At 64.8% G+C, this 54759-nt stretch carries 57 protein-coding genes, 1 tRNA gene and 1 pseudogene (2 of these 59 running past the window's edge); 33 read left to right on the top strand and 26 right to left on the bottom strand.

Annotated features, from left to right (window positions below):
* The 6 genes from ACSHT2_RS23735 to ACSHT2_RS23710 form a co-directional block, all read right to left on the bottom strand.
* Nucleotides 1-57: the 5' end (the start) of an ABC transporter ATP-binding protein gene (locus tag ACSHT2_RS23735; protein WP_124161344.1), read on the bottom strand. Its footprint begins 912 nt before the window's first position; the window shows 57 of its 969 coding nt (coding positions 1-57); the start codon lies at nucleotides 55-57; its stop codon lies off the left edge, out of view.
* Nucleotides 54-1049, bottom strand: coding sequence for an ABC transporter ATP-binding protein (locus tag ACSHT2_RS23730; protein WP_124161343.1), 996 nt, complete (start codon nucleotides 1047-1049; stop codon nucleotides 54-56). The genes ACSHT2_RS23735 and ACSHT2_RS23730 overlap by 4 nt, the downstream gene beginning before the upstream one ends.
* Entirely contained in the window at nucleotides 1049-1966 is a 918-nt protein-coding gene (locus ACSHT2_RS23725) for an ABC transporter permease (protein ID WP_440636894.1), read from the bottom strand. Before ACSHT2_RS23725 ends, ACSHT2_RS23730 begins: the two co-directional genes overlap by 1 nt.
* A complete protein-coding gene (locus ACSHT2_RS23720; RefSeq protein WP_440636892.1) occupies nucleotides 1932-2891 on the bottom strand; it encodes an ABC transporter permease in 960 nt (319 codons plus the stop codon). The genes ACSHT2_RS23725 and ACSHT2_RS23720 overlap by 35 nt, the downstream gene beginning before the upstream one ends.
* A 29-nt stretch (nucleotides 2892-2920) precedes the next feature.
* Entirely contained in the window at nucleotides 2921-4714 is a 1794-nt protein-coding gene (locus ACSHT2_RS23715) for a peptide ABC transporter substrate-binding protein (protein WP_440636890.1), read from the bottom strand.
* Between the two features lie 261 nt (nucleotides 4715-4975).
* A complete protein-coding gene (locus ACSHT2_RS23710; RefSeq protein WP_271531511.1) occupies nucleotides 4976-6394 on the bottom strand; it encodes a M20 family metallopeptidase in 1419 nt (472 codons plus the stop codon).
* Nucleotides 6395-6672: 278 nt separating this feature from the next.
* On the opposite strand from ACSHT2_RS23710, the gene ACSHT2_RS23705 reads away from it, so the two are divergent.
* The 3 genes from ACSHT2_RS23705 (at nucleotide 6673) to ACSHT2_RS23695 (ending at nucleotide 9030) form a co-directional block, all read left to right on the top strand.
* Nucleotides 6673-7644 carry a S1C family serine protease gene (locus tag ACSHT2_RS23705; RefSeq protein ID WP_440636888.1) on the top strand — a complete coding sequence of 324 codons (972 nt, stop codon included), beginning with the start codon at nucleotides 6673-6675 and terminating at the stop codon, nucleotides 7642-7644.
* A gap of 27 nt (nucleotides 7645-7671) precedes the next feature.
* Nucleotides 7672-8742 (top strand): phospholipase, encoded by a 1071-nt coding sequence (locus ACSHT2_RS23700; protein WP_440636887.1) that lies wholly within the window; start codon nucleotides 7672-7674, stop codon nucleotides 8740-8742.
* Between the two features lie 81 nt (nucleotides 8743-8823).
* Nucleotides 8824-9030, top strand: coding sequence for a hypothetical protein (locus ACSHT2_RS23695; RefSeq protein ID WP_440636885.1), 207 nt, complete (start codon nucleotides 8824-8826; stop codon nucleotides 9028-9030).
* A gap of 81 nt (nucleotides 9031-9111) precedes the next feature.
* Here ACSHT2_RS23695 and ACSHT2_RS23690 read toward each other — a convergent pair whose 3' ends face one another.
* From ACSHT2_RS23690 to ACSHT2_RS23670, 5 genes and pseudogenes are all read right to left on the bottom strand, one after another.
* Entirely contained in the window at nucleotides 9112-9768 is a 657-nt protein-coding gene (locus ACSHT2_RS23690; RefSeq protein ID WP_440636884.1) for a DsbA family protein, read from the bottom strand.
* An 87-nt stretch (nucleotides 9769-9855) separates the two neighbouring features.
* A complete protein-coding gene (locus ACSHT2_RS23685; RefSeq protein WP_239620590.1) occupies nucleotides 9856-10578 on the bottom strand; it encodes an LrgB family protein in 723 nt (240 codons plus the stop codon).
* Nucleotides 10575-10958, bottom strand: a complete 384-nt coding sequence (locus tag ACSHT2_RS23680) for a CidA/LrgA family protein (protein ID WP_440636882.1) — start codon at nucleotides 10956-10958, stop codon at nucleotides 10575-10577. The genes ACSHT2_RS23685 and ACSHT2_RS23680 overlap by 4 nt, the downstream gene beginning before the upstream one ends.
* 44 nt (nucleotides 10959-11002) lie before the next feature.
* Nucleotides 11003-11479 carry a PaaI family thioesterase gene (locus ACSHT2_RS23675; RefSeq protein WP_440636881.1) on the bottom strand — a complete coding sequence of 159 codons (477 nt, stop codon included), beginning with the start codon at nucleotides 11477-11479 and terminating at the stop codon, nucleotides 11003-11005.
* 3 nt (nucleotides 11480-11482) lie between these two features.
* Nucleotides 11483-11910: pseudogene (locus tag ACSHT2_RS23670) on the bottom strand (acyl-CoA thioesterase).
* 106 nt (nucleotides 11911-12016) lie between these two features.
* On the opposite strand from ACSHT2_RS23670, the gene ACSHT2_RS23665 reads away from it, so the two are divergent.
* Nucleotides 12017-12565: a TetR/AcrR family transcriptional regulator gene (locus tag ACSHT2_RS23665; protein WP_271531498.1), complete on the top strand. Its 549-nt coding sequence runs from the start codon at nucleotides 12017-12019 to the stop codon at nucleotides 12563-12565.
* Nucleotides 12566-12668: 103 nt separating this feature from the next.
* On the opposite strand, the gene ACSHT2_RS23660 is transcribed toward ACSHT2_RS23665, so the two are convergent.
* Nucleotides 12669-13157: a hypothetical protein gene (locus ACSHT2_RS23660; protein WP_440636879.1), complete on the bottom strand. Its 489-nt coding sequence runs from the start codon at nucleotides 13155-13157 to the stop codon at nucleotides 12669-12671.
* Between the two features lie 200 nt (nucleotides 13158-13357).
* Between ACSHT2_RS23660 and ACSHT2_RS23655 the strand changes: the two genes are divergently transcribed.
* Together ACSHT2_RS23655 and ACSHT2_RS23650 are read left to right on the top strand one after the other, a co-directional pair.
* The gene (locus tag ACSHT2_RS23655; protein WP_440636877.1) at nucleotides 13358-13669 is read left to right on the top strand and encodes a PsiF family protein; all 312 of its coding nucleotides are present in this window, start codon (nucleotides 13358-13360) and stop codon (nucleotides 13667-13669) included.
* A 99-nt stretch (nucleotides 13670-13768) separates the two neighbouring features.
* Nucleotides 13769-14854, top strand: a complete 1086-nt coding sequence (locus ACSHT2_RS23650) for an AbrB family transcriptional regulator (protein ID WP_440636875.1) — start codon at nucleotides 13769-13771, stop codon at nucleotides 14852-14854.
* A gap of 3 nt (nucleotides 14855-14857) precedes the next feature.
* On the opposite strand, the gene ACSHT2_RS23645 is transcribed toward ACSHT2_RS23650, so the two are convergent.
* Nucleotides 14858-15397: a disulfide bond formation protein B gene (locus ACSHT2_RS23645; protein ID WP_440636874.1), complete on the bottom strand. Its 540-nt coding sequence runs from the start codon at nucleotides 15395-15397 to the stop codon at nucleotides 14858-14860.
* Nucleotides 15398-15552: 155 nt separating this feature from the next.
* Between ACSHT2_RS23645 and ACSHT2_RS23640 the strand changes: the two genes are divergently transcribed.
* The 6 genes from ACSHT2_RS23640 to ACSHT2_RS23615 all read left to right on the top strand — a co-directional run bounded on the left by ACSHT2_RS23640 (nucleotide 15553) and on the right by ACSHT2_RS23615 (nucleotide 20688).
* A tRNA-Leu gene (locus ACSHT2_RS23640) sits at nucleotides 15553-15637 on the top strand.
* Nucleotides 15638-15817: 180 nt separating this feature from the next.
* A complete protein-coding gene (locus ACSHT2_RS23635; protein WP_440636873.1) occupies nucleotides 15818-16120 on the top strand; it encodes a hypothetical protein in 303 nt (100 codons plus the stop codon).
* A 959-nt stretch (nucleotides 16121-17079) separates the two neighbouring features.
* Nucleotides 17080-17310, top strand: a complete 231-nt coding sequence (locus ACSHT2_RS23630; protein ID WP_440636871.1) for a hypothetical protein — start codon at nucleotides 17080-17082, stop codon at nucleotides 17308-17310.
* Between the two features lie 122 nt (nucleotides 17311-17432).
* Nucleotides 17433-17804 carry a hypothetical protein gene (locus tag ACSHT2_RS23625; RefSeq protein ID WP_440636870.1) on the top strand — a complete coding sequence of 124 codons (372 nt, stop codon included), beginning with the start codon at nucleotides 17433-17435 and terminating at the stop codon, nucleotides 17802-17804.
* A gap of 266 nt (nucleotides 17805-18070) precedes the next feature.
* Nucleotides 18071-18754 (top strand): response regulator, encoded by a 684-nt coding sequence (locus tag ACSHT2_RS23620; RefSeq protein ID WP_440636868.1) that lies wholly within the window; start codon nucleotides 18071-18073, stop codon nucleotides 18752-18754.
* A complete protein-coding gene (locus ACSHT2_RS23615) occupies nucleotides 18751-20688 on the top strand; it encodes a sensor histidine kinase (RefSeq protein WP_440636866.1) in 1938 nt (645 codons plus the stop codon). The genes ACSHT2_RS23620 and ACSHT2_RS23615 overlap by 4 nt, the downstream gene beginning before the upstream one ends.
* Before the next feature lie 137 nt (nucleotides 20689-20825).
* Here ACSHT2_RS23615 and ACSHT2_RS23610 read toward each other — a convergent pair whose 3' ends face one another.
* Entirely contained in the window at nucleotides 20826-21116 is a 291-nt protein-coding gene (locus ACSHT2_RS23610) for a hypothetical protein (RefSeq protein ID WP_060737488.1), read from the bottom strand.
* 235 nt (nucleotides 21117-21351) lie between these two features.
* Between ACSHT2_RS23610 and ACSHT2_RS23605 the strand changes: the two genes are divergently transcribed.
* On the top strand, nucleotides 21352-21576 hold the full coding sequence (locus ACSHT2_RS23605; RefSeq protein WP_440636864.1) for a hypothetical protein: 225 nt from the start codon (nucleotides 21352-21354) through the stop codon (nucleotides 21574-21576).
* Nucleotides 21577-21839: 263 nt separating this feature from the next.
* On the opposite strand, the gene ACSHT2_RS23600 is transcribed toward ACSHT2_RS23605, so the two are convergent.
* Nucleotides 21840-22262 (bottom strand): GFA family protein, encoded by a 423-nt coding sequence (locus ACSHT2_RS23600; RefSeq protein WP_440636862.1) that lies wholly within the window; start codon nucleotides 22260-22262, stop codon nucleotides 21840-21842.
* Nucleotides 22263-22336: 74 nt separating this feature from the next.
* A complete protein-coding gene (mddA, locus tag ACSHT2_RS23595; protein ID WP_440636861.1) occupies nucleotides 22337-23125 on the bottom strand; it encodes a methanethiol S-methyltransferase in 789 nt (262 codons plus the stop codon).
* A gap of 133 nt (nucleotides 23126-23258) precedes the next feature.
* On the opposite strand from mddA, the gene ACSHT2_RS23590 reads away from it, so the two are divergent.
* Nucleotides 23259-24806: a winged helix-turn-helix domain-containing protein gene (locus tag ACSHT2_RS23590; RefSeq protein ID WP_440636860.1), complete on the top strand. Its 1548-nt coding sequence runs from the start codon at nucleotides 23259-23261 to the stop codon at nucleotides 24804-24806.
* A gap of 33 nt (nucleotides 24807-24839) precedes the next feature.
* Here the strand turns inward: ACSHT2_RS23590 and irr are convergent, their stop codons facing one another.
* Nucleotides 24840-25325 (bottom strand): Fur family transcriptional regulator Irr, encoded by a 486-nt coding sequence (irr, locus tag ACSHT2_RS23585; protein ID WP_440636859.1) that lies wholly within the window; start codon nucleotides 25323-25325, stop codon nucleotides 24840-24842.
* A gap of 15 nt (nucleotides 25326-25340) precedes the next feature.
* Complete coding sequence (locus tag ACSHT2_RS23580; protein ID WP_440636858.1) at nucleotides 25341-25466, bottom strand: hypothetical protein; 126 nt, start codon at nucleotides 25464-25466, stop codon at nucleotides 25341-25343.
* Nucleotides 25467-25865: 399 nt separating this feature from the next.
* Here ACSHT2_RS23580 and ACSHT2_RS23575 point away from each other — a divergent pair, with 399 nt between their 5' ends.
* The 10 genes from ACSHT2_RS23575 to ACSHT2_RS23530 all read left to right on the top strand — a co-directional run bounded on the left by ACSHT2_RS23575 (nucleotide 25866) and on the right by ACSHT2_RS23530 (nucleotide 36954).
* Nucleotides 25866-27416 (top strand): ABC transporter substrate-binding protein, encoded by a 1551-nt coding sequence (locus ACSHT2_RS23575; RefSeq protein WP_440636857.1) that lies wholly within the window; start codon nucleotides 25866-25868, stop codon nucleotides 27414-27416.
* A 283-nt stretch (nucleotides 27417-27699) separates the two neighbouring features.
* On the top strand, nucleotides 27700-28671 hold the full coding sequence (locus ACSHT2_RS23570) for an ABC transporter permease (protein ID WP_440636855.1): 972 nt from the start codon (nucleotides 27700-27702) through the stop codon (nucleotides 28669-28671).
* Nucleotides 28668-29507 carry an ABC transporter permease gene (locus ACSHT2_RS23565; protein ID WP_124161311.1) on the top strand — a complete coding sequence of 280 codons (840 nt, stop codon included), beginning with the start codon at nucleotides 28668-28670 and terminating at the stop codon, nucleotides 29505-29507. The genes ACSHT2_RS23570 and ACSHT2_RS23565 overlap by 4 nt, the downstream gene beginning before the upstream one ends.
* Before the next feature lie 2 nt (nucleotides 29508-29509).
* Nucleotides 29510-31129, top strand: a complete 1620-nt coding sequence (locus ACSHT2_RS23560; RefSeq protein ID WP_440642912.1) for an ABC transporter ATP-binding protein — start codon at nucleotides 29510-29512, stop codon at nucleotides 31127-31129.
* Between the two features lie 372 nt (nucleotides 31130-31501).
* The gene (locus ACSHT2_RS23555; protein WP_440636853.1) at nucleotides 31502-31669 is read left to right on the top strand and encodes a hypothetical protein; all 168 of its coding nucleotides are present in this window, start codon (nucleotides 31502-31504) and stop codon (nucleotides 31667-31669) included.
* A 6-nt stretch (nucleotides 31670-31675) separates the two neighbouring features.
* On the top strand, nucleotides 31676-31885 hold the full coding sequence (locus ACSHT2_RS23550; protein ID WP_319337882.1) for a hypothetical protein: 210 nt from the start codon (nucleotides 31676-31678) through the stop codon (nucleotides 31883-31885).
* A 196-nt stretch (nucleotides 31886-32081) separates the two neighbouring features.
* The gene (locus ACSHT2_RS23545; RefSeq protein WP_440636851.1) at nucleotides 32082-32402 is read left to right on the top strand and encodes a hypothetical protein; all 321 of its coding nucleotides are present in this window, start codon (nucleotides 32082-32084) and stop codon (nucleotides 32400-32402) included.
* 226 nt (nucleotides 32403-32628) lie between these two features.
* Nucleotides 32629-33354 (top strand): outer membrane protein, encoded by a 726-nt coding sequence (locus tag ACSHT2_RS23540; RefSeq protein ID WP_440636849.1) that lies wholly within the window; start codon nucleotides 32629-32631, stop codon nucleotides 33352-33354.
* A gap of 164 nt (nucleotides 33355-33518) precedes the next feature.
* Nucleotides 33519-35675: a methyl-accepting chemotaxis protein gene (locus tag ACSHT2_RS23535; protein ID WP_440636848.1), complete on the top strand. Its 2157-nt coding sequence runs from the start codon at nucleotides 33519-33521 to the stop codon at nucleotides 35673-35675.
* 217 nt (nucleotides 35676-35892) lie between these two features.
* Nucleotides 35893-36954 (top strand): MBL fold metallo-hydrolase, encoded by a 1062-nt coding sequence (locus ACSHT2_RS23530; RefSeq protein WP_440636846.1) that lies wholly within the window; start codon nucleotides 35893-35895, stop codon nucleotides 36952-36954.
* A 109-nt stretch (nucleotides 36955-37063) separates the two neighbouring features.
* Here the strand turns inward: ACSHT2_RS23530 and aroQ are convergent, their stop codons facing one another.
* Complete coding sequence (gene aroQ / locus ACSHT2_RS23525) at nucleotides 37064-37495, bottom strand: type II 3-dehydroquinate dehydratase (protein ID WP_440636844.1); 432 nt, start codon at nucleotides 37493-37495, stop codon at nucleotides 37064-37066.
* A 335-nt stretch (nucleotides 37496-37830) separates the two neighbouring features.
* Here aroQ and hemA point away from each other — a divergent pair, with 335 nt between their 5' ends.
* Together hemA and ACSHT2_RS23515 are read left to right on the top strand one after the other, a co-directional pair.
* Nucleotides 37831-39060: a 5-aminolevulinate synthase gene (gene hemA / locus ACSHT2_RS23520; RefSeq protein WP_440636842.1), complete on the top strand. Its 1230-nt coding sequence runs from the start codon at nucleotides 37831-37833 to the stop codon at nucleotides 39058-39060.
* Between the two features lie 357 nt (nucleotides 39061-39417).
* The gene (locus tag ACSHT2_RS23515) at nucleotides 39418-42927 is read left to right on the top strand and encodes a PAS domain-containing hybrid sensor histidine kinase/response regulator (protein ID WP_440636840.1); all 3510 of its coding nucleotides are present in this window, start codon (nucleotides 39418-39420) and stop codon (nucleotides 42925-42927) included.
* A 10-nt stretch (nucleotides 42928-42937) separates the two neighbouring features.
* On the opposite strand, the gene ACSHT2_RS23510 is transcribed toward ACSHT2_RS23515, so the two are convergent.
* From ACSHT2_RS23510 to ACSHT2_RS23495, 4 genes are all read right to left on the bottom strand, one after another.
* Complete coding sequence (locus tag ACSHT2_RS23510) at nucleotides 42938-43762, bottom strand: SDR family NAD(P)-dependent oxidoreductase (protein ID WP_440636838.1); 825 nt, start codon at nucleotides 43760-43762, stop codon at nucleotides 42938-42940.
* A gap of 18 nt (nucleotides 43763-43780) precedes the next feature.
* Entirely contained in the window at nucleotides 43781-44344 is a 564-nt protein-coding gene (locus tag ACSHT2_RS23505) for a cytochrome P460 family protein (protein ID WP_440636836.1), read from the bottom strand.
* Between the two features lie 73 nt (nucleotides 44345-44417).
* Nucleotides 44418-45446, bottom strand: a complete 1029-nt coding sequence (locus ACSHT2_RS23500; RefSeq protein ID WP_440636834.1) for an alpha/beta fold hydrolase — start codon at nucleotides 45444-45446, stop codon at nucleotides 44418-44420.
* Nucleotides 45447-45481: 35 nt separating this feature from the next.
* Nucleotides 45482-45901, bottom strand: a complete 420-nt coding sequence (locus ACSHT2_RS23495; RefSeq protein WP_440636833.1) for an organic hydroperoxide resistance protein — start codon at nucleotides 45899-45901, stop codon at nucleotides 45482-45484.
* Between the two features lie 208 nt (nucleotides 45902-46109).
* On the opposite strand from ACSHT2_RS23495, the gene ACSHT2_RS23490 reads away from it, so the two are divergent.
* Nucleotides 46110-46373, top strand: a complete 264-nt coding sequence (locus ACSHT2_RS23490; protein WP_440636831.1) for a hypothetical protein — start codon at nucleotides 46110-46112, stop codon at nucleotides 46371-46373.
* A 5-nt stretch (nucleotides 46374-46378) separates the two neighbouring features.
* On the opposite strand, the gene ACSHT2_RS23485 is transcribed toward ACSHT2_RS23490, so the two are convergent.
* From ACSHT2_RS23485 to ACSHT2_RS23475, 3 genes are all read right to left on the bottom strand, one after another.
* Nucleotides 46379-47059, bottom strand: coding sequence for a response regulator (locus ACSHT2_RS23485; protein ID WP_440636829.1), 681 nt, complete (start codon nucleotides 47057-47059; stop codon nucleotides 46379-46381).
* A 185-nt stretch (nucleotides 47060-47244) separates the two neighbouring features.
* Complete coding sequence (locus ACSHT2_RS23480) at nucleotides 47245-49380, bottom strand: DUF294 nucleotidyltransferase-like domain-containing protein (protein ID WP_440636827.1); 2136 nt, start codon at nucleotides 49378-49380, stop codon at nucleotides 47245-47247.
* Nucleotides 49381-49449: 69 nt separating this feature from the next.
* Complete coding sequence (locus tag ACSHT2_RS23475; RefSeq protein WP_440636825.1) at nucleotides 49450-50058, bottom strand: hypothetical protein; 609 nt, start codon at nucleotides 50056-50058, stop codon at nucleotides 49450-49452.
* A 270-nt stretch (nucleotides 50059-50328) separates the two neighbouring features.
* Between ACSHT2_RS23475 and ACSHT2_RS23470 the strand changes: the two genes are divergently transcribed.
* The 6 genes from ACSHT2_RS23470 to ACSHT2_RS23445 all read left to right on the top strand — a co-directional run.
* A complete protein-coding gene (locus tag ACSHT2_RS23470; RefSeq protein WP_319337852.1) occupies nucleotides 50329-50616 on the top strand; it encodes a DUF4212 domain-containing protein in 288 nt (95 codons plus the stop codon).
* A gap of 2 nt (nucleotides 50617-50618) precedes the next feature.
* Nucleotides 50619-52598, top strand: coding sequence for a sodium:solute symporter family protein (locus ACSHT2_RS23465; protein WP_440636823.1), 1980 nt, complete (start codon nucleotides 50619-50621; stop codon nucleotides 52596-52598).
* A gap of 201 nt (nucleotides 52599-52799) precedes the next feature.
* Nucleotides 52800-53120, top strand: coding sequence for a hypothetical protein (locus ACSHT2_RS23460; protein ID WP_319337847.1), 321 nt, complete (start codon nucleotides 52800-52802; stop codon nucleotides 53118-53120).
* Entirely contained in the window at nucleotides 53117-53440 is a 324-nt protein-coding gene (locus tag ACSHT2_RS23455; RefSeq protein ID WP_319337844.1) for a hypothetical protein, read from the top strand. The genes ACSHT2_RS23460 and ACSHT2_RS23455 overlap by 4 nt, the downstream gene beginning before the upstream one ends.
* Nucleotides 53441-53541: 101 nt before the next feature.
* A complete protein-coding gene (locus tag ACSHT2_RS23450; RefSeq protein WP_440636820.1) occupies nucleotides 53542-53910 on the top strand; it encodes a hypothetical protein in 369 nt (122 codons plus the stop codon).
* Between the two features lie 244 nt (nucleotides 53911-54154).
* Nucleotides 54155-54759: the 5' portion of an MFS transporter gene (locus tag ACSHT2_RS23445; RefSeq protein WP_440642911.1), read on the top strand. 1021 nt of this gene lie beyond the right edge of the window; 605 of the gene's 1626 nt are visible here — the first part of the coding sequence; the start codon lies at nucleotides 54155-54157; its stop codon lies off the right edge, out of view.

Raw genomic sequence — 54759 nt, 5'->3', positions numbered from 1 at the left:
GCCGAGGACGGGGAAGTGTTTCTTCAGGCCGCTGACGCGCAGCAACGGTTCGCTCATGCCGCGCCTCCCAGACTGGCATCTCCCAAGTGACAAGCCATGCGATGGCCGGGCGCGATCTCGCGAAGCAACGGCTCCTTCTCGCTGCAAACGTTCATGGCGAACTTGCAGCGCGGGGCAAAGCGGCAGCCGACCGGCGGATTGATCAGGATCGGTACCGAGCCGCCGATCGCCTCTAGCCGCGTCTTGTGCTCGCTGTCGAGGTCGATCCGCGGGATCGAGCGGATCAACCCTTGCGTATAGGGATGGCGGGGATCGCCGAAGAGCTCGTCGACGGCCGCCTCCTCCACCACCTTGCCGGCATACATCACGACGACGCGCTGCGCCGTCTCGGCGACGACGCCCATGGCATGGGTGATCAACATCACCGCCATGCCGAAGCGTTCCTTCATGTCCTGCAAGAGGTCGAGGATCTGCGCCTGGATGGTGACGTCGAGCGCGGTGGTCGGCTCGTCGGCGATGATCAGCTTCGGCTTGCAGGCGAGCGCCATCGCGATCATCACGCGCTGGCGCATGCCGCCGGAGAACTGGTGCGGATAATTGTGCACGCGACCTTCGGCGTTGGGAATCTGCACCAGCTTCAGCATCTCGATGGTGCGTTCCAGGGCCTGTTTTCTCGTCACCGCCTCGTGGCGGCGCAGGCTCTCGGCAATCTGCTCGCCGATGGTAAGCACCGGATTGAGCGAGGTCATCGGCTCCTGGAAAATGAAGCCGATCTCCTTGGCCCTGATCTCGTCGAGCTGATTGCTCGTCAGCGGCACGAGATCGCGGCCCTCGAAGATGATCTGCCCCGCAGCGATACGGCCCGGCGGCATCGCGATCAGCTTCAGGATCGACATCGCCGTCACGGTCTTGCCGCAGCCGGATTCGCCGACGACGCAGAGCGTCTCGCCCCTGTTGATGGAGATATCGACGCCGTCGACGGCCTGCAGGATGCCGTCGTCGGTGGAGAAATGGGTCTTCAGGCCCTTGATCTCGAGCAGCGGCGCCATCAGATCACCCGCCGCGCATCGAGCGCGTCACGCAGGCCGTCGCCGATGAAGTTGATGGCGACCACCGCGATGAAGATCGCGCCGCCCGGAAACAACGCCCAGTGCGGGCCGATGTCGAGGAAGTCCTTGGCATCGTACAACAGCCGTCCCCAGGTCGGGGTGTCCGGCGGGAAGCCGAGGCCGAGGAAGGAGAGCGTCGATTCCGCGATGATGGCGGCCGCAACGTCGATGGTGCCGGCGATGATCACCGGACCGAGCGCATTTGGCAGGATGTGCTTTACCACCTGTCGTAGCGGACTTGCACCAAGCGCACGTGCAGCCTCCACGAATTCCTTTTCGCGGATCGACAGGAACTGCGCGCGCACCAGGCGCGCGACCGGCATCCAGCGGAGCCCCCCGATCACGAGCACGATCAGGATGAAGATGCCGCCTTCGGGGCCGAACGCGACCTTCAGCCCGTCGCGGAAGAGATAGATGAGCAGCAGCAGCAGCGGCAGTTGCGGCAGCGACAAGAACAGATCGGTGAGCCACATCAACCCGTGCCCGAGCGCACCGCGCGACATGCCGGCGAGCGCGCCGATCAGCACACCGATGATGACCGAGACCAGCATCGCGGCAAGGCCGACCGCAAGCGAGATGCGCCCGCCATAGATCATGCGGGCGAGGATGTCCTGCCCGAGGTCGTCGGTGCCAAAGGGGTGGGCAAGCGACGGCCCCTGCATGCCAGCGACGATGTCGATCTCGTCGATCTTGACCCGCCAGACGAACGGACCGAACACCACCGCCAGGACAAGAACCAGGAGCAGGAACGCGCTGACAACGGCAAGCTTGTGGCGGCTGTAGCGTCGCCACGTCTCGCGCCAGGGCGAGTAGACGCGCCGCTCAGCGGAGGGAGATGCGAGGGTCAAGCCAGCCATACAGGACGTCCGCGATGAGATTGAACAGGACCACAAGGCACGCGAAGACGAAGGTGACGGCCATCACCACCGGCGTGTCGTTGGAAAGGATGGAGGAGATCAGCAGCGAGCCGATGCCGGGGATGCGGAAGATCTGCTCGGTGACGATGGCGCCGCCGAACACCGCGGGCATTTGCAACGCAATCAGCGTCACGACCGGGATCATGGCGTTGCGCATCACGTGCTTGACGATGACCGTGGCCTGACCAAGCCCCTTGGCACGCGCCGTGGTCACGTAGTCGAGCCGGATCACGTCGAGCATCGCCGAACGCACGAAGCGCGTCATCGACGCCGCCTGGAACAGGCCGAGCACCGCCACCGGCATGATCGCCTGCCTGATCATCTCCAACACCCAGCGGATGCCGGTTGCCTTGATGTCGGTCGTGTAGACGAAAGGCAGCCAGTCCAGCGTGACCGAGAAGATCAGGATGAACAGAATGCCGGTGAAGAAGGTCGGCAGCGAGAAGCCGACGAAGGCGAGCGTATTCGCGATCTGGTCGAACAGCGAATACGGCTTGGTCGCGGCATAGACCCCGACGGGGATCGCGATCAGGAGCGCCAGGATCTGCGCCGAGCCGATCACGTAGAGCGTGGCCGGTAGGCGCTGGAGGATCAACTGGTCGACGTCCATCCGGCTGACGAAGGAGAACCCCCAGTCGCCGTGCAGCATGGCATTGAGCCAGTGCAGGTAACGAAGGTGGATCGGATCGTCGAGGCCGAACTTGGCCCGAAGCGCGGCCTGCACTTCGGGCGGTACGTTCGGATTCGTCGCCAGTTCGGAGAACGGATCGCCGGGGGCGAGCGCAAGCACGACGAACAGCACGACCGAGATTCCGAGCAGGCTCGGAATCGCGATCAGGAGGCGACGCAGGACGTATTGACTCATGAGGGAAAGCCCCGTCTAGCGCTGGGGGATCATTCCTCGCGGTACCAGTCGAACAGGTTGTCGGTTTCGTTGGCCCAACCCGAGATCACCGGACGCAGGTTGTTCGCGGCGGCCTCCACCTTGAGACGATGCATCACGGGGATGAACACCGTGTCTTGCCACATCAGATCATTAGCCTTGATATAGAGCGCCGCGCGCTTGACCGGATCCATCTCCATATCGGCAGCGTTGATCACCGCGTCATAGTCCTTGTTGACCCAGCGCGGGAAGTTGGTGCCCTGCCACTTGTTCTCCTTGGTCGCAACCGCCGTCGAGAGATAGCGGCGCATGTGCTGCGACGGGTCCGGCTGGCTCAGCGGGATCTGGAACATCTCGATGTCGGCGTAGAACTTCGGATAGGTATCGGGATTGGCGACGTCCGATGAGAAGAACACCGATGCCACCACCGACTTCAGCTCGACGTCGATGCCGGCCTTGTGACAGGCCTGCTTGACGATCGCCTGGGTTTTCTGGCGCGGACCGTTGATCGAGGTCTGATAGACGATCTTGAGCTTCTTGCCGTCCTTCTCGCGGATGCCGTCGGCGCCGGGCTTCCATCCGGCGTCATCGAGCATCTTTGCGGCCTTCTCGATATTGAATTCCCAGCTCGTGTTCTTGGACACGAATTTCTCGGGGCCGTTGAGGAAGTTGGCGGTGGTGCGGCCGGCGCGGCCATAGATCGCCTTCTTGACGGATTCGCGGTCGACCAGCAGGGACAGCGCCTTGCGCACGACGGGATCCGAGAACAGGGGATGCTTGGTCTTCATCGATGAGCGTTCGCCATCGACCTCGACGTTCGGATCGGTGAAGTTGAGCGCGATGAACTCGGTGTCGCCGCCGACGGCATAGACGGTCTTGCCCTTGCCGCCCTTTTCGAGGCGCAGAAGCACGTCGTCCTCGACCTGGATGTTCCACCCGAAGTCATATTCGCCGGTCTGGATCACCGCGCGCGCGGCTGAGACGGCGTCGCCGCCGCCCTTCATCTCGACCGAATCGAAATAGGGACGGTTCGGCATGTGGTAGCCGGGATTGATCACGCCGCGGATGAGATCGCCCGGCTTGAACTCGACAAACTTGTACGGACCGGTGCCGACGGGCGCCAGATTGGTCGGGGCCTCACGGGATTTCGAGCCAATGTAGTCGGCAAACAGATGCTTCGGCAGGATCTGGCCGGCGCCGGCGCCGACGAAGGCATCGGCCCAGAACGGGGTCGGCTTGGGGAAAGTGATCTTGACGGTGAGATCGTCGATCTTCTCGACCGTGATGTCGCGATAGACGCCGATGGTAATGGCCGCGGTCGCGGGATCCTTCGCATATTGCCAGGTGAAGACGAGGTCGTCGGCCGAGAACGGCTTGCCGTCGTGCCACTTCACGCCCGGCTTCAGCTTCCACGTCACGGACTTGCCGTCGGCGGCGAGCAGCCCGTTCTGGATCGACGGGATCTCCGCTGCCAGCACCAGCTTCATGTTGCCGTCCGGATCCCAGCAGGCGAGCGGCTCATAGAACAGGCGCGAGCCGTCCTGGTCCTTGGTGCCGGTGGCGAAATGCGGATTGAGCAAGGTCGGGCCCTGCCACCACAACAGCTTCAGCGCACCGCCGCCGCCGCGTTTGGTCGGCTTGTAGGTGGACGCGCCCTGGGCCATGGCGACACCGCCGAGGGCGAGGATCTGGTTGGCCAGCGGTGCGGTCAGGCCAACGGCGGCCATGCGCTGGATGAAGGCGCGGCGGTTCATCCGCCCGTCCTTCACCTGGTCGATCATCGAACGCAGTTCTTTATCCAGCATGGTTGTCCCCCCGTCTGGTTCCGACATGGATGCAGGCGGCCGCAGGAGGCGACCGCCGGGTTTGGCTGGCGGTAGATGGCACACCGAATGGGGTGCGCGTCAACTGGGACCGTGTGTATGCAAACGGTCTTCTGGCTGTCCGTTGGGCAAAATTGCGTTCCGCAGCCCATCCGTTCGGCAATCCAGCATCAAAACGTGCTGGATTGCGCGCTGCACTGCGGAAAATTTGTTCGCTGCATCCGACGAAGTATCGAGGTGAAATTACCCGACGGACATGTCGAGCGGCGGCGCGACGTGATCCGGCAGCGGACAGACGTAAGGTGTCTTGGCCGTCCGCTTTTGAAGGTCCGCCTTGGCAGCCTTGATCAGCTCCGGTTCCATCAGCGCCTTGATGCCGAGACCGGCCATCGCCTTGGCCGCCTGCACCATGGCCTTGTGGGCATGCGGGCTCTTGCCCTGCGCCACCACCTGCCAGGTGTGGAAGGGCGTGCCGATCGCAACCGTGGGTGCGTGCACCTGCGCGGTCGGCACCACCCAGCTCACGTCGCCGACATCGGTCGAGCCGACCAGCGGGTTGCGCTTGGCATCGAGCGGCACCAGGAAGTCGGCCAGCGGCCGATCGGTCGGCTCCATGCCGATCGCGTAATAGACGGACGCGACGTCCTTGTCGGTGAGCGTCGCACGGATCTGGCTGGCAAAGCTCTTGTCCGCGTCGTCGAAGTGCGGCGGTCCGAGTTCTTCCATCACCTGGTGCAGCGCCTGTTCCAGGGGTGCGTTCGGCAGGATGTTGGAGACCGCGGAGATGATCTTCATCTCGACTTTGGTCTCGGTCATCAACGCGGCGCCCTGCGCGATCTTGGACACGCGCTCGACCAGTTCGTTCATGCCGGGAAGATCGCGGGCGCGGATCGAATAGCGCACGCGCGCATGCGCCTGCACCACATTGGGCGCAATGCCGCCGGTATCGAGCAAAGCGTAGTGCACGCGCGCATCGCTCGGCATGTGCTCGCGCATGTAGTTCACGCCGACATTCATCAATTCCACCGCGTCGAGCGCCGAGCGGCCGAGATGCGGCGAGGCGGCCGCATGCGAGGTACGGCCGGTGAAGATGAAATCCGCGCGCGTGTTGGCGAGCGACGGCGTCACCGCGACTTCCCAGAAGCTGTGCGGATGCCAGGTGATGGCGATGTCGGCGTCCTCGAACGCGCCGGAGCGCACCATGAAGGCCTTTGCCGCGCCGCCTTCTTCGGCAGGGCAGCCGTAATAGCGCACGCGGCCGGGCACCTTGTTCTCGGCCAGCCAGTCCTTCACCGCAGTCGCGGCGAGCAGCGCGGCGGAACCGAGCAGATTGTGACCGCAACCATGGCCATGGCCGCCGGTCTCGATCGGACGATGCTCGGCGACACCCGCCTCCTGGCTGAGGCCCGGCAGCGCGTCGTATTCACCCATGAAGGCGATGACCGGACCGCCCTCGCCCCACTCGCCCATCACCGCGGTCGGAATGCCGGCGACGTTCTCGGTGATCCGGAATCCCTGATGGCGCAGCTCGGCGAGATGCTCGGCGGCGGACCGCGCCTCGGTGTAGCAGACCTCAGGCATGCCCCAGACCCTGTCGCTGAGGTCGATGAAACGTGCCTTGATCGTATCGATGCCACGCCAGATGTCGCTGCGGTTGTCCATGCTTGTCGTCCGTGATCCCAAGGTCAAACGAAGCGGCAATGGTTAGCAGCTTCGCTATGCGGCGCCTAGCATTCCGCCGGACAGCAGCCATGCGGCCGTGCCGGATCGCACGAACGCCCAACCCACGAGGTATCTCTCGCGCCTTTCGAAGATTTCACGCGGCGTTCTCCGGAATAGTTGGCAACGAGGCTTTCAAGACGGCCTGCTCCGGCCTAAATTATGCTTGCTCGTCGTTCCGCTAGCCATACCGGAGCGATGCTCTCAGCCAGGAGAACTCCATGCCCGCTCTGACCGAATGGAGAGTGCCGCCGGCGAACCAGCCGCGGGCGAGTGACTACAGCTTCGATCTCGACCGCGCCCTCGCGTCCATCGTCGGCCTGCACGCCATCGTCCCGCCGGACGCCTTCAGCGCCGAGACTCTGGGCACCGAGCGCGCCGGCAACGGCGTCGTGATCGACGACGGGCTGGTGCTCACGATAGGTTATCTCATCACTGAGGCCGAGACGGTCTGGTTGCACCGCGCCGACGGACGCGTGGTGGAGGGTCATGCGCTCGGCTTCGATTCCGAGACCGGGTTCGGGCTGGTGCAGGCGCTCGGCCAGCTCGACGTCGCACCGCTGCCGCTCGGCTCGTCGGCGGCAACCCGGATCGGCGACCGCGTCGTGGTCGGCGGCGCCGGCGGGCGCACGCGCTCGGTCGCAAGCCAAATCGTGGCCAAGCAGGAATTCGCCGGCTACTGGGAATATCTGCTGGATGAGGCCATCTTCACCTGTCCCGCACATCCGAACTGGGGCGGCACGGCCCTTCTCAACGAACGCGGCGAGTTGATCGGCATCGGCTCGCTCCAGCTCGAGCGGGAACGTGACGGCAAGGCCGAGCACGTCAATATGATCGTGCCGATCGACCTCTTGAAGCCGATCCTCGAGGACTTGCGCAAATTCGGCCGCGTCAACAGGCCGGCGCGGCCCTGGCTTGGGCTCTTCTCAACCGAGATCGACAACCGCGTGGTGGTGATCGGGATCTCCGCCAACGGCCCGGCCGCCCGCGCCGAGCTCAAGACCGGCGATGTCATCCTCGCTGTGGACGGCGAGAAGGTCACGAGCCAGACCGCGTTCTACAGGAAGATGTGGACGCTCGGCGCCGCCGGCGTCGACGTGCCGCTCACCGTGCATCATGAAGGCGTCACCTTCGACGTCACGGTGACGTCGACCGATCGCTTCAAGCTCCTGAAGGCGCCGAAGCTGCACTGACCCCAAGGCTTGAGGAAGAAGCGGGCGATGACCGAGGCCGTGGTGGACGACATCGTTGCGGTGCTGCCACCGCTGCTCAATGCGCTGGAAGCGCTCGGCTTCTTCCAGCGGCATCTGCACCCGCCCGCCTTCGCCTCGGTGATGAACGCAATCGGCACACCGGACGAGGCGCTGCAAGCGGCACGAGCGGCGATCGGCGACTGGCCTGAACAGTTCGCCGGCTTGCGCGAGCGGCTCGATCGCGCCTGCGACGAGGCCCTCGCCGCCTTTGCCGGCATCCGCGAGGTCGAGCGTGGCAATGGCGATCTCGTCGCGGTCTTCCGGGCCCTGCGCCATGTCCCGCGCGCGCAGGAGGCGCTCTATCCGCTGGCGGTGCAGTTCCCGCCCGTGAGCAGCTTCTTTCTCGACGCCGCCCATCGCGAGAATCACGATCTGCTGTCACGACTGGAAGTCGGCGCGAGCGAGCACACCGGGATCTTCCACGATCACAATGAGCCCGGCAGCCGTGGCGGCTTCTCGGCCTATGTGCCCGAATACTACATGCCCGGCCGGCCAATGCCGCTGGTGATGGCGCTGCATGGCGGCAGCGGCAACGGGCGCGGCTTTCTGTGGAGCTGGCTCCGCGACGCGCGCAGTCTTGGCGCGGTCCTTGTGGCACCGACTGCGACCGGCCCGACCTGGGCGCTGACGGGCAACGAGACCGACACGCCGAACCTCATGCGCATCCTCGAGACGGTGCGTGGCCGCTGGAGCGTCGACCCCTCGCGCATGCTTCTGACCGGCATGAGCGACGGCGGCACCTTCTGCTACGTCACCGGGCTCGACGGCGCCTCGCCGTTCACTCATCTCGCGCCTGTTGCGGCGACCTTTCATCCGCTGATGGCGGAGATGGCGGACGCAACGCGCCTGCAGGGCCTGCCGGTCTTCATCACTCACGGCAAGCTCGACTGGATGTTTCCGGTGCAGACCGCACGGCAGACGCAGGCGGCGCTCTCCGCCGCCGGCGCCAATGTCACCTATCGCGAGATCGGCGATCTCAGCCACACCTATCCGCGCGAGATCAATGCGGAATTGCTGCAATGGCTGAATGGAGAATGAACGACCTCTCCTTAGATGCGCCGCATGGCCAGGGAACCATCACTCCGGGCGGACATTATCGCCCGTCACCGGAGGTTCGTCATGCAGACTTTTTTCGGAATGATCCTGGGCGCACTGCTGCTTGCGGGCGGCGTTTACGTCTATGATTCCATGCAGACGTCGTCGGTCGCCAATGGCGAGGTCGCGACCGCCAATCGCACCATCGTGAACTGGGATGTCGCCAAGGCCGATTGGGACGCACTGCGCGACCGCGCGCACAAGGACTGGGTCCGGATCTCGTCGAAGTAATATCGCCCCGACCACATGAATGAGGCGCCGTCGCGAACTTCGCGGCGGCGCCTTTGCGTTGACTGCGCCCGAAGAGACGCGTCAGTTCATCTTGGCCTTGCGGGCGTCGGCGATGACCTGCTCGAACTCGGCCATGCTGAGCACGCCGGGCACGCGGTACTTGCCGACGATGAAGGCCGGGGTGCCACGGAAACCGAAAGCTTCGGCCTGCTCGTTGTTGCGCTTGAGGATGGCATCGATGTCCTTGGCGTGGCCGGTGAGATCGCGCTTCAACCGGTCCATGTCGACGCCGGCGGCCGCGAGCAGCTCGTTGATGCGCGGCTCTGTCAGGCGCGAGCTGACGCCCATCATGGCGTCATGGGCCTGATGGTACTTGTCCTGGAATTTCGCCGCCAGCGCGGTCCGCGCCGCCGTGACCGAAACCGGCCCGAGGATCGGCCAGTCCTTCATCACCAGCCGCACCTTGCCATCGTCCTGGACGACCTGGCGCAGCTCGGGCTCGAGCTTGCGGCAATAGGGACAATTGTAATCGGACCATTCGACGATCGTGACGTTGCCGCCGGGATTGCCTGCGACGGGCGTGTCGGGATCGCGCAACACCTTGGCTTCGGTCAGCACCTCGTCATCGCCGGTCGCCGCGCGCGCCGAGGCGACTCCACCCACCGCCAGAGCACCCGCCCCGATCAGCGCCAACGCCGCGCGCCGCGTCGCAACACCATTATTCCCAAATCCGGTCATATCTCGTCCCGTTCCGGCCCCATGTGCGTACATACGCCCGGGGATCGGCGTTTGTTACGGATCATATAGAGTGTTGCGACGGTCATGTCATCGCACCAATAGTGTCACCGCCAGAGGGACCAGGAACGAGGTCACCAAGGCGTTCAGGCTCATGGCGATGCCGGAAAAGACCCCGGCAATCTCGTCGACCTGGAACGCGCGCGCGGTGCCGATGCCGTGCGCGGCAAGGCCGGCGGCAAAGCCGCGAGCCCGGTAGTCGGTGACGCCGGTGCGGTTCATCAGCGGCGTCACGATGATGGCGCCCATGATGCCGGTGAGGATGACCGCGACCGCCGCCAGCGAAGGATCGGCATGCAGGGATTCGGCGATGCCCATGGCAACGCCGGCGGTGACTGATTTCGGCGCCAGCGACAGCACCACGTCGCGCGGCAGGCCGGCAAGCTCGGCCAGCAGCACGACCGACACCACCGCGGTGACCGAGCCCGCGACCAGCGCCACCAGCATCGGAACGATCGATGAGACGACGCGCTTGCGGTTCTCGTAGAGCGGCACCGCGAGCGCGACGGTCGCCGGCCCCAGCAGGAAATGCACGAACTGCGCGCCGGCGAAATAAGTCGTGTAGGAGGTACCGGTCAACAGCAGGAACGCACCGATGATCCACATCGCGTGCAGCACGGGATTGGCCAGCGGATGACGCCGCGTCGCCAGCGAGACCGCGTCCGTCGTTGCATAGACCAGCAGCGTCACGGTCAGCCAGAGCAGCGGCGATTGCGAGAGATAAACCCAGAGCGAGAACGGATTGTCCTTCATCGCGCGTCCTGTTGCTTCAACAGGCGGCTGACGAGGCGAAAGGTCAGCACGGTCGCGAGCAGCGTGACGACCACGGACAGCGCGAGCACGAGGATGATGGCGATGCCGTGAGACGCGAGCAGGTCGAGCTCCTGCACGACGCCAACGCCGGCCGGTACGAACAGTAACGAGAGATGGGCCAGCAGGCCCTTGCTCGTCGTCTCGACACCGTCATTGCGCAGCGGCCCGTGCGCGAGCAGCGCAAAGCGGTCGCGGGCGAGCAGCAGGATCAGAAGCAGCAGCAGACCGAGCACAGGTCCCGGCAACGGCAGGCCGAGACCGCGCACGACGGCTTCGCCGATCAATTGGCAGAGCAGGATGAGGCCGAGACTTGCAAGCATGGCCATCGCATCAAGGGATGCGCCGGCACGCTTGTCAATCGCCGCTATGCGGCGGACGTGCGCGGCACGTCCGAGGCCGCAATGCGGGGCAGCATCGCCATCAAGGTCCCGGTCATGGTCGCGATCAGCGTGGTCTTGCCGTCATGCTCGGCGAGCGCCTTGGCCTCGCAGAAGGTCAGCGTGCGGCCGGGCTTGACGACTTCGGCCCTGAAGACGAAGCGCTCGCCCCGGGCCGGTGCAAGCAGCGTGGTCTTGAACTCGACGGTGAGGATGTCGGCCTCACGCGGCATCAGGGTGAAGGCGGCGACGCCGCAGGCATTGTCCAGGCCTGCGGTGATGATACCGGCGTGGACAAAGCCGTTCTGCTGCGTAAAGGCGGACGCATACGGCATCGCCAGTTCGACCCGGCCCGGCACCAGAGAGACGATCGATATGCCCAGCGTGCGCATCGCCGGCTGGGCGGCGAACATCGCGGTCGTGGCCGTGCGGTACTCGGGGTTTCTCGGCTCGAATGTGGCCATCGCTCATGCCTCCGCCGGCTCGGAAAGGTGCTTCACGGCGATCTCACGGATGGCGTCGGCGAAGGGTGCGGACTTGCGCAGTTGCGGTCCATGAGCACGCCGGTGATCTCGCACGTCGCTGCGAGTTCGCCGGTCTCGGCATTCGTCATGTCGTGCCGGAAGCGGATCGACTTGTCGCGAAGCGCGAGCAGATGGCTGCGGATCTCGACGATGTCGCCGGCCAGCAGCTCGCGTCGGTAGGCGATGTTCTGCTGCACGGCGGCCATGCCGCGGCCGGAGCTGCGCAAATAGCTCGGCGTCAGGCCCAGGCGGGCGAATAGATTCCAGTTGGCCTCGTCGAACTTGCCGACATACCACATGATGTTCATGTGGCCGATGTGATCGCATTGCCACGGATAGACCGTGCCGCGATAGGTCGCCTCCTGCTCCATCGGTTTCCTCCCGCAATTTCGTCTTTGATCGTTGATACGGTAGCGTATCAAACCCGTGCCGCGCTAGCAATACGGTACCGTATCAAGAGCCGGTGGGGTTTTCTTCATGAGTGACGGCAAGGGCGATGTCTGGGTCGAGGCAGGCTTTGCCGAGCTCGCCCGCGCGGGGGTCGAGGGCGTCCGGGTCGAGGTGCTCGCCAAGAATCTTGGCGTCACCAAGGGCGGCTTCTACCGCCGCTTTGCCGACCGCGCCGCGCTGCTCGATGCCATGCTGGAAGGCTGGCGCGAGGGACGCGTCGCCGCAATCGCGCAGCAGACGAGTCTCGACGGGCAGGAGCCCCGCGAGCGATTGAGAGCGGTGATCCAGCTCTATTCCGAGCGCCTCAATCCGGAGGGCATGGCGATCGAGCTCGCGATCCGGCAATGGGCCCGCTCGGACGCGAACGCCGCGGCGGCGGTGGCGAGCGTCGACGCGGCGCGGCTCAAGCACGTCAGCGAACTCTATCGCGCGACCGGCCTTGCGGCCGAGGAGGCCGAGGCGCAGGCCTTCCTGTTTTACTGCTTCATCTTCGGCCAGAGCCTGTTGTTCGTCGAGAGCGGTCCGCGCAAGCGGTCGCAGCTCGTGGCGAGATCGGCCGAGAAGCTGCTCGACTGAGCATGATCCGGAAAAGTGTGCAGCGGTTTTCCGGAAGATTATGCTCGAAAAATCCAAGCGAAATGGCCGGAGCACTGCTCCGGCCATCGTACCAATTCGAAGCTCAGGCGGCGCCCTTCAGCTTCTTGGTGCATTCGCTGTAATAGCCGCCGCCCTTCTGGATCCACTTCAAGCCGCCATTGCCGTTGGTGGCCTTGTTGGCATTGTACTGGTCGACACAGGTGTGCAGCCGCGCCTTGCCGGGGGTCTCCTTGGCATATTTCGGATCGACTGCGTTCGGATAGACCGCCGGTCCGGCCGGCAGCGCCGGCGCGGCGGCGGGTGCCGCCTCCTTCGCCTGCTTCGGCTCGGCAGGAGCGGCGGGCGCAGCCGGAGCAGCTGCGGTCGGTGCAGCGGCGGGCGTCGCATCGGCACCGCACTGGGCCTTGCGGAAGTCATTCCACTTCATGGTCCCGAGCGAGCCGTCCTTCTTGGCGGCCTGGTATTTCGCGCTGCACTCCTGCGCGGTCAGCGCCTGCGCCGGCGCGCTCGCCAGCAATGCCGCGACACCGGACACTGCAATCGCACACAACAATCTCGTCTGAATGATCATCCCTGGGTCTCCTGCTTGGTCTTCCCCGACGGAAGTGAAACGAACATTGCTATCCTAGCGTGTCGGCCGCTTGCGACAAGGATGCGATAGCTATCGCCGCCAAAATATAGTGATCCCGTCGCTCATCTCATTCATGTCGCGTTCAGCAATGCAGGCCGACCGTCCAGCCCTTCGCCATTCTTCCAAGCAGAGTGCAACACATGACCTTCACGTCTCGCCTCGCCGTCGTCGCCCTCGCCTCGCTGCTCGCCACCGGCACCGCCTTCGCACAGACCGCAGCGCCGGCAGCCAAGACCGAGACAAAGACCGATGCCGCTGCCACCGCCGACAAGAAGGCGCCGAAGGAGCGTTCGGCCGAGTCGCTCGAATGCTCCAAGCAGGCGGACGCCAAGGGATTGAAGGGCAAGGAGCGCAGGAAATTTCGCCGTGAGTGCAAGAAGGAAGCGAAGGCCGGCAGCGTCGCTCCTGCCGCGCCTGCCGCCCCCGCCGCTCCTGCCTCGGACAAGAAGTAAGTCCGTCACGATCCTCCGCGAGCATCCGCGAGAGGCGCGCGCATTGCGGCATGACGAGCCTGCAATTGTGCGCCTCCCGCCGATTTGCGATAAGGTGGCGTGAAGCAGATCACCGCCTCCCTGACGTTCGAATGGCCGAGCCGTGCCAGCATATTGAGCATGGTGGAGACGCTCGTCATCGGCACCGCCGGCGGCCTGGTGTTTCTCGTCGCGAACCTTCCCGGCGGGCTGATCTCGGGTTCGATGATCGCGGTCGGGATCGCTGCAATCGCCGGCCGCCAGCTGACGCTGCCGCCGATCCTGACCCAGACCGTGCTGGTGCTGCTCGGCATTTCGCTGGGCTCGGTGGTCTCGCGCCATTTGCTTCAGCAGGTCGGCGCCTATCCCCTCACCATCGGGCTGCTTGCGCTCGCCACCTTCTGCTCGACGTTCGGCTCGAGCTATTACCTCCAGCGCATCCATGGCTGGGACCGCACCTCGGCCTTCCTGGCCGGCAGCCCTGGCGCGCTGTCGCAGATCACCATCCTGGCGGTCGAGCGCGGCGCCGACCTGCCGGGCATTGCGGTGGTGCAGACCATGCGCGTCATCATCCTGACCGCCGCGCTGCCGATGGTGCTGGCGATTGCAGGCGTGGCGTCCTCTGCTGCGCCGTCGCTGACGACGACGATCGCCTCGCCGCTCGACCTCCTCGAACTGGCCGCGGCCTCGCTGGCCGCAGCGCTGGTCTTGCGGCTGATCAAGTTTCCGGCGAGCTGGATGTTCGGCGCAATGATCGCCTCCAGCGCGCTGCATGGTGCCGGATGGGTCGAGGGCGGCCTGCCTGAGTGGGTCCGCGGCGTGGCGCTGGTCGGGATCGGCGCACTGATCGGCAGCCGTTTCGCGCGGATGCGAATCAAGACGCTCGCCGGCCACCTCAGCGCGGCACTGGGCTCGTTTGCCGTGGCCATCGCCGTCTCGGCCATCTTCGTCGGGATCGTGGCGCTGACCACGCAGGTAAAATTCTCCGACGTCGTCGTCGCCTTCGCGCCGGGCGCAATGGATGCGATGCTGGCGCTGGCCCTGACATTGCACATCGACCCGATCTTCGTCGGCGCCCACCACCTCTCGCGTTTCGTCTTCGTGACGATCGCGACGCCGGGCATCGTGCATCTGTTCGGACGCACGCAGGACGACGTGGACGATTGAGCTTTAGCGCTTCGTGGTCCGCACAAATCCCCACGCGGCGATCGCGGCCATCAGCAGCGAGATCAGCACGTTGTAGCCGGCAAGCGAGAGGCCGAGGAAGCGCCACTGCACCTCGTCGCAGCGCACCACCTTGACGGTGTCGAGCTTCGACAGCAGATCAGCGGCGCTGCCGAGATTGACGACAGGCCCGGAGCAATCGGTCGGCCCTTTCCAGAAACCCCATTCGACGCCGGCGTGATAGGTGCCGAGGCCGGCATTGGCGAGCGTCGCCAGCGCGAGGATCGCGAGCCCCGCCAGCAGCAGCGGCCACGGCGCGCCGCTCCTCGCCGCCAGCGCCGTCAGTGCACCGAGCGGGATCGCGAGGTAATAGGCGTAGCGCTGCTCCAGGCAGAGCGGACAGGGCAGGATCTCCAGCACGAGCTGGAAGAACCAGGCGCCGGCGATCGTGACTGCGGCGATCAGCGTGACCAGCAGCGAGGCGGTCAGCGCGGGGCCCGCACTGGCCTGCTTGAACGCTGGTATGGCGGCACTCTGGGTCGTCACGGCAGCCTCTTTCCGGTGGTCGCACCCTCAAGCCTCTAGCCCCGGCCCATGCGGCTGTCGAGAACGGCCGGGATCACTTTGGCGCGGGTTGACCCCGTCTTGTCCATGGCTATAGTCCGCCGGCTTCGCGACGCCCCCTTCAGGGCCGACCGGGGGCCCCTGTGGCGGAACTGGTAGACGCGCTCGACTCAAAATCGAGTTCCGCAAGGAGTGCTGGTTCGATTCCGGCCAGGGGCACCACGCTTCGCCCTTCGGGCTTCGCGTGACGCAGCCACGCTGAACCGAAGGGCGAAGCGTGTTCGGCGAAGTCTCTTGGCGAAGACGGACTGTCTCATCCGAGCTCGACCTTCCCCTCCCTAGCCATCTCCCCATCCCCCCTGTATAAACCGGCAGCTTCTTCCGTCACTCGAAGGAGCTCACATGAACGACCTGCACGCGTGGCTTTCGCAGCAACACCACGGCTTGCGGACCTTCCGGACTTTTCAGCAAAAGCTCGAGACGCTCGGCCGGGACGATCCCGCCCAGCGCGGCCTTTGCCGTCTGTTGAGCGGCCTCGTCGGCAGCTATGTCGAGGCCTTTGACGAGGCCCCGCTGCCGGTCGAAGTCGCCGATCGCGCTTATCGACGCCTGCTGACGCTGGTCGGCAGCCTCGATCCGCACGGAAACGCCGACCGCCGTCTCGCCGACATCAACCGCGTGGCGATCTGCGACTTGTGGCGGTGATTGGCAGGATGAGCGGGCACCGTTCAATTTTCAAACAACAGGACACGCCCGTACGGCCTCGCGACGCATAACGCCCGAGCCTTGTGCTTCTCTCGACGCCCCTTCGCTGGAAAGGGCGCAGGGAAGACCGGGCGCCGGCCGGCACCCGCGGTCCGCTGTGCGCAAATTGCGCGAAGACAAATGCACAGCGGCATACAGGGCAGCCTGGACATCCCGGCCTTCCCTGCGCAGTGGTTTGACGGCTTATGGCGCGCTCTCCCCGGGGAGCGATGCACTATTGCCCCCGTCGCCTTACAGATGACTGATGCGCACGCCCGGTCGGGCAGCACGCACCACCGCAAGCCTTGACGCACAGACCCCGGGCGTCAGGACCACACGCTTTTGCCGTACGCTGGAATCGCACCGGTCGTGTGCGCGCCGCTCAACCGCTCACGGGCCAAACCCGCCCTGCGATTGCATGCGCGCCGATGCGCTCCACGTCCACCGCCACCCGGCCCGCGTATCGTGACGATCGCGAAACGCCCCATCCTTGGGCCGGGGTACGCGACACATACGATATTTCCGAATTTCGGTCAATCGGAATCTTCGAGTCACGAAGCGGCGAGCGTTCGGACAGACCTTGTTCCGGCTGAGAATCATCTTCTGCAGCCCGATAGCTTCATTCTTGCCCCCGCTGTCTCCGCACCGTCATTGCAAGCGCAGCCACGCAATCCAGGAATGCATCCGCGGAGATAGTCTGGATTGCTTCGTCGCAAGAGCTCCTCGCAATGACGAGGAGGAGAGATTACGCGTCCGACTGCCGTGTCGGCGCGGAGACCCCCCAGGAGCGAAGTGAGCACCTGCTGCTTGAGCATCGAACTATCGATAGGGATTAGATGCCGTACCGCCGCGAGGCATTCGACTTCTCACGGCCGCTCCCTATATCCTCTCGCAAACGATGGATGCAGCGGACAGCTTTGATGGCCAGGCGACGCACGACGGACAGGGACGCTGACGACCTTCCCCGCTATTTCGTCTGGGTTCGAGGGCTCGAAGGGCCCGAGCCGCAGAAATGGACGGCGATGGATTTCGGCATCGGCGACTGGAAGCGGCCGCTCGTGCTGGCTTATCTGGAGTTGCCGGAAGACGAGCGGGCCCTCTCGCTGTCAGTACTGGCCCGGCGCTATCCGCCGCCGCGGGTGGATCTTTAGTGAGCCGGTAGGGGGTGTGCTCATAGCGTCGGCTCTGCAGGGCAAAGCGGAAGTCCCCCGCTTGAGCGTGATCGGCGGCTTTGTGACCCTTTGCCGACGTCCCGAGAACCGGGATACAGTGGATGATGCCAAGCTCGCAGCCGCTCACCATCGTAATTCGCATACCAGACGTGGCTCTCTCGCGTTCCGATCTGGATGCCTCGTTGGGACTGCAAGTGGACCGGTACGAGGCATCATCTGAACTGGCGTATGCTCAGATTGATATTGCAGATCACGGAAATCAATGGGCCGTTGCTCTCGACCGTATCCGGTCACTTCGCGCCTTTATTCCCGGGCTGATTTCCGGAGGTTCGATCGGAACGCCGAGCTTAGACGTCGCTATCGCCCTGCCCCATTCGTCGTTGTCTAAGTCTTTGACCATTCCGGCCGAACTAGCCGCAGCTGCGGGTGAGGCGAGGATAGACATCCAGCTGTCGGTGTATCAGACAGAGTAACGAAGGTCGCCGATTGGTCCAACTCGGATATCTGGCGAGCTGCCGCAATGGGCCGGTATCAGAGGCAGAGCGGACCGTATGCGCCCCCAGTGCATCGGGGTTTATGAGCACGCGCTCCAGCTTGGGCGCGACCCTACGACTGTCCATCCGCGCCTGGCGCCGGACCGAGTTATCGCCGCCCCCATGATTATGGGTGTCGCGGCATCCGCGCTGCGGTTAAACTTGCGTCGCGCCGCGGGGGACACGCGGGTCGCGGGACGATGATCATGACCGAACAGGGCGAGACGGGTGAAGCCATCACCATCCTCCTCGTCGAGGACGACGCGCCGACCTGCTGGCGGCTCCAGGATGCGCTGGTCAAGGCCGGTTACGAGGTGCGTAGCGCCGGCACGCTCGCGGAGGCGCGGCAGGCCCTGAACGTCGGCGCGCCGCGCGTGCTGCTGACCGATCTGCGGCTGCCCGACGGCCACGGCGTCGAGTTGATCCGCGAGACCCGGCGGCGCTTTCCCGACACCGAGATCATGGTGATCTCCGCGCTCGGCGACGAGGAGAGCGTGATCTCCGCGATCACGGTCGGCGCCACCGGCTATCTGCTCAAGGACGCCTTCCCCACCGACATCGCCACCACCGTGCGCGACCTGGTCGCCGGCCATTCGCCGATCTCGGCCTCGATCGCCCGTTTCATCGTGCGCAGAACACAGGGTGCCGCACAGAATTCGGCGGAGCCGCCGCGCGGGCCCGCGCTCAACACGGCCAGGCTGACCCCGCGCGAGATCGACATCCTGTGGGGCATCGCGAAGGGCTTCAGCTATGCCGAGATCGCGAGCCATCTCGGCCTGTCCAGGCAGACCGTGCCCGGCCACATCAAGAACATCTATCGCAAGCTCGAAGTGCACACGCGCAGCGAAGCGGTGTTCGAGGCGGTGCAGCAGGGCCTGATCAAGCTGTGAGCGAGCTCGCGGCGAAGGCACCTATGAAGGCACCGGCCAAACCCGCGCGGCGCCGGCTGCTGGCCTCGCGCCTCGTGCCCTATCTGCTGCTCCAGGCGCTGATCGTGATCGCCACCATTCTCGGCTTGCGGCTGCTCCAGCCGAGCGACCCCGAGGATTTTGCGCTCAGCGGATTCGCGCTGCGGGAGGACGGCGTCACGCGCCCCGTGACGCTGCCGCATTTCACGTCGTCGCGCTACTCCCTGGCCGACCCGCCGTTCTACACCGGCACCTTCACCTTCCGGAGCGGCGATGCGGCCTCGGGCTGGTCGGTGTTCCTGCCGCGCTTCAGCAACGCGGTGGAGGTCGCCGTCAACGGCGTCGTCGTGCTCGACTCCCGGCGCGATGCCAACGCCAACCGGCCCGACCGCAACACGCCGCAGATCGCGCTCATCCCCGCTTCGCTGCTGCGCGAGGGCGGCAATGAGATCACGGTGCGGCTGTTCGTGTGGGGACCGCTCAAGGGCTTTCTCGACACCGTTTATGTCGGGCCGGACGCCGCCTTGCGCCCGGCCTATGAGACACGCACGCTGCTGTTCGTCACGCTGCCGGTGGTGTTCTCCGCCTGGCAGGCGATCCTGGCCGTCATCCTCGCGATCATGTGGCTGATGCGCCGCCGCGAGCCGGTCTATGGCGTGCTGGCCGCGGCGATGGTGCTCGGCGTGGTGCAGGCATTCGCGCCGCCGCCGGTGCCGCCGGCCACCGTATCCCGGCTCGCCGCGGTGCTGCTGGCGTCCGCGCCGATCGAGAGCGCCCTGATCGTCGTGTTCGGGGTGCTGTTCTTCGGCTGGCGCTGGCCGCGCTACGGCACGCTGCTGTTCGTGCCCGGAGTCGTCGTGTTCGTGGCGGGACTGATCGGGGGCCCGCCGCTGCCGCGCATCCTTTTCCTGGTGCTCGGCATTCCCACCGTCGGGTTCTGCCTGTTCCTGATGGCCGGCGTGACGGCAACCGCGGTGGTACGGCGGCAGGACGCGGCGAGCTTCACGATCGGCTGCGCGGTGACGATCGTGCTGGTCTGCTGGATCCACGACATGCTCACGGTGCTCGAGATCGTGACCAACGATCGCATCTTCGTCTCGCGCCTGTCCTATTCGGCGATGCTGGTCGCGATCGGCGCCGGGCTGACCTGGCGCTTTGCCCGCGCGTTGAACCAGGTCGACAGCTTTGCCGGCCAGCTCGTGACGCGCGTGCGCGAAGCCGAGGAACGGCTGAAGGCGAGCTTTGCCCGCGAGGAGGAGCGCGCCCGCGCCGCTGCGCTCGCCAACGAGCGCACGCGCCTGATGCGAGACCTGCATGACGGCCTCGGCGGCCAGCTCGTGAGCATCGTCGCATTGTCCGAGCGCGGCAATGAGGGCGCGACCATCACGGAGGCCGCTCGCGCGGCGCTGAAGGATCTGCGCCTCGTCATCGATTCCATGGACGACATCGGCGGCGACCTGATGCTCGCGCTGGGCTCCTGGCGCGAGCGCGCGACGGCCCAGTTGCGGTCGCACGACATCGCGCTCGATTGGCGCGTGGCGACGCCGCAGGGCCTGCCGCTGCATCCCGAGCTCAGGCCATGGCACGTCATCCAGATCGTGCGCATCCTCGACGAGGCCGTGACCAACGCGGCCAAGCACGCACAGGCCCGCCACGTCGCGGTCACCATCGAGACGCATGACGGAAGCCAGGGTGCTTACGGCGTGATCAGCGTCACGGACGACGGCCGCGGCTTTGCGCTGGTCGGCAATTGCGAGGCCGCGGGCGCGGGCCAGACCGCCCGTGGCCTGCGCAACATGAGAAACCGTGCCGCGCGCTGCGGCGCAGTGCTCGACCTGAGCTCGGATGCCTCAGGCACGCGCGTACGGCTGCAATTGCCGCAGCGTTTTCCCGACAGCGACATGGCCGCGGGCTGAAAGGGCCCCCTCCCCGAACGTGTGGGGCGCACGGAGAGAGGGGACGGGCCGGGTATTTTGCCTGCGGAGGACGGGGGGTGTTCGTTCGCAGGCTCCGTTGGCCCGAAGCAATGCAATCAAATCAATCGAATCAAATATCAGCGCACGCCGACGCGATTGACCGGACCGCCGCGATTCATCGGCGTACCTGCCCGCACGCCGACGCCGGGCGCGCCGACACCGGGGGTCGCCACCGCAGCCCGCGCAACCGGAGCTCCCGGCGCGACCACCACCGCCGCGGTCGGCCGTACCACGCAGCCCTTGGGCACCCCGACGGTCTTGCAATAGACCACCGCTTGCGCCGGGCTCGTGCCCAGCGACACCATCGCCGCGCCCGCCAGGGCCATGATCGTCAGCCCGGCGCTCAGCGCTCCAGCTCTCTTCGACATCTTGCTCTCCTGCTTCCCGTTCGGCGTCCCGATGCAATCACCGGGTTTCGCAGCCGAGGTGCAGCCTGAATGGCAAAAGTCGGCGCGCGGATACATGCCATGAAGATGGGGGTAGGGCGGTCGGCAGATCGAGCCGACGCCATGAACATGGCATGGACCCGCGCCGGGGCTTCGCGAGATGGTCCGGGCCGCGTGATCCCGGTCGGGACCAACGACGATTCCAAAGAGGTGCTTTATGAAGATTTCGGTTCTAGCCGCGCTGCTGCTCGCTGCTGCCGTCCTGCCCGCCGCTGCACAGTCCGGCCCATCGCTCCAGGAGCAAATGGCCTGCCGCGGCGACGCCAGCAAATTCTGCGCCGAACATATCGGCAAGCCGCCGCAGATGAACGCCTGCCTGCGCGAGAACAAGTCGAAGCTGTCGGACTCCTGCCGCAAGGTCGTCGAATCGCGCGGAGGCTAGTCTTTCGTCCTTCTCCCGTTTGGAGAAGGCAGCGAGGGCGGCGCTCTGCCGCCCTCTCGAAAGACAGCTTCGGCATTGGGAGAAGCCTCAGCGCACGCCTCGTCCTTCGAGACGGCGCTTACGCGCCTCCTCAGGGTGAGGCTCATCGGCGCGGGCGCCCGTTGAAGCTGCTGCCGCACACTCCGTCCTCATCCTGAGGAGCCCGCCTGAAGCGGGCGTCTCGAAGGATGGCCGCAGGGAGGAGCCTTCAACTGAAGGCGCCGCTACTCCTGCATCATCTCGCCGCTGCCCCCGAACTCGGCGGGAAAATCCTTCAGCTTGGGCAGGCCGTCGCGCATCGGCAGCACGGTCTCGGCATAGTTGACGTGGACGCCGGGCGCGAACGCGAGCGTCGGGATGGTGGCGGCGAAGACGTCGACCAGACCGAGCGACGGATGGTTGGTCATGAGATGGCCGCCGCACTTCCTGCAATATTTGCGCTGGCTGGCCGGCGTCTTGACGAAGGTCTCGACATTCTGAGCACCTTCGGTGATGCGCACCGCTTCAGGCTTCCACAAGCTGAAGGCGTTGACCGGACCGCCCGACCAGGAGCGGCAGGAGCGGCAATGGCAATAGCCCATCGCCTCCGGTGCACCCGTGACCTCGACCGTGACCGCGCCACAGAAGCAGTTTCCGACATGTTTCATTTGGGCGTCTCCGTTTCAGAAGGATCGTTGTCGCGCGTCCTCTTTTCGGTGGACGCGCGACAACGAGGGTCAGACTACACCGACCGGCGCCAGGGAATAAGCATGGAGACGCGTTGCCTGTACTGCCGGTACTCGTCGCCGAAGAGATCGATGAGATCGCTCTCCTCCAGCGCGATGCCGACGAAGATGTAGAGCGTGGTCACGGCCGCGAACAGCAGATGGCCCGCGGTCATGGTCGGCGCCGCCCAGAACGCGATGATGAAACCGAGATAGATCGGATGGCGGACGAACTTGTAGAGCAGCGGCGTCTTGAAGCGCGGCGGCGCCGTCTCCTTGCCGACGAGATGGTTGGTGACCTGGTGCAATCCGAACAATTCGAAATGGTTGATGATGAAGGTCGAGGTGAACACCAGCACCCAGCCGGCGAAGGACAGCGTGACCAGCGTCACGGCAAGATCCGGATCCTCGACGTTCCATACGACCGACGGCAGCGGGCGCCACTGCCAGAACAGGAGCAGCAATGACAGGCTCGCGAACAGCACATAGGTCGAGCGCTCAACCGGCTTGGGCACGAATTGCGTCCACCAGGCCTTGAACTGCTTGCGTGCCATCACGCTGTGCTGAAGGGCGAACAGCGTCATCAGGAGGAGATTGATGATGAGGGCCTCGACCGTCGACGTATCGCTTCCGGTGTCGATGGTCTTAGGCACCATCACCCCCATGACGAAACCGATGGCGTAGAGAATGGTGACGAAAAACACGAGGTACGCCGCAATTCCGTACAGAAATGCGATGAACTTGAACATGCGAGAGCCCGTCACCTCCGGGCCGATGGAATGAACCTGTTGATCAATTTGGGTCATGAAATGCTCCGTTGTGCCGAGACATCGACACTGTTTGGTCTTCGCACCATGCCGGATCGGACGTCCCGGGACTTTCGCGGACGGTTGATTTTCGCCTGAGACGACTTTGATTTTTGCTTGAGACGACGAAAACGTGCGATTTCGCTTTGAAAACAACGTGCTCGACGGCGACCTGCGGGAGCTCACTTGCGACGGGGCAGCCGTTCCGTTGCAGCCGCAAGTGTTCGATCTCTTGCTTTATCTGGTCACGCAACGCGCGCGTGTGGTCAGCAAGGATGACCTGATCAGCCAGATCTGGAGCGACCGCATCGTCTCGGATTCCGCCCTGAACAGCCGGATCAACGCCGTGCGCAAGGCGATTGGCGACGACGGCGCGACCCAGCGGCTGATCAAGACCATTCCGCGCAAGGGCTTTCGTTTCGTCGGCGAGGTCCGGGAAGAAGCGGCAGCATCCCCCGCGCGGGCGGGAACCGTGCCCACTCCCCCGCGCGTGGCGAACCGCCCGGCGATCGCGGTGCTCGCCTTCGAAAACATGAGCGGCGATCCCGCGCAGGACTATTTCGGCGACGGGATCAGCGAAGACATCCTCACCGCGCTGTCGAAGCAGCGCTGGTTCATGGTGATCGCCCGCAACTCGTCCTTCACCTACAAGGGGCGCCCGGTCCACATCAGGCAGATCGCCGAGGAGCTCGGCGTCCGCTACGTCGTCGAAGGCAGCGTGCGCAAGGCGGACAGCCGGGTGCGCATCACCGCGCAGCTCAACGACGCCGTATCGGGAAGTCAACTCTGGGCCGAACGCTATGACCGCGAGCTCGTCGACGTCTTCGCCGTGCAGGACGAGATCACCAACGCGATCGCCGCGGCGATCGAGCCGCAGATCCACGCGGCGGAGAATTTTCGCGGCCATCGCAAGCCGCCGGCGAGCCTGGACGCCTGGGACCTGCTGATGCGCGCGCTGTCGCATTACTGGCGCGTGACGCGGCAGGATCACGGCGCCGCGCGGGCGCTGCTCGAGCGCGCGATTGCAATCGATCCGAATTACGGCCAGGCGCTGTCCGTGCTGGCCGTGAACGACATGTTCGGCGTGCATCTCGGCTGGGCCGAGCTGGCCGCGGTTGCCCCGGTCGCGGAAGCCGCCGCGCTCGCCGCGGTGCGCTGCGACCATGAGAACGCTTGGGCGCATGCCGCGCTCGGCAGCGTCTGCTTCTCGACACGAAGGCTCACGGATGCGCTGTCCGAGTTCGAGCAGGCGCTCGCGCTCAATCCGAACTTCTCGCTGGCGCAGGGCTATTACGCGCTGGCGCTGTCCTATGCCGGACGTTCCCAGGATTCGTTCGAGGCCGCGCAAAGGGCAATCCGGCTGTCACCGCGCGATCCGTCGCTGGCGATCTACCACGGCATCGCCGCCTATGCGCGCTTCACCGAGCGCCACTATGACGAGGCCATCGCGCTGGCGCGCGAGGCGATCCGCCACCGCGGCGACCTCACCGGCGCCTACCGCGTGCTCGCGGTCTCCGCCGGCATGACGGGCGACGGAGTGCTTGCCGAGATGGCGCTCAGCGAGCTCCGTCGTACCCAACCCAACATCTCGCTGCACTGGATCGCTACGCAACTGCCGTGGGCCAATGACGGGGATCGCGAACACTATCTGGAGGGATTTCGGCGGGCGGGGTTGCGCTGAAGCGCGGCTCTGACCCTCCCCTGGAGGGTAGCGCTACGTTCTCTTCCGACGCAGGTGGACGATGACGTCGAGCCGCGCGATCTCGTGGCCGGGAAGCGCCTCGGGCACTTTGGTGAAGGCCAGGCCGTCGGTAACGTCGACCAGCATATCCTCGCCTTCGAGATAGAAGTGCGGATGCACGGACGTGTCGGTGTCGAAGAACGACTTGATGCCGTCGGCCGCGATCCGGCGCAACAGGCCGGCTTCGGTGAACTGGTTCAGCGTGTTGTAGACGGTCGCGAGCGACAGATACGCGTTCGTCGCCATCGCCTCTTCGTAGAGGCTCTCCGCGGTGACGTGACGATGGCCGCCCAGGAACAGCAATTGGCCGAGCGCCAGGCGCTGGCGCGTCGGACGCAGGCCGGCATTGTTCAGCAATTGCAGGCAGCGCTGCACGCCCGCCTCCGACGAGAGATCGAGGCCGGCGGCATCAGGTCCGCTATCGTCACCCGCAGGGATAGTCGTGGCCTGAATGTCCATCGATCGTCTCACGGCTCAAGGAAACGGGACGCCAGTGCCGCGTCCCGCCAGTTGCCATTCGATCGCAAAAGCCGCGGCTCGGCTTTGATCCGGATCAAATTCGGAGCGGATCCGCCACTGGCCGATCGCGAGTGCGGTCATGAGCTCACCAGCGGCGCCGCGGCCCTTTCCGAGGACGATATTTCGTACCGCGGACAAATTGGCAGAGGTGCTTGCGGAGCTGCAGCGTGCGCTCGGCGTAGAATGACGGCCTGATGCTTTTGGTCGCAGGCGCAGGCTTGTGCAATCACCAAAGGCATTTCCGCGAGGCCGCCTCGTCGCCCGGCGCGAGCCAGCCTGACGTCGCAGAAGGAGCCGCGGCAAAAACAGGACGCGCTGTACATTTTTTGTGCGAACACTGTCGAGACTTTCATCTTGCGGCGCCGAACGAGACTGTGTGAGCCTCGATATCGGATGGGGACTGGGATGGGCCGACCGTTGCTTTGCACGCGAGGATGTTGCGAAGCGTTTACGGCTGGTCTCGCTTGAGAAAGATACGACATGCCAAAACGAGTGTTGCTTGGTCTTCTCCTGGCTTGCGGCCTCACGGCCCCGGCGCTGGCGCAAGCGCCGAAAACGGGGGGCACGATCAATGCCGTGATCCAGCCCGAGCCGCCCGGCCTGATGCTTGCGCAGGTCCAGAACGGCCCGACCCAGATGGTGTCGGGCAACATTTTCGAAGGCCTGCTGCGCTACAGCCCCAAGCTCGAGCCGCAGCCGGAGCTTGCCGAGAGCTGGAGCGTCAGCGAGGACGCCAAGACCTACACCTTCAAGCTCAAGAAGGGCGTGACCTGGCATGACGGCAAGCCCTTCACCGCCGCCGACGTCTTGTTCTCGATCGAGATGCTGAAGCAGACCCACGCGCGCGCCCGCAACAATCTCGCGCAGGTCGAGAAGGTCGAGGCGCCCGACGATCACACGGTGGTGTTCACGCTGAAGCAGCCGTTTGGCCCCTTCCTCGGCATCTTCGAGGTCGGCTCGATGCCGATGGTGCCGAAGCATCTCTATGAAGGCACCGACTGGAAGACCAATCCCTACAACAATGCGCCTGTGGGCACCGGCCCCTTCATGTTCAAGGAATGGCAGAAGGGTTCGTTCATCCGCCTGGTCAAGAACCCGAACTACCACGAGAAGGGCAAGCCCTATCTCGACGAGATCTACTGGCAGGTCATCCCCGACGCCGCGGCACGCTCGGTGGCGTACGAGACCGGCAAGGTCGACGTGCTGCCCGGCGGCTCCGTCGAGAATTTCGACGTGCCGCGGCTGTCCAAGCTGAAGGACACCTGCGTCACCGGCGCGGGCTGGGAGTTCTTCTCGCCGCTGGCCTGGCTGTGGCTGAACAACCGCCAGGGGCCGCTCGCGGACAAGCGGGTGCGGCAGGCGATCATGTACGCGATCGACCGCGACTTCGCCAAGGACGTGATCTGGAACGGGCTCGGCAAGGTCGCGACCGGCCCGTCAGCCTCGACCATCAAGTACTACACCGACGACGTGAAGAAATATCCGTACGATCCGGCCAAGGCCAAGGCGCTGCTGAAGGAAGCCGGCTACAAGGGCGAGAAGATCCGCCTGTTGCCGCTCGCCTATGGCGAAACCTGGCAGCGCTGGGGTGAAGCGGTGAAGCAGAACCTCCAGGACGTCGGCATGACCATCGAGACGATCGCCACCGACGTTGCCGGCGGTAACCAGAAGATCGCCGACTGGGACTACGACATCGCCTTCACCTACCTCTACCAGTACGGCGATCCCGCGCTCGGGGTGGGGCGCAACTACGTCTCCAGCGCCATCGCCAAGGGCCAGATGTTCAACAACGTCGAGGGCTATTCCAACCCGGAGATCGACAAGCTGTTCGCCGAAGGCGCGGTCGCGACGCCGGATTCCAAGCGCAAGGAGCTCTACGAGAAGGCGCAGAAGATCCTGGTCGAGGACGTGCCGGTGGCCTGGATGCTCGAGCTGCAGTTCCCGACCATCACGCGCTGCAAGGTCAAGAACCTGATCACCACGGCGATCGGGGTCAACGACGGCTTCAAGGACGCATGGCTCGACAAGTGACGAGGTGCATGCGACACCGCGACGAAATCCCAGTCGCGGCGTCGCGCTCCAGGGTACGAACTGATTCACGATGAAGTCATATCGAGACGCTGAGGCATCGGCGGTGCCCGCCTCTCCCATAGGGAGAGGTCGGAACGCATCGTCAGATGCGCTCCGGGTGAGGGGCTGCACTCCCTCGTGGGGCCAGATCCCCCTCACCCGCGCCTTCGGCGCGACCTCTCCCCGTCGGGGAGAGGTGTTCCTCGCGGCGAGACCGCCTCAATCAACTGGCATACGAGTCTAGATGCTCTCCTTCGTTGCTCAGCGTGTCGTGAAGGGCGTGATCGTCCTGCTTGCGATCGTCGTCCTCAATTTCTTCCTGATTCGCCTTGCGCCCGGCGATCCCGCGGTGGTGATGGCGGGCGAGGCTGGCGCCAGCGATCAGGTCTTCGTCAAGCAGCTCAGGGAGAAGTTCGGGCTCGACAAGCCATTGCCCGAACAGCTCTTCATCTACGTCAAGGGCGTCGTGACGCTCGATCTCGGCTTCTCGTTCCGGCAGCAGGCGCCGGTCACAAAGCTGATCGGCGAGCGGCTGCCGGCGACGCTGCTGCTGACGCTGACCGCCTTCGCGATCTCGCTCGCGCTCGGCATCCTGTTCGGCACCTTCGCGGCGCGCTTTGCCGGCACCTTCCTCGACACCGGCATCACCGTGTTCGCGCTGATCTTCTACGCCATGCCGATCTTCTGGGTGGCGCTGATGGGCATCCTGTTGTTCTCGGTCACCTTCGACTGGCTGCCGAGCTTCGGCTACGACACGGTCGGCGGCAATTATACGGGCCTTGCCCATGCGATCGACGTCGGCAAACACCTGATCATGCCGGCAATGACCCTCGGCCTGTTCTTCATGGCGACCTATACCCGCATGACGCGCGCCTCGATGCTGGAGGTGAAACGCCTCGACTTCGTCAAGACGGCGCGTGCGAAAGGCCTCTCCGACGCCGTGATCCAGCGCCGCCACGTGCTGCGCAACGCGCTGCTTCCCGTCGTGACGCTTGCCGGCGTCCATTCGGGCACGCTGATCGGCGGCGCCGTCATCACCGAGACCGTGTTCGCCTGGCCGGGCATCGGGCGTCTGATGTACGACGCGCTGCTGCAGCGCGACTACAATCTGCTGCTAGGCGTCTTCGTGATCTGCTCGGCCATGGTCCTGATCTTCAACCTCATCACCGACCTGGTCTACCGGCTGGTCGACCCACGCATCGAATTCGCCTCATGAAACAGTTCTGGAAATCGATGTTGAGAAGCCCGAGCGGCGTCATCGGGCTCATCATCCTCCTGCTTGCGATCTCCGTCGCGGTGTTCGGACCAATGCTGTTCCCGAACTCGCCATGGCGCATGGTGCAGCGGCCGTTCCTGCCGCCCTTCACCCTCTCGACCGTGCCGCTCGGCACCGACGCGCTCGGTCGCGACGTGTTCGCCGGCATGATCTTCGGCGCACGGGTATCGCTGCTGGTCGGCCTCGTCTCCACGCTGGTCGCATTGATCGTCGGCGTGCCGATCGGCGCCATGGCCGGCTATTTCGGCGGCAAGGTCGATGACGCCTTGATGCGCTTCACCGAGTTCTTCCAGACCATTCCGAGCTTCGCCCTCGCGATCGTGCTGGTCGCGATCCTGCAGCCCTCGATCTATTCGATCGTTGCCTCGATCGCGGTGGTGAGCTGGCCGCCGGTGGCCCGCCTCGTCCGCGGCGAGGTGCTGTCGCTGCGCACGCGCGAATATGTCCAGGCCGCGGTTGTGACCGGCCAGAGCAACAGCTGGATCATCCTGCGCGAGATCCTGCCGAACGCGTTGTCGCCCGTAATCGTGCTGGCCTCGCTGATGGTGGCGACAGCGATCCTCCTGGAATCCTCGCTGTCGTTCCTTGGCCTCGGCGATCCCAATCTGATCTCCTGGGGCTACATGGTCGGCGCCGGCCGCACCGTGATCCGGCAGGCCTGGTGGATCACTGTGTTTCCCGGCGTCGCTATCCTGATCTCGGTGCTTGGGCTGAACCTGATCGGCGAAGGCCTCAACGACGCGCTCAATCCGCGCCTGTCGCGGGAGGGCCGCTGATGATGACCGCCCCGCCCGCCGTCTCCATCAAGAACTTGCGGATCGCGCTGCCCAAGGGCGCCGAGCGTCCGTTCGCGGTCGACGGCGTCTCGCTGGATCTGCGGCCCGGCAGGATCGTCTGCGTGGTCGGCGAGTCCGGCTCCGGCAAATCGATGTGCGCGCATGCGCTGATGGGCCTGTTGCCGGACACCGTGTCGGTTGAGTCCGGCGAGATCCAGTTCGAAGGCCGCGACCTGCTCAAGCTCGACGACGACGGCTGGCGCGATCTGCGCGGCCGCCGTCTGGCGATGATCTTCCAGGAGCCGATGACCGCGCTCAATCCCTTGATGCGCATCGGCGACCAGATGGCGGAGATGTTCGAGGCGCACGGCCTGCTCACGCCGAAGGAGCGACGCGCAAAAGCACTCGCTCTGGCACGCGAGGTCGGCCTGCCCGACCCCGAGCGAATCGTGCGCGCCTACCCGCATCAGCTCTCCGGCGGCCAGCGCCAGCGCGCCATGATCGCGATGGCGCTCGCGCTCGAGCCCGCGGTGCTGGTTGCGGACGAGCCGACGACCGCGCTCGACGTCACCACGCAGGCGCAGATCCTGAAGCTGATCCGCAATCTCCAGCGCAACCGCAACATGGCGGTGATGTTCATCACGCACGATTTCGGCGTAGTCGCCGACATCGCCGACCAGGTCGTGGTGCTCAGGCACGGCAAGGTCGTCGAGGAAGGTCCCGCCGCGGCCGTCTTCAACGAGCCGCAACACGACTACACCAAGGCACTGCTTGCCGCCGTACCGTCGATCGATCCGCCGCCGCGAAAGCCCCTCGACGACCGGGCCAGGGCGGTCGAGGTGATCGGGCTGGACAAGACTTATGTCACCTCGGGCGGCTGGTTCCGCGAGGACCGCCGCGTCGATGCGGCGCGCGCGGTTAACTTCAACATCCTCAAGGGCGAGACGCTCGGCCTTGTCGGCGAATCCGGCTCCGGCAAATCGTCCGTGGCACGCCTGGTGATGCGGCTGATCGAGGCCGACCGCGGCACGGTGCGGATCGGCGAGACCGACCTGACCTCGCTTTCAGGCAAGGCGCTGCGCGCCGAGCGTCATCGCATCCAGATGATCTTCCAGGATCCGTTCGCTTCGCTCAATCCGCGGCGCAAGGTCGGTCACATCATCGCCGACGGTCCGATCGCGGCCGGCATTGATCCAAAGGTCGCATTCGACCGCGCCCGCGATCTCCTCAAGATGGTCGGCCTGGACGCCGGCGCACTCGAGCGCTATCCGCACGAGTTCTCCGGCGGCCAGCGCCAGCGCATCGGTATAGCGCGCGCGCTTGCGCTCGAGCCGGAGATCATCGTCGCCGACGAGGCCGTCTCCGCGCTCGACGTCTCGGTGCAGGCGCAGGTGTTGAAGCTGCTCGAAGATCTCAAGGCGCGCCTCGGCCTCTCGATGCTGTTCATCACCCACGATCTGCGCGTCGCAGCCCAGATCTGCGACCGCATCGCGGTGATGCAACGCGGTGCCATCGTCGAGCTGAAGCCGACCGCGCAGCTGTTCGCCGCGCCCGAGCATGCCTATACGCGCGAGCTGCTCGCGGCGGTGCCGGGACGAAAGGAGCAAGCGCCGGCGGCCTGAGGGGCTGGTCGGGCGGAATTCTCCGGATTTCGAGATCGTTCCAAAAACTTGCACGCCGCAAGAGGCGAAACATATTCGATCCAGCAGCATTTGCTTCGTGAGACTTTCCTTGCCGACGAGCGCAAGGACGGGCCGACACCAGCATTCCCTCGCTCGGCGCTGAAGCTGCACAACCGAGATGAAGCGGCGGACGGCCTTGCAACCCAACGCGTGAGAAACACCGGGTCGTTGGGATGCCGCAGTGCGGTCACGCGCTTTTTATTTGGTCGTGACTGACGCGCCGCTTCAAGGTCGACGGCGGCACCATAGATGACGATTGAATGTTTTGCGTCATCTCATGACAGACTCATGAGTTAAAATTTGGAGCCAAACATGGGCGAAGTCATTCGATTTGTCTCAAAGTCCGAGCGCGAGCGAGCGCGTCTCATCCAGGAGGCGCGCGCCATCTACGACAGCATCTTCCCTCCGGCAGATCCGGCCAGCGAGGAGCAGGACGGACCGGCGATCGGTCGCACGTTCGTCGGGCGCGATGGGGAGTAACGCATCGTGATCAAGATCATCGCCGTGCTTTGCAGTCTCGCCTCTCCCGCCAATTGTCACGAGCAGGTCGTCACCACTTCGGACTTTGCGCAGATCTCGGTGCAGTCCTGCCTGATGGGCGCGCCGCAACTCGCCGAATGGATGAACCAGCATCCGGCCGAGCGACTGGCTGCATGGCGCTGCGTGATCGGCAACCAGGGCGGCAGGGCCATCTGAGACCGAAGGCCGCGCCGCATCTGCTCGCCGCCATCGGATGGACCCGAATCAGCGCCAAAGCGCGATGCGATTGGGGTGAATCGTCATAGCGCTTTGGGCTATTGTTTGAGCATGATCTTTCTCGGAAAACCGCTGCGCACTTTTCGGATCATGCTGTAGTGCATTGCGTTCAGCGACTCCCCTGGACGCACGCAGCATGACCGGCCCCGAACTGAAGCAGCTTCGCAACGACCTCTCCGATGCCCTCGAGTGGAAGCTCACTGCGGCCGACATGGCCAAGCTTTGCGGATTGCCGGAGACAGGCGGCGCCGACACCATCCGGCGGTGGGAGGTCAGCGGCCCGACGCCAGCGGCGACCAGGGTTCTGCGCGTGCTCGCGATGGCGAGCGAGCGCTATCCGATCCTGGAGAAATTCGACATCTTCGATCGTCATGACGTCCGCGAGGAAGACCGGCCGGCAAAGCGTGCGGCTTTTCGCGAACAGATGCGCGATGAGGTGCGGCGGCGTCTTGGTTAACAAGAAGCGCGCGCAAGTTACCTGAGACGCACAAAGTTAAGCCTTCCTTCACCACTTCTTAAGCCGCCATTAAGCACGAAAATCATTTACACCCCAACAAGTTAGGTTGGCTGTCGCTGTGCCATGCATGTGACAGCATTTTCATCAAAAGCGAGCTATCTGCAAAACCAACGACGGCGCAGGAAATCGCGCCTGCCGGGGACCTTACGTGTTGGAGTTCAAGACGATGAAGAAAATTCTGTTTGCGACCGTGGCGCTGCTCGTGGTGGGCGCGGCTGCGCCGGCCGTCGGCGCCGATCTCGGCAACCGCAACTACTACAAGACGCCCGCGCCGGCCTACGCCGCGCCGATCTACAATTGGACGGGGTTCTATCTCGGCGCCCATGTCGGCGGCGCGTTCTCCAGCGACAACAATTTCAACGGCCTCTCCACCGGCAACAACGGCAACGGCCGTTTCCTCGGCGGCGTGCAGGTCGGCGCGGACTGGCAGTTCAACCCGAATTTCGTGGTCGGCATCGAAGGCCAGTATTCCTGGCTCTCGGGTAGCGTCGGCGCAGTGTTCCCGGGCGGCGTCGCCTATACCAACGACCAGCGCGGTCTCGGATCGATCACCGGCCGCGTCGGCTATACCTGGGGTCCCGGCCTGCTCTATGTGAAGGGCGGCTACGCCTATTCGGACAACAACGAGAAGGTGACTGTGGGCGGCGTGCCGACCGGCTTCATCATCGACGGCGATCACCGCAACGGCTACACCGTCGGCGCCGGCCTGGAATACATGTTCGCTCCGAACTGGTCGGCCAAGGCCGAGTACCAGTACTACAATTTCGGCGATGCGCACTTCACGGCGGGCCCGCTGGTGGGCACCGGCAGCTTCACCACCGACGACCATACTTTCAAGGCAGGCGTCAACTACCGCTTCAACTGGGCAAGCCCGGCCGTCGCGCGCTACTGATCGGTTATCAAAACCTTATCACGATGAAGGGCCGGCCTCGTTGCCGGCCCTTCTCTTTTCGCTCTGCGGAACATGCGCAACCAATGGCGCTAAGTGCGATTTTTTAACCGGTGCTGCCGATACTGCCGTCACAAGCAGAAGCAAGAACATTGGGGGAATTTTCGATGGCGATCCGTCTGGGCCTTGGCCGCTTCCTTGGCCGTTTCCGTCCTCGTTTCAAGATGCCGAAATGGGGCGTGCGCGGCAGCCTGTTCGCGGCCTTCGCGGTGATCGCGGGCATGGGCCTCGTGATCGCGGCCGGCGCCGGCCTGGCGCTGCAGAATCTCGGCGGACGCATGACCGAACTGAGCGGGCAGGACATTCCGCGCCTTTCCGCCAGCCTGCAATTGTCGGCACTGAGCGCGAGCCTTGCGGCGCAGGGACCGGCCCTGCTTGCGGCGCAAAGCGAGGACGCCCTGAATGAGCGCACCAAGAAGCTCATGGAATTGCAGCAGCAGACGCAGCAGAAGCTCACGGAGATCATCGAGTTCGGCGGCGACAAGAGCGTCGTCTCCGGGCTCAGCGACACGATGAAGAGCATCAACGAGGCGGCTCAGAGCCTGGCGAAGGCCGCCCGCGAACGGCTCGATATCGCAGCCCTCCATGAGAAGCAGTACGATGCGCTTCGCAACGCGCAGGGCGCGTTCGTCGGCGCGGCGAGCCCGGCGATGCTGGACGCGCAGACCCGCGTCAACGCCATTCTCGGCTCGGCCGACTTGTCCGCCGCAGATGCAACCGAAGCCGCGCAGACCGTCGGTCAGCTCGGCAACGTCGTCGCCAGCGGCAACCTCGCCGCCGCCGACATGAGCGCGGCGCTATCGGCGAGCGCGAGCGACAAGCTCGACGACATCCAGAAGGAATTCAAGACGGCACAGGGACGCCTGCGGTCCAACCTCGACCTGTTGCCGGACAACCAGGGCAACAAGATGCTGCGCGAGACGGCGGAAAAGCTGCTCGCGCTCGGCACCGGCAAGACCGGCGTGTTCAATCTGCGCGAGAAGGAGCTCGACTCCATCGACTATGGCCAGACCATCCTGGACGAGACCCGCAAGCTCAATGTCGGCCTCGGCATCAGCGTGCAGCAGCTCGTCGACGGCGTGCAGAAGGAGACCAACGCCTCGACCTTGCAGGCACGGCAGGAGATTTCGCTCGCTACATCGGTCATGCTGGCGCTGGGCGCGTTGATGCTGGTCGGCTCGGCGCTGTTCGTCTGGCTCTATGTCGGACGCAACATCCTGCGTCGGATCGGCGCCTTGCATCAGTCGATGCAGCTGCTCGCGAACGGCGATCTCGAAACCGAGATCTACCGCTCGACGAACCACAACGACGAGATCTCGGTGATGGCGAACACGCTGCAAGTGTTCCGGGAGAGCATGATCGAGGCCCGCGCGCTGACGAGCGAGCAGGACAAGGACCGTATCGCCAAGGCCGAGCGTGCCGCGCGCATGGAAGCGAAGATCGCCGAATTCGAGAGCACGGTGCGCGCCGCGCTCGAAAATCTGGCGCAGTCGGCCAATTCGATGCAATCGACCGCGCAGAGCATGTCGAGCACCGCCGACCAGTCCAACGCGCTGGTGAACGCGGTCGCCTCCGCCGCGGAGGAAACGTCGGTCAACGTGCAGACCGTATCGGCCGGCACCGAGCAGCTGTCCTCCTCGATCCAGGAGATCAGCCGCCAGGTCGTGACCTCCGCCGAGATCGCCAAGAAGGCCGTCGATGAAGCGGGAGCGACCGACGCCACCGTGCAGAGCCTCGCCGATAGCGCGAGCCGCATCAGCGTCGTCGTCGACCTGATCCAGACCATCGCCTCGCAGACCAACCTTCTCGCGCTCAATGCCACCATCGAGGCCGCGCGCGCAGGCGAGGCCGGCCGCGGCTTCGCGGTGGTCGCCTCCGAAGTGAAGAGTCTGGCGAGCCAGACTGCCAAGGCGACAGATGAGATCCGCACCCAGATCGCCAGCATGCAAGAGGTCACGACCTCCGCGGTCGGCGCCATCCAGGGTATCGGTCGGATCATCGGCGAGATCAACGACGTCACCACGACGATCGCAGCCGCGGTCGAGGAGCAGGGCGCCGCCACCCGCGAAATCGCCCGCAACATCCAGCATGCCGCCGGCGGCACCAGCGAAGTCTCCAGCAACATCGTCGGCGTCTCCACCGCATCCGCCGAAGCGGGCGCTGCGGCAGGCGAAGTGCTGAGCGCCTCGGACGCGCTCCGGCGCGAGGCCGATATGCTGCGCGGGGAAATCGACACGTTCCTCAACGACATGCGGGCAGCCTGATTGGTCATTCCGCGGCGGCTCGAAGAGGCGAAGCCGGAATCCCGCACCACGATCTCGGGATTCCGGGTGCGGGCTTACGCGCGCCCGGAATGACAGCGTTTCTGGCGGGCTTCAAACCGAGATGCGGAAAATCACGGCCGGTATGACGGCCATGCGGCGGCCGCCAGGCATCTTTTTTCGGCTGGCGCCCTGCTCGCGCTGGGTTTAAGCGGGTAGCATGAGCTCAAGAACCGACATCGCACAGTCCTCGGCCGAGGCCCTGCGCTACCCCTGGGAACAGCACCCGGGCCCCGAAGAGGTCGTGGAGGTGCGGCCCGGCGTGTTGTGGGCGCGGCTGAAACTGCCGTTCCGCCTCAACCACGTGAACATCTACCTCCTCGCCGACGGCGACGGCTACGCCATGGTCGATGCCGGATTCGGCAACGAGGAGACGATCGAGGCCTGGACCAAGCTGTTCGATGGACCGCTGAAGGGCGTCAACATCACGCGGCTGATCGTCACCCACTCCCACCCCGACCATGTCGGTCTCGCCGGGTGGATCGTCGAGCGTTTCAACTGCCCGCTGGTGATGTCGCAGGTCGAATATCTGCAATCGGTCTATCACCAGAACCGCGGCACCGAGGAACGGCGCGAGGCGCAGCGGCTGTTCTTCCGCCGCCACGGCATGGACGAGTCGCTGACCGAAAAGCTGCTCGGCCGCGGCCAGGACTATCTCAAGCGCGTCTCGGTGCTGCCGCCGTCCTACCGCCGCATCTCGCATGGCGACGACGTCGTGATCGGCACGCGCCGCTTCAAGGTGATCACCGGCGGCGGCCACGCGCTCGACCAGGTGATGCTGTATTGCGCCGACGACAAGCTGTTCCTCTCCGCCGACCAGGTGCTGAGCAAGATCTCGCCGAATGTCAGCGTCTGGGCGGTCGAGCCCGACCAGAACTCGCTCGGCGAATATCTGGCCTCGCTCGCCAGCCTCACTACGACTCTTCCCTACGACGTGCTGGTGCTGCCCGGCCACGGTGTGCCGTTCTACGGATTGAAGACCCGCATCAAGCAGCTCGCCGACCACCACGAAGAGCGCTGCCGCCTGATCGCGGAAGCCTGCCGCGAGATGCCGCAGACCTCGCGCGCGTTGGTGCCCGTCGTGTTCAACAAGCACGTGCTGGACGAGCACCAGATGGGCTTTGCCGCCGGCGAGCTCGTCGCCCACGTCAACTACATGCTGGTCGAGGGCCGTCTGACGGCCGAGATGCAAGACGGCGTACTGCAGTTTCGGACGACGTGATGGGCACCGTCATGGCCGGGTTTATCCCGGCCATCCACGCTCTTTCACCCGAAAACGCGTTCGCGGATGCCCTGGACAAGCCCGGGCGTGACGAGTTTGTGGATACAGCTCACTTCATGTTCGCGATCGCGTGCAGCGCCGCGATGTAGCCGAACGGTCCCAGCCCGCAGATCACGCCGGTCGCCACGAACGAAATCCTGGAGTGCCGGTGGTATTCGTCGCGGGCGTGGATGTTGGAGATGTGGACCTCCAGCACCGGACCTTCGAATGTCTTGATCGCATCCATGATCGAGACCGAGGTGAAGGAGAGACCGGCCGGGTTGATGACGATGGCGTCGGCATCCTGCCGCGCCGACTGGATCAGATCGACGAGCACGCCCTCGTGGTTGGACTGGTGGAAGGCGAGCTTGAGCCCGAGCTTGGCGGCGGCGTCCTCGCAGCTCGCGTTGACCTCTGCGAGCGTCGTCGTGCCGTAGATGTGCGGCTCGCGGATGCCGAGCATATTGAGGTTGGGGCCATTGAGAATCATGACACGCTTCATCGGGGCTTCCTTTCGCATGGGCTGTCCGACTGACCGGCGCGCTGCCCCAGCCGGGTGAGGCTACGGCGTCGGCGCGGCCAGTTCCGCCATCATGGATGGAGCGCGGCCATGGACAAAATGTCCACGACAGCCCCTGCCTCCCCGGCCACTCCGGTTCCCGGCCGGTAGTCCCGTGTTAGGTGCTTGATCCAAATCAACAATCGCGGCCGGACCGGCGGTTATCAATTGGCACGCTCGCCTTGCCTCAAATGTGTGCTGGCGCATAGACATTGGAGCTCGAAAAGCTCTAAAAATTGAGCGGCCGTCATGGCCGGGTTCCGTTGCGGGTTTTGCCGATGGATTACAACCAGTTCTTCGATTCCGCCCTCGATCGTCTCCACACCGAGCGGCGCTATCGCGTTTTCGCCGACCTCGAACGCACGGCCGGCCGGTTCCCGCACGCGGTCTGGCACTCGTCCAAGGGCAAGCGCGACGTCGTGATCTGGTGCTCCAACGACTATCTCGGCATGGGCCAGCACCCGAAGGTGGTCGGCGCCATGGTCGAGACCGCGACGCGCGTCGGCACCGGTGCCGGCGGCACCCGCAACATTGCCGGCACGCACCATCCGCTGGTCCAGCTCGAAGCCGAGCTCGCCGATCTCCACGGCAAGGAAGCCGCGCTGCTGTTCACCTCGGGCTATGTCTCGAACCAGACCGGCATCCCGACAATCGCAAAGCTGATTCCGAATTGCCTGATCCTGTCGGACGAGCTCAACCACAATTCGATGATCGAAGGCATCCGGCAGTCCGGCTGCGAGCGGGTCGTGTTCCGCCACAACGATCTTGCCCATCTCGAGGAGCTGTTGAAGGCGGCCGGCCCCAATCGGCCGAAGCTGATCGTCTGCGAGAGCCTCTATTCCATGGACGGCGACGTCGCTCCGCTCGCCAAGATCTGCGATCTCGCCGAGACGTATGGCGCGATGACCTATGTCGACGAAGTCCACGCCGTCGGCATGTACGGCCCGCGCGGCGGCGGCATCGCCGAGCGTGACGGCGTCATGCACCGCATCGACGTTCTCGAGGGCACGCTGGCAAAGGCGTTCGGCTGTCTCGGCGGCTACATCGCCGCCAATGGCCAGATCATCGACGCCGTGCGCTCCTACGCGCCGGGCTTCATCTTCACCACCGCGCTGCCGCCGGCGGTCTGCTCGGCCGCGACCGCCGCGATCAAGCACCTGAAGACCTCGAGCTGGGAGCGCGAACGCCACCAGGACCGCGCCGCCCGCGTCAAGGCGATCCTCAATGCCTCCGGCCTGCCTGTCCTGTCGAGCGACACCCACATCGTGCCGCTGTTCGTCGGCGATCCCGAGAAGTGCAAGCAGGCCTCCGACCTCCTGCTCGAAGAGCACGGTATCTACATCCAGCCGATCAACTATCCGACCGTCGCCAAGGGCACCGAGCGCCTGCGCATCACGCCCTCGCCCTATCACGACGACGGTCTGATCGATCAGCTCGCCGAAGCGCTGCTCCAAGTCTGGGAACGCCTCGGCCTGCCGCTGCGCGAGAAGTCGCTGGCAGCGGAGTAGCCCCCCCTTCCACCCTCCTCCGGATGGCGAGGCGGAGCGCATTTGAGATTTTGCAGCGGTCGGGATGCCCGGGCTTGTCCCGGGCATCCACGTTGTTTGTGCTGCATGGAAGGCGTGGATGGCCGGGACAAGGCCCGGCCATGACGCGGTGGAGACCGTCGGTGCTCCACAAGCCCGCATGTAGCGTTCCCCTGTCCTCCAGTCAGTAAGGGCCACCTCCCGGCCGCACCTTAACGACAACCCCCGGCTCCTCCCCCGGCGCGGCATTTCGCTGTCGCTTGCGACCGTCCAACGCGCTAGGCTTGCAGGGAAAATGAACTCGGGCGCTGCCAGCGCCCAGGGAGAAGCACGCTCACGATGCTGCACGACTGGGGCGTGATCGCCGCCGCGTTCGGTTATATCGGCTTCCTGTTCCTGGTGGCGAGCCATGGCGACCGCCGCTCGCCGGCCGGGCGCGGCCGCGCCTCCGGGCTGATCTATCCGCTGTCGCTGGCGATCTACTGCACCTCCTGGACCTTCTTCGGTTCGGTCGGCTTCGCCACCCGCACCTCGACCGACTTCCTCGCGATCTATGTCGGCCCGATTTTGATGATCGGGCTCGGCGCCGGCGTGTTGCGCCGCGTGATCCAGCTTGCCAAAGCCCACAACATCACCTCGATCGCCGACTTCATCGGGGCCCGCTACGGCAAGAGCCAGGCGGTGGCGGCGACCGTCGCGCTGATCGCGATCATCGGCTCGGTGCCCTACATCGCGCTCCAGCTCAAGGCGGTTGCCTCCTCGCTCGAAACGATCCTGAGCGAGGACCAGGCCTTCTCCCACATCCCGATCGTCGGCGACGTGGCGCTGATGGTGACGCTGGCGATGGCGGCCTTCGCGGTGCTGTTCGGCACGCGGCAGACCGACGCCACCGAGCACCAGCACGGCCTGATGCTGGCGGTCGCGACGGAATCCATCATCAAGCTGATCGCCTTCCTCGCCGCCGGCATCTTCGTCACCTTCTGGATGTTCTCGCCGCATGAACTGATCGAGCGCGCAATGAAGACGCCGGAGGCCGTGCGCGCGATCAACTACTCGCCGTCGATCGGCAACTTCCTGACCATGACGCTGCTGTCGCTGTGCGCGATCATGCTGCTGCCGCGCCAGTTCCACGTCAGCGTGGTGGAGAATTCGTCGGATGCCGAGGTCGGTCGGGCGCGATGGCTGTTCCCGCTCTACCTCGTCGCCATCAATCTATTCGTGATCCCGATCGCGATCGCCGGTCTCGTGACCTTCCCATTCGGCGCCGCCGACCCCGACATGTACGTGCTGGCGCTGCCGATGGAAGGCGGCGCTGATCTGCTCAGCGTCGTCATCTTCGTCGGCGGCCTGTCGGCGGCGACCGCGATGGTGATCGTCGAATGCGTCGCGCTCTCCATCATGGTCTCGAACGACCTCGTGGTGCCGCTGGTGCTGCAGCGTCGGCCGGAGGGGCGCGCCGGCGGTGCCGATTTCAGCGACTTCCTGCTGCGCTCGCGGCGGCTCGCGATCTTCGCCATCATGGTGATGGCCTATTTCTACTATCGCGCGCTCGGCAATACCCAGCTTGCGGCCATCGGTCTGCTCTCCTTTGCCGCCATCGCCCAGCTTGCGCCGAGCTTCTTCGGCGGGCTGCTCTGGCGGCGCGCGACCGCGCGCGGCGCCATCGGCGGCATGCTGGTCGGCTTCGCGGTGTGGCTCTACACGCTGTTCATGCCGAGCTTCATGGATTCCTCGACGGCCGGCATCCTGCTGCTCCAGCACGGCCCGCTCGGCATCGAGGCGCTGCGGCCGCAGGCGCTGTTCGGCGCCGACCTGCCTCCCCTGATGCACGGCGTCATCTGGTCGCTGGCGCTCAATATCCTGACCTATGTGCTGCTGTCGCTGGCGCGCCAGCCGTCGTCCATCGAGCTGTTGCAGGCCGATCTGTTCGTGCCCAACACGCTCGCACCGATCTCCCCGAGCTTCCGGCGCTGGCGCACCAGCGTCACCGTGCAGGACATCCAGACCACCGTCGCGCAATATCTCGGGCCCGACCGCGCGCGGCATTCCTTCGAGGCATTCTCCGCGCGGCGAAACGTGCGGCTGGAGCCCGGAGCACCTGCTGATTTCGAGCTGCTGCAGCACGCCGAGCACCTGATTGCCTCCTCGATCGGCGCGGCCTCGTCCCGCCTCGTGATGTCGCTGCTGCTGCGCAAGCGGACGGTCTCCGCCAAAGCCGCACTGAAGCTGCTCGACGATTCGCACGCGGCGCTGCATTTCAACCGCGAGATCCTCCAGACCGCGCTCAACCATGTGCGCCAGGGCATCGCCGTGTTCGATGCCGATCTGCAACTGATCTGCTCCAACCGGCAGTTCGGTGATCTCCTCAACGTTCCCCCTCATTTGATCCAGTTCGGCACGCCCCTGCGTGAAATCCTGGAATTCATCGACGTGGGTGATCCGGACGATCCGGTCGAGCGCGAGGCCGTGCTGGAGCGGCGCCTCGCCGCCTACACCACCGACAGCGAGCCATATCTCGAACGCCTGCCGGAACGGCACATGGTGATCGAGGTGCTCACCAACCACATGCCCGGCGGCGGTTTCGTCATCACCTTCACCGACGTCACGCCCACCTTCGAAGCCGCGGAAGCGCTGGAGCGCGCCAATGCGACGCTGGAAAAGCGCGTGCGCGACCGCACCGAGGAGCTGACGCGGCTGAACTCCGAGCTGGCGCTTGCCAAGAGCGCGGCGGAAGACGCCAGCATCTCCAAGACGCGTTTCCTCGCCGCTGCCAGCCACGACATCCTCCAGCCGCTGAACGCAGCGCGGCTCTATGTCACGAGCCTGGTCGAGCGCCAGCACAATGGCGAAGAGACGCGGCTGGTCGAGAACATCGACGAATCGCTGCAGGCGATCGAGGAGATCCTCGGTGCGCTGCTCGACATCTCCAGACTCGATGCCGGCGCGATGGCGACCTCGATCTCGAGCTTCAAGATGGCCGACCTGATGCGCTCGCTGGAGATCGAGTTCGCGCCGATCGCGCGCGCCAAGAGCCTGGAGCTCGCCTTCGTGCCCTGCTCGCTGCCGGTCGAGTCGGACCGGCTCCTGCTGCGGCGCCTGCTCCAGAACCTGATCTCGAACGCGATCAAGTACACCCCGCGCGGCCGCGTGCTGGTCGGCTGCCGCCGCCGCGGCACCTCGCTCAAGATCTGCGTCTACGACACCGGCGTCGGCATTCCCCTGGTCAAGCGCGGCGAGATCTTCAAGGAATTCCATCGCCTGGAGCAGGGGGCGCGGATCGCGCGCGGCCTGGGGCTGGGGCTATCGATCGTGGAGCGGCTGGCACGCGTGCTCAAGCACGGCATTGCCATCGACGCCACTGCCAGCGGCGGCTCGGTATTCTCCGTGACGGTGCCGACGGCGAAGGCGATCACCCACACCGCGGCCGTGACCAGCGCAACGCCGCTGGCGCGCACGCCGATCTCTGGCGCGCTGATCGTCTGCATCGAGAACGATGCGGCGATCCTCGACGGCATGCGCACGCTCTTGAAGGCCTGGGACGCCGAGGTGATCGCGGTCGCCGACCCCGAAGGTGCGATCGCCGCAATCGAAACAGCCGGACGACGGGTCACCGGCCTGCTCGTCGACTATCACCTGGATCGGGGCAACGGCATCGCCGCCATCCGCGAGATCCGCCGCCGCTTCGGCGACGCCATCCCTGCGATCCTGATCACAGCCGATCGCAGTCCCGCCGTGCAGGTCGCCGCGCGGGACGAGAAGATCGCGGTGCTCAACAAGCCCGTGAAGCCGGCTTCGCTCCGCGCCCTGCTGGGTCAGTGGCGCACGCAGCAGATGGTGGCGGCGGAATGAGACGCGCGGGTCAGTAGTCGGTCGATACGCTGAGCGCGCGCCACGTCTCCAATTCCTCGAGACGAAGCTTATCCGTCGCCGCGATGGCGTTCACGGCGTCGCTGCCGAGCGCAATCCGCAGGGGTGGCCGATCCATGTCGACGAGCTTCAACACGACGGCTGCAGCCTTGGCGGGGTCGCCGGGCTGGCGGCCATCGTAATCGCGCTGCATCCTGACGGCGGCGCCAACGACCGCGTCGTACTCCGGCCGTCCCTCGCCGGCCGCATGCGCGGCCCGGGCAAACCCGGTGCGAAAGCCGCCGGGCTCGACGATCGTCACGGTCACGCCGATCAACGCCATCTCGCGCGCCAGCGATTCCGAAAAGCCCTCGACCCCCCATTTCGCGGCCGAATAGGCCGCGCGGGCCGGAGCGCCAATGCGCCCGCCGACGGATGAGACCTGCACGATGTGCCCGCGGTGCTGCCGACGCAGCACCGGAATCGCCGCCTTGGTGACGATGATGGTGCCGATCAGATTGACCTCGATCTGATGACGGAACGTCTCCAGGCTGGTGTCCTCGACCGATCCGAGATCGCCGTAACCGGCGTTGTTCACGAGCACATCGACGCCGCCAAATGTCTGCACCGCCAAGCCGACCGCTGCTTGCGCTGCCGCCTCGTCGGTCACGTCGAGGGTTGCAAGCCGAAGCCTTTCACCGAAGCGCGCAAGCAACGGTTCGAGTGGCTTTGGATCCCGGGCCGACGCAAGCACGCGATCTCCCGCCGTGAGCGCGGCTTCCACGATGGCCCGGCCAAGCCCGCGCGAGCTGCCGCTGATGAACCAAGTCTTCGACATGACGGTCTCCGGATGGCGTCAGGGCGCCAGGCGCGTGAAGACGTAATCGTGGCTCTTGGCTCGAGCCTCGTGGCAGGCGAAGCAGGTGCGATGCTGGGCCTCGTCCACCGGCCTGCCGTTGATGAAGCGGCCGAACCCCCAGCCGCCGGTGGCAGCGTATTTCCTGGAATCCTTGACCATCACCTGGACCGTGGTGGCGGCGCCGGGAATGGTTGCGGATGCGAACTCCGGCGATTGCTTCCGCTTCCAGGCGCGCTTGACCAGAATGGTGCCGTCCGGGAACGGGAGTTTCCCGGCCTGATAGGCATCGATTGCGGTCTGGTTGCCGACCACAGCGCGAAGCTCGTCGAGCGGCGCCGCCTCTTCGGCCGGCGCGACCAGCTCCCACTGCTTGTAGCCCGGCGGAATCGTGACGCCGAAGATCGGCGAAGCATCCGCCGCGCTGCGTTCCACCGGCCCCTCTGCGGAGGCGATCGTGACCAGATACGGCACGCAGGTCAGGAGCACGACAAGCAGCACCACCGTCAGCACGATCATCGTGGCGTAGAAGGACTTCTTCTTTTCAGGTTCGGTAGGCGACATGACGTTTCTTCAAGCTGGGATCAACGGGGCGATCCTCGGTCCAGCCGGGCTGGACCTAGGTGCTGACAGATGCTCAGGCGCCGTCGGCGTCGATGACGGCCTTGGCAAAGGCTTGCGGTGCTTCCTGCGGCAGATTATGGCCGATGCCGCCGGTGATCAGGCGAAACTCGTATCGGCCTGAGAACCTCTTGGCGTAGGCGCTAGGATCGGGATGCGGTGCGCCGTTGGCGTCACCTTCCATCGTGATGGTCGGCACGTCGATGACGGGAGCCGCCGCGAGCTTCTTTTCGAGATGCTCGTACTTCGCCTCGCCCTGGGCGAGCCCGAGCCGCCAGCGGTAATTGTGGATCGTGATCGCGACATGATCCTTGTTGTCGAGCGCCGCCGCGCTGCGATTGAAGGTGGCATCGTCGAACTTCCACTGCGGCGAGGCGAGCTTCCAGATCAGCTTGGCGAAATCGTGCGTGTACTTCTCGTATCCGGCGCGGCCGCGCTCGGTGGCGAAGTAGAACTGGTACCACCATTGCAGCTCCGCCTGCGGCGGCAACGGAGCACTGCCGGCAGCCTGGCTGGAAATCAGATAGCCGCTGACCGACACCAGTGCGCGGCAGCGGTCGGGCCACAGCGCGGCGATGACGTCCGCGGTGCGCGCGCCCCAGTCGAACCCGGCGACGACGGCTTTCTTGATATCGAGCTTGTCCATCAGCGCGATGATGTCGACGGCCATCGCCGCAGGCTCGCCGTTGCGCGGCGTCTCACTGGAGAGGAAGTGCGTCGTGCCGTAGCCGCGCAAATAAGGGACGATCACGCGATAGCCGGCCTTCGCCAGGATCGGCGCGACATCGACAAAGGCGTGAATGTCGTAGGGCCAGCCGTGCAGCAGGATCGCGACGGGACCGTTCGAGGGCCCCACCTCCGCATAGCCGACGTTGAGAACGCCGGCGTCGATCTGCTTGATCGCCCCGAAGGACGCATTCGATGCGGAGGATCGTGGCGGTTCCGTCTCGGCGCGTGCGAGATCGATCACGCCGAGGCCGACGGCGACGGCTCCTGTGGCGATGCCGAGAAACTGGCGGCGGTGCTCATCGATGATCTGCTTCATGGCGTTGCGACCTCCTGGTGGTTGATGATGCTGCGTCAGACCAGCGCGACCGTGACGTCGATGTTGCCGCGGACGGCCTTGGAGTAGGGGCAGGTTTGATGCGCTTCAGCGACGATGCCCTGTGCGGTCTCGCGATCGAGACCCGGCAGGCTGACATTGAGACGCGCCCGGAGGGCATAAGTGCCATCATCGAGAAGAAGATCGATTTCCGTATCGATCGCACTTTTCCTGGGAAGCACGATTTTCCGCTTGCGGGCTGCCATTTCCATCGCGCCTTCGAAGCAGGCCGACCAGCCGGCTGCGAACAATTGCTCGGGATTGGTGCCGATGCCTGCGCCTCCTGGCGGCGACAGCTTGACGTCGAGGCGGCCGTCGGAACTGCGCGATATGCCGTCGTGTCGGCCGCTGCGGGTGTGCGTCCGGGCCGTGTAGAGCAGTTCTGCCGCTTGCGTCATGAAAGTCTCCTTGGCGCTGCGCAACCAAATATCAGCGGCGCGCCCGGGAGACGCGTTTAGACTTGTGAGAAGTTGTGAGGCTGGCGGAGAACCTGTTACGAGGCCTGCCCCGCACTTCAGCTCTTCCTCGAACGTGCCGCGGCCGGCGACGCGCAGATCGCGCTCGACGATGCCAATGCCGCGATCATCGCGCGGAGAGCTGTTGCGGATGAAGGGCAAGGTCCTGCTGTCGCTGCCGCAGCCCAGGGCTGAGCAAGCAGAGGTCTACCTGATGCAATCCCTGGGTTTGAGCCGCCGCCAAGGCGCCGCAGCCTGGGAGCTGCGCGCCGCGATCGATCTCGCCGGACTATTTGCCGAACGCGGGGAGCGCGACGAAGCGAAGCACTTGCTCCAATCGACCCTCGAGGACTTTGCCGAGGGCTCCGAAACGGCGGATATCAGAGCGGCCAACGTGCTTCTGACCACACTGTAGCGGCCTCACCCCGTCGGCGTGCCCTGCGTCCACTGGCCGCCGGCGATCTTTGCGGCGGCAATCACGGCCTGGGTGCGGCTCTCGACGCCGAGCTTTTGCAGGATGGCCGAGACATGCGCCTTGATCGTGGCCTCGGAGACGCCGAGCTCGTAGGCGATCTGCTTGTTGAGAAGGCCCTCCGACAGCATCATGAGGACCCGGACCTGCTGCGGCGTCAGCGTTACCAGGCGGTCGCGCAGGCGCGTCATGTCGGGGTCGGCCGCGGCGGACAGGTCGGTGTCGGCGGGAACCCAGACGTCGCCGTCCATCACCTTGAGGATGGCGTCACGCAACGTCTCGACGCCGAAACGCTTCGGAATGAAGCCGGACGCGCCGAAATCGAGCGAGCGGCGAATCGTGGCGCTGTCGTCGGACGCCGAGACGATCACGACCGGGATCGCCGGATATTGCGCGCGCAGATAGATCAGGCCGGAAAAGCCGGAGATCCCGGGCATCGAGAGGTCGAGCAGGATCAGGTCGACGTCCGAGGTCTGTTCCAGCAGCCCGGTCAGGTCTTCGAAGGATCCGGCCTCGTCGATCCTGGCCGACGGGAGAACGCCCGCCACCGCCTGTCGCAGCGCATCGCGGAACAGGGGATGGTCATCGGCGATGACGAGGTGGGTGCTTGCATTCGCTGTTGCAGTCATCTGTTCCGCAGGCCGACGAAAGATCGGGAAAGAATATCAACTCGTTGCTGATCAAGCAGCAATTGACGATTGTTCACTGACTGGACCCGTCTTGCAAGGCAACCTTCCACCCGTAGTCGCAAGGCAGTTAATCACAGGCGCGAACCAATTGATGCTGCAGCGCAAAAAGCCGCTGACGGGTCTCATCAATCCCTGAACAGCAGGTCTCGGGTCAAATCATCGATCACGGTGACCGCTTGAAGCGCTGCCCTCAATCGCTCGCGGTCACGGGCCGACAATCGCTTGACCAACACCGCATTGGAGGGCGGCGTCCCCTGCGCCACATCCGCAATCTGTTGCGACACGATCAGCTCCAGAAAGACACCATGGGCCTCGTCGAGCGCATCGAGATCGGTGTCGCCACGGCCAACCACGGCCTTCACACCCGCGAGTCGCTGCGATGTCGACCGGCCCATCACATGGTAGCGAATCGCCATCGCACGCGCTGCAGCGACCAGGCCGAACAGCCCTGCCGCCTTGAGGTCGATGCGACCGCCTTCAGTGCGGATGCCGCCGAAGAATTTCAGGCTCGCGGGGACGCTGATCCCCTCGACCAGAAGCTTGGCGAAAGCGACCTGCCCCTCGGCTGCCGCGAAGGCCGCCTGCCTGACGGAGACGGCAAGGCTCCCGTCGCCATGAACGGCCCGCAGATCGAAGAAGATATCCACCGACAGCAGATCCTTTGGACTGGAGCGCCAGACCCAGTGCTCGATGCGGTCACGCCACGTTGCAACCGAGCCGCGCCAGGGCGGGTTTTTCGCCATGACGCCCCCCTTGCAATAGGGCACACCGGCCTCGTGCAGAATATCTGCAACGTGCGCCCCGAACGCCTCAAACCAGCGATCCTCGCCGCCTCCCGGTTCGCCTTGCTCGAAGATCACGGCATTGTCCTGATCCATCGCCAGCAGGCTTTCGCCGCGTCCGGCAGACCCGAGCACGATCAGCGTGTATGGCGTTGGGGGGTCGCCCTCGCCGCGCTCCCGCATGAGCCGCTCGGCAATCACAGCGGCCTGACGGGTGAGGGCGCAGAGCTCGCTGGAAATCACGTCCGCAATCTGACGGCCGGACAATCCTTCCGCCAGGAGCACCTCCGCAACCCGCGGCAGCTTCGCCCAGGCAACCGCCAGTGCCTGCGTGTCTGCAGCATCCTCGATCTCGTCTCCGAGCGATATGGCCTCCCCTGCCCGCAGACGCAGCAGGTCCCGCGCGGACAACGCGCCGACCACGCGGCCAGCCTCATCGACAACGCCGAGATGACGAGTCTTGAGGCGATTCATCCGGCCAATCGCGCGATAGACAAGCGCGTCCTCGGGAATGGACGCCAACGGCCTGCTCATGATCCGGTGCACCGGCAGCTCCAGCGCCGAGGCACCGAGCCGGGCGATCGCCCGGAGCACATCACGCTCGGTAACGATCCCGGCCTCGACGGCCTTGACGTCAGCTGCGGCCGCATGCGGCGCGCCGACGTACACGGCCGATATTCTCTCGCTCGTCATTCGCGCCAGGGCGACGCCCACCGAAACATCCGCGGCGACGAAAATGGCCGGACACCGCATGATGTCGCGGTTGCGATGGCGGTAGGCATAGGCGTCGAACCGCTTCAGCGTTTGCTCTGCATCGACGCGAGCCGTCGCTTCGACCGCCTCGATCCAGCCCATCCGCACCTGATCATCAAGCACAGCGATGAGCGCGCGACAGGCCCGCTCGGCCTCGGCAACGGTCCGGATACCGTGCTCACGCAGCCCCGGCAGCAGCGCCAGGAACACCCGTGCCGTCGTGATCGCGTCGCCGAGGGCGGAGTGCCGACCGACCACGTCGATACCAAGCCAGCTTGCGAGATTCCCCAGCTCGTATCCGCCGAGGTTCGGCGCAACGATCTCCGCAAGCAGCCTGGTATCGAGCGTTCGAGGCCGGGACCATGGCAGCCCCGCCAGGTCGCATTCGCGCTTCAGCACCGCAAGATCGAAACCGATCATGTGCCCGATGACGACGGCCCGGCCGAGGAACGCCTCGAAATGCGGCCAGACATCCACAAATAGCGGCGATTCAGCGACCGCGGCATTGTCGATGCCGTGAATGCGCGTCGTCTCGGCGGGAATCGGTTCATCGGCCGGCCGCAGCAATTGAACGAACGAACCGCCGTCGACCAGCTTTCCGGCCGACAGACGCACGCCGGCGAGTTCGATCACCCGCGCCTTGCGCGGATCGAGCCCGGTGGTTTCGGCATCGATGACAACGGCGTCGAGCGACAAAAGCGGGGCAGCACCATTTGTCGTATCCATCGTCCCCCCTCGGAAGGCCGGACCGCGATGCCGGCCGGCAAACCGGGCATTGGCAAAGGCCGGGCGATCCTACTCCAGCATCGTGTTGGTCACCGCAGCCGCATCGATGCGATCGACCAATTCGTCATGGATGTTGCACAGGCTGACACGCAGGTAATTGCGTATCGTCTCGAAATCCCGTCCGCGCAGTTTCTCGTGGATCGGCATCATCGCAAAATAGGTTTCCGCCAGCGGCTCGGGAATATCCATCACGCGCTTGGGCGCATGCCCGCCGACGAGGTCGAGCCGCTGCTCCAGCTCGCGCCGGGCCTGAAACCAGCCATCCTCGCCGATCGACGGCGGCACTGGATAACGGTCGAAAACCGAGAGGACGACCAGGATCATCTGGTCGAGAACCGCCCGGCGCTGCATGCCGGCATGTGGGCGCAATACCCCCTCGACCATCTCGCCGACCATCGCAAGCCCGAGTGGATAAGCCTGCCAGCGCGAACGTTCGACGGCTAGAGCAAATCCTTCCTCGGCAAACAGCACCTTGGCGTAGTGGCCGGCGCGGGCACGCGAATACTCGTAGATACCCTTTTGCACGATGAACGCCGACTGCGCGTCGATGAAGTCGGCAAGCGCCTCGCGGTCGCCAATCGGCGGCCGGGGACGAAAGAATTTTTGCAGCAGCTTCATCGCAGTCCGATCCTGCCAGACGGAATCGCCGTGCCATCCCGCGCTCGCCGCGCCCGAATTGTCAACGGCCGCAACGCTGTTCGCATCCGCAGCATCGGTTCCCTCCGAAAGTATTATAAAGACCTCGGCACTCCTGATGTTAGCCTTCAACATTCCAAATTGGCGAAAGACCGGTTGGAAGGCGGCACGGGGGGGCCGCAGCGACGGGTATGCAACCCCTCGATTCCTCCGGCTCGCATGCCGGAGTCCTGAAAAGAGGAAATGCAGCCCATGCCTGACTCCCACAATCTCAGAGAACGAGAAGAAGCCCACTGGGGCAAGACCTCGCGCCTGATGCTGATCAACCTCGGCATCTGGTTCTTCTTCGGATACGTCATCCACATGTTCGTGGTTCCGCTCAACAACATTCAGGTGCCGATTCTTGGCTTCCCGCTCGGCTTCTATATGGCCGCGCAGGGATCGCTGATTGCCTTCGTGATCATCCTGTTCGTGTTCGCCAGACAGCAGGACAAGATCGACCGTGAATTCGGCTTCGCCGAAGACGATCGGGAGGGTTGAACATGGCTACACAGGCCACAACCGGCGGTTCCGACTTTCTCAGCAACCTCGGGCGGATCTACGGCTTCTACACCGGAGGATTCGTCGCGTTTGTCCTTCTGCTCGCCGTCCTCGAGATCATCGGGGTACCGAACAAGATTCTCGGCTACCTGTTCGTGTTCTTCACGCTCGCGGTCTACGCGATCATCGGGATTCTGTCGCGAACGGCACAAGTTTCGGAATACTATGTGGCGGGCCGCAGCGTGCCGGCGTTCTACAACGGCATGGCTACGGGCGCCGATTGGATGTCGGCAGCGTCCTTCGTGGGCATGGCGGGCACGCTGTTCCTGCTTGGCTATGATGGCCTTGCCTGGGTGCTCGGATGGACCGGCGGCTTCGTGCTGGTCTCCATCCTGATCGGACCCTATCTGCGTAAATTCGGCGCCTATACGGTGCCCGACTTCCTGTCCTTCCGCTATGGCGGCAATTTCGCCCGGGCGCTGGGCGTGATCGTGCTCGTCGCCTGTTCGTTCACCTATGTGACGGCGCAGATCTACGGCACGGGCATCATTGCCTCGCGCTTCCTCGGCATGCAGTTCGAGATCGCAGTTTTCGCAGGACTGGTCGGCATCCTGGTCTGCTCGATGCTGGGCGGCATGCGCGCGGTGACCTGGACGCAGGTGGCCCAATACATCGTGCTGATCATAGCCTACCTGACACCGATCGTGATCCTGTCGACCAAGATCTACGGGATACCGATTCCCCAGCTGACTTATGGACACGCGATCGCGGACATCACGGCGCGCGAACAGGAGATGCTCGCCAACGGACTCGCTGCGGCAGCAAGCCTCAAGCCGCACATTCAGCCGTTCCTCAGCTATAGTCCGCTGAACTTCTTTGCGATCATCCTGTGCATGATGGTCGGCACGGCCTCGCTGCCGCATATCCTGATGCGCTACTTCACGACGCCGTCGGTGCGTGAGGCGCGGCAGTCCGTGGCATGGTCGCTGCTGTTCATCTTCCTCCTGTACTTCTCGGCGCCTGCCTACGCAGCGTTCTCCAAGCTGGAGGTGTACACGAACATCATCGGGCGCGATCTGTCCGCGATCAGACCCTGGCTGTTCAACTGGGGCGAGCTCGGGCTGATCCAGATCTGCGGCAAGAACGCCGTCAACATCGACGCCGTCATTGCCGCGTGCAAGGCCGTTGCCGGCCACCCCGGTGTGGTCCGGCTGCAGGACTTCGTCATCAACACGGACGTGATCGTGCTCTCGACACCGGAAATCGCGGGGCTTCCGTACGTGATTTCCGGCCTCGTCGCGGCCGGCGGTCTCGCGGCGGCTCTGTCCACCGCCGACGGGTTGCTGCTCGCGATTGCGAACGCATTGTCGCATGACGTCTACTACAAGATGATCGATCCGACCGCGCCGACGGCACGCCGGCTGGTCATCGCGCGCGTGCTCCTGCTGATAGTTGCGCTGGTCGCCGCGGCGACGGCCGCCACCAAGCCCGGGGATATCCTGGCCATGGTCGGCTGGGCGTTCTCCCTGGCAATGGCGGGCAACTTCCCGGCACTCGTGATGGGCGTCTGGTGGAAGCGCACGACGTCCGCGGGCGCGGTCTGCGGCATCATCGCCGGGTTCGGGCTCTGCCTGTTCTACCTCGTGACCACGCGCTATTTCCCGGGCGCGGGCGTCAAGTACTTCGGCATGACGTCGCTGCTCAATCCGGTCACCGGCGCACCGCTGGTCGACATCGTCAAGGCCATGGCATTGCCCAACGCCATGGAGAGTTGGGCGACGCTGGCCCACCCGCTGGCCAACAAGGTGGGTTGGTTCAACCTCAGCAACATCGCCTGCGGCTTGCTGGGTGCGCCCTTCGGCTTCGCGGTGATCATCATCGTGAGCCTGCTGGGACGGGCGCCGTCGCGGGAAATGCAGGCCTATGTCGACGAGATTCGCAAGCCGCGAGGCCGCACGGTGCTCGAAGAGAAAACGACCTGAGCGGATCGGATAGATTGCGACAAACGGGGCCTTGCGAGGCCCCGTTTTTGTTTGCGACCGGTGGCGCTCGCTTGCCCCGAACCGCCTGCCTTGACATTGTTGCGTGCGGACGCTGGTCCAGATTGCCCGACGGCCCGCATGGAGCGAGCGCCATCGCAGGATCATACTGCTTTCAGAGCGACGCCCGGAGGAGGACAGATTTTGGATATCGCCGACTCATTCGCCAGATACTGGTATTTTCACCTGCCGAACTTCGTTCTGGCGGCGCTGATGTACACCATGCTCGGCCGCTTCCTGCTCGGCCTCTTCGTAGACGCCGACTCGCCAAACTATATCTGGCGCTTCTTCTGCCGCCTCACCGATCCGGTGCTCACCGCCATTGCGATCGTCACGCCGAAGGCAGCTCCTCCAGCGGTCGTGTGGCTGTTCGGTTTTGTCTGGATGTTCTGGCTGCGGATCGTGTTCCACTACACCTTGCTCGTGCTCAATCTCGCGCCGCGGCTTGCGGGAGGAGGGTCATGAGCCGCAACTTCTACCTGATCGGCATTGCCTTCTTCGGAATGATCAACGGCCTCTTCAACCAGCTTTGGCTGATCTTCGCCTTGCTCTATGTCCAGCCGCTTGCAGGCCCGCTTCTGTTCGGAAGCGTCTCGCTGACGCTGATGTTCGCCTCGCTGATGGTCTCGACCGCTACCGTCATCCTGGGCGGCATTCCCGCCGCCATCTACGAACGTGTTACCGGCGCCCAGGAGTCCAACAACGTCTCGCTTTGGATCTGGCTGGCCGGCACGGCTATTCTGGCGCTCCCCGCCGCCGGCAATTTCATCAGCATCGGCCTCTGAACGGCGGGCGGGAACCATTGAAGGCAGGCCCCGCAGGGACTACCCTAATCCGTATCTCCATTCCCCCGACCCCAATGAGCCAGGCGACGGAGTCCCTCCTCATGGAAGAAATGCGCCGCATCGCCTTCGAAACGGTTCTGCGCGCATGCGGATTTGCCTCCCTCGCTATATTCTGCGTGATGATCGGCCTTTCGTTTCTGCCGCGCTCCGCGTTTCAGGCGGGAGGCTTTCTGAGCCTGATCATGACACTGGTGCTTCTCCTGAAAGCGGAGGAGGCGCGGACCAAAGACCACCGCCGCACAGAGATGTGGCTGTACCTTCCAAAGGACCGACGCCCGCCTCAGTCGCATGCACAAGAAGCAGTCTCAACGGTGATGCGAGAGACCTATCTGGTTTTTGCATACTGGTCTGCGCTGGTGTCCATCGTGATGTGGATCGTCGTGATAGGCTTTTCCGTACTTGGACTTTAGTTTGAGTCTGCAGACCCACGGTATTTCGTTCCTGCAATCCCGTGATTTCCCGACAGATATCTCGCAGTCCTTCCGATTCGCGTCGAAAGTACTATTGGGCCGGCCGCGGTAGGCATGTAATTGCTGGCCCCCGATTGGTGGCGCGCCTGCACGGCGCGGATCGATTCTAAATCCAAGAAGACAAGGGGAGCGAATCGGAATGACGACAGTAACTGCAACATCGGCACGATCTTCCAGCGCCGGTATGACGAAGGACGAACGGTTCGTCATTCTCGCCTCCTCGCTCGGTACCGTCTTCGAGTGGTACGACTTCTATCTCTATGGCTCGCTCGCCAGCATCATCGGCGCGCAGTTCTTCTCGGCCTATCCGCCGGCAACCCGCGACATCTTCGCGCTGCTGGCGTTCGCCGCAGGCTTCCTGGTCCGTCCGTTCGGCGCGATCGTGTTCGGCCGCATCGGCGACATCGTCGGCCGCAAATACACATTCCTCGTCACAATCCTGATCATGGGTCTGTCGACCTTCATCGTCGGCCTGCTGCCCAACGCGGCCACCATCGGCATCGCAGCCCCGATCATCCTGATCGTGCTGCGCCTCGCCCAGGGCCTGGCGCTCGGCGGCGAATACGGCGGTGCTGCGACCTACGTCGCGGAGCACGCGCCGAACGGCAAGCGTGGCTACTACACCTCCTTCATCCAGACTACGGCGACTCTCGGCCTGTTCCTGTCGCTGCTGGTGATCCTGTTCACCCGTTCCGCGCTCGGCGAAGCGGACTTCGCGGCCTGGGGCTGGCGCATCCCGTTCCTGGTCTCGGTGCTGCTGCTCGGCGTCTCGGTCTGGATCCGGCTTCG

The sequence above is a fragment of the Bradyrhizobium sp. PUT101 genome, from assembly GCF_052043945.1.
GTDB lineage: Bacteria > Pseudomonadota > Alphaproteobacteria > Rhizobiales > Xanthobacteraceae > Bradyrhizobium.
Note: the sequence above shows the minus strand (reverse complement) of the source record. Positions and strands in the feature narration are given on the sequence as shown.

Excerpts from the sequence above, each read along its gene's own strand:
- ACSHT2_RS23730 (WP_124161343.1), bottom strand. The coding sequence starts at position 1,049 with ATGGCGCCGCTGCTCGAGATCAAGGGCCTGAAGACCCATTTCTCCACC.
- ACSHT2_RS23725 (WP_440636894.1), bottom strand. The coding sequence starts at position 1,966 with ATGGCTGGCTTGACCCTCGCATCTCCCTCCGCTGAGCGGCGCGTCTAC.
- ACSHT2_RS23720 (WP_440636892.1), bottom strand. The coding sequence starts at position 2,891 with ATGAGTCAATACGTCCTGCGTCGCCTCCTGATCGCGATTCCGAGCCTG.
- ACSHT2_RS23715 (WP_440636890.1), bottom strand. The coding sequence starts at position 4,714 with ATGCTGGATAAAGAACTGCGTTCGATGATCGACCAGGTGAAGGACGGG.
- ACSHT2_RS23710 (WP_271531511.1), bottom strand. The coding sequence starts at position 6,394 with ATGGACAACCGCAGCGACATCTGGCGTGGCATCGATACGATCAAGGCA.
- ACSHT2_RS23705 (WP_440636888.1), top strand. The coding sequence starts at position 6,673 with ATGCCCGCTCTGACCGAATGGAGAGTGCCGCCGGCGAACCAGCCGCGG.
- ACSHT2_RS23700 (WP_440636887.1), top strand. The coding sequence starts at position 7,672 with ATGACCGAGGCCGTGGTGGACGACATCGTTGCGGTGCTGCCACCGCTG.
- ACSHT2_RS23695 (WP_440636885.1), top strand. The coding sequence starts at position 8,824 with ATGCAGACTTTTTTCGGAATGATCCTGGGCGCACTGCTGCTTGCGGGC.
- ACSHT2_RS23690 (WP_440636884.1), bottom strand. The coding sequence starts at position 9,768 with ATGACCGGATTTGGGAATAATGGTGTTGCGACGCGGCGCGCGGCGTTG.
- ACSHT2_RS23685 (WP_239620590.1), bottom strand. The coding sequence starts at position 10,578 with ATGAAGGACAATCCGTTCTCGCTCTGGGTTTATCTCTCGCAATCGCCG.
- ACSHT2_RS23680 (WP_440636882.1), bottom strand. The coding sequence starts at position 10,958 with ATGCTTGCAAGTCTCGGCCTCATCCTGCTCTGCCAATTGATCGGCGAA.
- ACSHT2_RS23675 (WP_440636881.1), bottom strand. The coding sequence starts at position 11,479 with ATGGCCACATTCGAGCCGAGAAACCCCGAGTACCGCACGGCCACGACC.
- ACSHT2_RS23665 (WP_271531498.1), top strand. The coding sequence starts at position 12,017 with ATGAGTGACGGCAAGGGCGATGTCTGGGTCGAGGCAGGCTTTGCCGAG.
- ACSHT2_RS23660 (WP_440636879.1), bottom strand. The coding sequence starts at position 13,157 with ATGATCATTCAGACGAGATTGTTGTGTGCGATTGCAGTGTCCGGTGTC.
- ACSHT2_RS23655 (WP_440636877.1), top strand. The coding sequence starts at position 13,358 with ATGACCTTCACGTCTCGCCTCGCCGTCGTCGCCCTCGCCTCGCTGCTC.
- ACSHT2_RS23635 (WP_440636873.1), top strand. The coding sequence starts at position 15,818 with ATGAACGACCTGCACGCGTGGCTTTCGCAGCAACACCACGGCTTGCGG.
- ACSHT2_RS23630 (WP_440636871.1), top strand. The coding sequence starts at position 17,080 with ATGGCCAGGCGACGCACGACGGACAGGGACGCTGACGACCTTCCCCGC.
- ACSHT2_RS23625 (WP_440636870.1), top strand. The coding sequence starts at position 17,433 with ATGATGCCAAGCTCGCAGCCGCTCACCATCGTAATTCGCATACCAGAC.
- ACSHT2_RS23620 (WP_440636868.1), top strand. The coding sequence starts at position 18,071 with ATGACCGAACAGGGCGAGACGGGTGAAGCCATCACCATCCTCCTCGTC.
- ACSHT2_RS23610 (WP_060737488.1), bottom strand. The coding sequence starts at position 21,116 with ATGTCGAAGAGAGCTGGAGCGCTGAGCGCCGGGCTGACGATCATGGCC.
- ACSHT2_RS23605 (WP_440636864.1), top strand. The coding sequence starts at position 21,352 with ATGAAGATTTCGGTTCTAGCCGCGCTGCTGCTCGCTGCTGCCGTCCTG.
- ACSHT2_RS23600 (WP_440636862.1), bottom strand. The coding sequence starts at position 22,262 with ATGAAACATGTCGGAAACTGCTTCTGTGGCGCGGTCACGGTCGAGGTC.
- mddA (WP_440636861.1), bottom strand. The coding sequence starts at position 23,125 with ATGACCCAAATTGATCAACAGGTTCATTCCATCGGCCCGGAGGTGACG.
- irr (WP_440636859.1), bottom strand. The coding sequence starts at position 25,325 with ATGGACATTCAGGCCACGACTATCCCTGCGGGTGACGATAGCGGACCT.
- ACSHT2_RS23580 (WP_440636858.1), bottom strand. The coding sequence starts at position 25,466 with ATGACCGCACTCGCGATCGGCCAGTGGCGGATCCGCTCCGAATTTGAT.
- ACSHT2_RS23575 (WP_440636857.1), top strand. The coding sequence starts at position 25,866 with ATGCCAAAACGAGTGTTGCTTGGTCTTCTCCTGGCTTGCGGCCTCACG.
- ACSHT2_RS23570 (WP_440636855.1), top strand. The coding sequence starts at position 27,700 with ATGCTCTCCTTCGTTGCTCAGCGTGTCGTGAAGGGCGTGATCGTCCTG.
- ACSHT2_RS23565 (WP_124161311.1), top strand. The coding sequence starts at position 28,668 with ATGAAACAGTTCTGGAAATCGATGTTGAGAAGCCCGAGCGGCGTCATC.
- ACSHT2_RS23560 (WP_440642912.1), top strand. The coding sequence starts at position 29,510 with ATGACCGCCCCGCCCGCCGTCTCCATCAAGAACTTGCGGATCGCGCTG.
- ACSHT2_RS23555 (WP_440636853.1), top strand. The coding sequence starts at position 31,502 with ATGGGCGAAGTCATTCGATTTGTCTCAAAGTCCGAGCGCGAGCGAGCG.
- ACSHT2_RS23545 (WP_440636851.1), top strand. The coding sequence starts at position 32,082 with ATGACCGGCCCCGAACTGAAGCAGCTTCGCAACGACCTCTCCGATGCC.
- ACSHT2_RS23540 (WP_440636849.1), top strand. The coding sequence starts at position 32,629 with ATGAAGAAAATTCTGTTTGCGACCGTGGCGCTGCTCGTGGTGGGCGCG.
- ACSHT2_RS23535 (WP_440636848.1), top strand. The coding sequence starts at position 33,519 with ATGGCGATCCGTCTGGGCCTTGGCCGCTTCCTTGGCCGTTTCCGTCCT.
- ACSHT2_RS23530 (WP_440636846.1), top strand. The coding sequence starts at position 35,893 with ATGAGCTCAAGAACCGACATCGCACAGTCCTCGGCCGAGGCCCTGCGC.
- aroQ (WP_440636844.1), bottom strand. The coding sequence starts at position 37,495 with ATGAAGCGTGTCATGATTCTCAATGGCCCCAACCTCAATATGCTCGGC.
- hemA (WP_440636842.1), top strand. The coding sequence starts at position 37,831 with ATGGATTACAACCAGTTCTTCGATTCCGCCCTCGATCGTCTCCACACC.
- ACSHT2_RS23515 (WP_440636840.1), top strand. The coding sequence starts at position 39,418 with ATGCTGCACGACTGGGGCGTGATCGCCGCCGCGTTCGGTTATATCGGC.
- ACSHT2_RS23510 (WP_440636838.1), bottom strand. The coding sequence starts at position 43,762 with ATGTCGAAGACTTGGTTCATCAGCGGCAGCTCGCGCGGGCTTGGCCGG.
- ACSHT2_RS23505 (WP_440636836.1), bottom strand. The coding sequence starts at position 44,344 with ATGTCGCCTACCGAACCTGAAAAGAAGAAGTCCTTCTACGCCACGATG.
- ACSHT2_RS23500 (WP_440636834.1), bottom strand. The coding sequence starts at position 45,446 with ATGAAGCAGATCATCGATGAGCACCGCCGCCAGTTTCTCGGCATCGCC.
- ACSHT2_RS23495 (WP_440636833.1), bottom strand. The coding sequence starts at position 45,901 with ATGACGCAAGCGGCAGAACTGCTCTACACGGCCCGGACGCACACCCGC.
- ACSHT2_RS23490 (WP_440636831.1), top strand. The coding sequence starts at position 46,110 with ATGAAGGGCAAGGTCCTGCTGTCGCTGCCGCAGCCCAGGGCTGAGCAA.
- ACSHT2_RS23485 (WP_440636829.1), bottom strand. The coding sequence starts at position 47,059 with ATGACTGCAACAGCGAATGCAAGCACCCACCTCGTCATCGCCGATGAC.
- ACSHT2_RS23480 (WP_440636827.1), bottom strand. The coding sequence starts at position 49,380 with ATGGATACGACAAATGGTGCTGCCCCGCTTTTGTCGCTCGACGCCGTT.
- ACSHT2_RS23475 (WP_440636825.1), bottom strand. The coding sequence starts at position 50,058 with ATGAAGCTGCTGCAAAAATTCTTTCGTCCCCGGCCGCCGATTGGCGAC.
- ACSHT2_RS23470 (WP_319337852.1), top strand. The coding sequence starts at position 50,329 with ATGCCTGACTCCCACAATCTCAGAGAACGAGAAGAAGCCCACTGGGGC.
- ACSHT2_RS23465 (WP_440636823.1), top strand. The coding sequence starts at position 50,619 with ATGGCTACACAGGCCACAACCGGCGGTTCCGACTTTCTCAGCAACCTC.
- ACSHT2_RS23455 (WP_319337844.1), top strand. The coding sequence starts at position 53,117 with ATGAGCCGCAACTTCTACCTGATCGGCATTGCCTTCTTCGGAATGATC.
- ACSHT2_RS23450 (WP_440636820.1), top strand. The coding sequence starts at position 53,542 with ATGGAAGAAATGCGCCGCATCGCCTTCGAAACGGTTCTGCGCGCATGC.